Source organism: Azonexus sp. (genome assembly GCF_049652925.1).
Taxonomy (GTDB): Bacteria; Pseudomonadota; Gammaproteobacteria; order Burkholderiales; family Rhodocyclaceae; genus Azonexus.
Window position 1 is genome coordinate 56643 of record NZ_JBASFI010000028.1, and the last position, 54305, is coordinate 110947.

Sequence of the window (54305 nt, forward strand, 5' to 3'; positions counted from 1 at the left end):
AGCAGGGCCAAGGTCGCCTGCAGGTAGGTGCCGGCTGGAATGCCGGGGCTGGCGGCGTCGCTACCCCACGCGGTGATAGGCAGCAGCAGTGGAAAGAGAAGGCGCAGCAAGTCGGGGGTCGCGTTCAAAGTAGGTTAGGGCGCTATCTTAAACCCAAACCTGAAAATTGACTTTGCTACGGTCAACCGGAAATTTTGCCCAAAATTGAAAGGTGGTGGTCTGCGGCGCAGACCACCGCATCAGCGGTTGAGCTTTCGCATCCGCTCCGAGGGCGTGATGATGTCAGTCAGGCGGATACCGAATTTGTCGTTCACCACGACCACTTCCCCTTGTGCGATGAGCGTGCCATTGACTAAAACGTCCATCGGCTCGCCAGCCATCGCGTCGAGTTCGACGACGGAACCGTGGGCCAGTTGCAGCAGGTTCTTGATGGTGATCTTGGTCCGGCCAAGCTCGACTGTTATCTGGACAGGAATGTCGAGAATCATGTCGAGTTCGTTCATGATCCCGCCCTGACCCACTGGCGCGGAGAATGACGGGAAGATGTCGGCCGGTTGGACAGTCGCCGCAGCGCCATCGCTAACGACCTGTTCCGCCATGGCGGCAGCCCAGTCGTCTTCACTGATCTGTCCGGCATCTTCGGCCGGGGTTTCCATATTTTCGATATCGTCAGCCATTTTTCTCTCCCATCACCGGTTCCCCGGGCGGTGCGTCGGGCGAAGCAGCGATGAATCGCTCGACTTTAAGTGCGTATTGGCCATTTTGCTGGCCATAGGAACATTCCATCAAGGGCACGTTATCCACCAGAGCCTCTATTCGCGGCAACAGGTTCAGCGGAATAACGTCGCCCTCCTTGAGATTCAGAATTTCGCGCAGCGATATTTTTCCGGTGCCCAGATGCGCGACGATTTCCACTTCTGCCCCCTGCAACTGCTTGCGCAGTGTGCCGATCCAGCGCTTGTCGGTCGATAGCTGGTCACTTTGCATTGTGCTGTAGAGCAGGTCGCGGATCGGCTCAAGCATCGAGTACGGGAAGCAGATGTGCATGTCTGCTGTCGCGCCACCGAACTCCAGTGTGAATGTCGTTGAAACAACGATTTCGGACGGCGTTGCGATATTGGCGAACTGCGAGTTCATCTCCGAGCGAATGTACTCGAAATTGATGTCGTACACCGGCTTCCAAGATTTGCTGTACTCGGTGAATACAACGTTCAGCAAACCCTGGATGATGCGCTGTTCGGTGGCCGTGAAATCACGCCCTTCAACGCGGGTGTGAAAACGGCCGTCACCGCCGAACATGTTGTCTACGACCAGAAAGACCAGATTCGGATCGAAAACGAATAAAGCGGTGCCGCGCAAAGGCTTGGCAATGACCAGATTCAGGTTGGTAGGGACGACCAGGTTGCGGATGAACTCGCTGTATTTCTGTACGCGGATCGGGCCAACCGAGATTTCCGCGTTGCGATGCATGTAGTTGAACAGGCCGATACGCAGATAGCGGGCAAAGCGCTCGTTGACCAATTCCAGCGTCGGCATCCGGCCCCGGACGATTCGCTCTTGGGTGCCGAGATTGTACGAACGTATCCCCCCGCCTTCCCCTTCGCTGTCTTCGGGTTCGTCGGTTTCACCGGTGACGCCCTTGAGTAGGGCGTCAACCTCGTCCTGGGATAGAAAATCTCCCGCCATGGATCCTTACTGAATAATAAATGAGGTGAACAGGACGGCCTTGACCGGACCCTCTGCGGCTTCAGTTACACCTTTCTTGTTCTTGACCGGGGGCTCAATGACGGAATTGATCTCGTCTTTGAGGGCTTCCGCCAGTTTTTCCTTGCCTTCCTTGGGCAGCAGTTCGGAGGCTTTTTTCGACGACAGCAAGAGTGTCAGATTATTGCGAATCTTTGGCATCTTGGTTTTGATGTCCGGCTCGGCCGTCGCGTCTTCGACTTCAAGCGAGAGTGCCACCTGCAGATACTGATCGCCGGTTTCGGGGACCAGATTGACGGTAAATGCATCGAGATTGATAAAGACCGGATGTGCTTCCTTGTCTTTTTTCTTGTCTTTCTTTTTGGCGGGCTTGGCCGTTTCTTCAGCGGTTTCCTCATCGTCCTCGGCGTGGTCGCCCTTCTTGAGCAACATGAAGGCAGCGCCTCCCCCCAGCACCACTAGAAGAACGACGGCAAGGATGATGATCAACAGTTTTTTGCTTTTTTTCGGAGGGGCTTCTGCCCCTTCTTCGGCTGGCTTGGCATCCTTGGCCATTGTCTCTCCCTCTTTACTCGATCATGACGATCCGGTTATGCGAACAGGTCTACCAAACCGCGTCCCCGCTGAATTGGTATTCCGGCCGGGTTGGAGCTTGCGTGACTATCGGGCGAAAGTATAGCGTTTTCCCCGGTAGAGCGGGCTTCATTGCCAAACTGAAAAGGAGTTTCGCGGTTCTGCGAAGGCAATTGGCTGCCAACATTGGCTTGGCCGAGGCTGATGCCGGCATTCGCGAACATTTCACGCAGTTGGGGCAGGGAGTCTTGAATGGCTTGGCGGACTTCTGGATGTGGTGAGGCGAATGCGGCGCTGGTCTGGTCGCCGTTGATCGAGAGGGTGATTTGGATCGGGCCCAGTTGCGGCGGGTTGATGTTGATCTGAGCAACCTGCTGGTCATTTTTTGCCAGCCAGACGACACGGGAGCCAAAATCCTGAGTCCAGGTTGGTGAATTGATGGTGCTGGTGATGGTCGGCGGGGGTGTTGGCGCAGCTGTGCCATTCGCCGCTCCGGTCGCGGCCAGTGCTGTTGCGAAGGCTGGGGTCGAGCCGCTGTTGCCGGGATTCGAGTCGCCGGCAAGAATTGCCGCATTCCCGGTGTCCGAACGTGGTGGAATCCGCGATTCGGTATTTTGGGCAGCTGGTGTAGCGGGTGGTGTTGCAGTCTGTGTGTTGCCGGAAAGGAGTGCGCTCCGCTGTTCCGACAAGGCCGGGCGTCCATCCTTGTCGGCGGAATCAACGCCGTCTGCCTTGGCCATATGAGGGGCAGTGTCTGGCTTGTTGCGGTTTACACTCTCAGGGGGGCGATTTTGAACCGGCGGAGTGGCCATGGGTACAACGTACTGGGCTGCCAAGCCCGGGTCCATCGGAATGGAGTCGGAGTTGGCTGCAAGTTTTCGCTCTTTTTCGCTGTCTTCTATCTTGTGATCTGGCTCGGTGATGGTTGTTGCAGGCAGGTTGGGGTTCGCGGATAGTGCTGCCAGCACATTCTCGGCACTTCCATCAATGACCGTGGTGCTCGGCAATGGCCTGTCATCAACTGGGAGCATGGGTTTGTCCATGGACATGCTCGTCTGGGCAATGATCTCTCTCAGCAGTTCAGTATCCGACTGTTGGCCTGCCAGGACGCTCTCGCCTGCAAGTAGTGCCGGGGGGGGCTGCCCTGACGAAGGAGTCTGCGCGGCAAGAAGGGCTGCAAAGTCCAGCGGCAAGCTGTTCTCTGCGAGTATTTCTCCCTGACCGGGCAAGGCCGTTTTTCCGCCGATGGCTGCGATCGAACTGGAAATTGCCGGAATACTCATGATCAGACCTTGAGGTGCATGGAGATGCTATCAAGGTAAGCAAAGCATGTGCCTGATATCAGTCCGATTCTTCTTCGTTGCGTACGGCGTATTTGCGGGCCGAGTGCTCTTCCTGGATTTTCTGCTGCTGCTTGTTGTCGAGCACTTTTTCTCGCACGTCGTGTCGATGCGAGAGGGTGTCAATGGCTTTCAGGCGCTTGTTCTGTTCTTTCCAGTGTTCCTGACCGCTCGCCGTATTCTGCTCAGAATGGCGAACGGCCAATGTTTGCTGGCCGATTGCCTCATCGATGCGGGCGAGGAAGTCCTGATAGTTCCTGAGTGCCATGGGTGTAAGCCCTTGCATGCAGGCCTCGCGCAATTTGATCGCGTAGTCAGCGCGATAATCTTCAAGCATCTGAAGGCGGCTGCGGGCACTTTGCTCGGCGGCGATCAACTGGCCAAGTTGGCGCGTGGCTTCGTCTGAGCGGGTTTGCATCAGTTCCAGCAAGGGCTGCAACGAGAACTTGTTTGCCATGGCTTAAGGGAACAGTGCGGAAAGGGCGCTGACACTGCTCGTAAAATCGGCTTGCTCTGTCAGTTGCTGCTGAAGAAAGGCTTCCATCCGCGGATATAAGTTTATTGCCTGATCCAGCACCGGGTCAGAGCCCGGCGAATAGGCGCCAACCGAAATCAGGTCGCGCGAGCGCTGGTAGCGGGCGAAAAGCACCTTGAAACGACGAATCTGATCGAGTTGTGTTGGTTCGATCAAATTGACCATGGCGCGGCTGATCGACTGCTCAATGTCGATGGCCGGGTAATGCCCTGCATCGGCCAGCGTTCTGGACAATACGATGTGACCGTCGAGAATGGCTCGAGCCGAATCGGCAATCGGATCCTGCTGGTCATCGCCTTCGGCCAGAACGGTGTAGAAGGCTGTCATCGAGCCGCCACCTTCCGGGCCATTACCTGCCCGCTCGACGAGTTGTGGCAAACGGGCAAATACCGAGGGTGGATAGCCTCGGGTTGCAGGCGGTTCGCCAATGGCCAGGGCAATCTCCCGTTGCGCCATGGCATAACGGGTCAGAGAGTCCATGATGAGCAGAACCTGTTTTCCCTGGTCACGGAAATACTCTGCGATGGTCGTTGCATATGCTGCGCCCTGCAGTCGCATCAGCGGTCCGGTATCGGCCGGTGCGGCGACGACCACGGCCCGACGCATGCCTTCTTCACCAAGGATCTGCTCGATGAACTCCTTCACTTCCCGGCCGCGTTCGCCGATAAGTCCGACAACAATCACTTCGGCCTCGGTATAGCGAGCCATCATGCCGAGGAGTACTGACTTGCCCACGCCAGACCCGGCGAAAAGCCCCATGCGCTGACCTCGGCCAACAGTCAGCAATGCGTTGATGGAACGAATGCCGACGTCGAGTGGGTGTTCGATCGCTGCCCGGGTCATCGGATTGATCGGGCGGCTTTGCAGGGGGCGGGTCAGGTTTGATCTGAGCGGGCCCTTGCTATCGAGAGGGCGACCAACGCCGTCGAGAACCCGGCCAAGCAATTCGTCGCCAACCGGGCCCTGTTTTGCACGATCGATGGCCCGGCGTTTGTGCTTGACAGGAAAGTCGACCCGGGGCGCCGGGTTGGGGATATCGCAGGCGATGACACGAGCGCCCGGGGCTAGTCCGAAGACATCATCGGAGGGCATCAGATAGAGCTTTTCTCCGGCGAAACCGACCACTTCGGCCTCGACCGGCGCGCCGCTGGCCGGGAAAATATGGCATGAACTGCCAAGCGGCAGTTTCAGCCCCGACGCCTCCATGACGAGGCCGTTTATCCTTGTCAAACGGCCCGCCGGCCAGAGAGGCTGGGCAGAAGCGGCAGACAACTCGCAGCCTTCGAGAAAACGCTGCCAGCGCCCGACGTGGTCGGGGAGCGCGATCAAGGTCGGTTCATCCATTCCGAAGGAGTGACACCGATAGACTCAAGTACACGCTTCCAGCGTGTTTCGATGGTGGCATCGACCTCGCTTGCTCCGGCAACAAGCATGCATCCTCCCGGCGAAATCTCAGGATCGTCAATGATCTGGGCGCCGGTTTGGGAGAGTTGTTCGCCGATCTGTTCGCGAATCACCGTGGCGTCGGCCGGATTCAGTCGGAGAACGACATGGGCATGATGCAGCGGCAGTGCAGCGAGTGCCTCGCGAATGACAGGCAAAAGCAGTTCGGGGCGCGTGTTGATCGCGCCGCGAAGCACTTGTGCCGCCGCTTCAAGGGCGAGGCTGAGTATTTGTTCGGCGACGTGTTGGTCGAGATGAGCCAGTGATATCTGCAGGTTGCCAAGAAGCTCGGCAAATTGTGCCGTTGTTTCGGCCACGGTTGTCGCCATTGCCTGCTGACCGGATTCAAGTCCTTCGCGGTAGCCGAGGCTGTAGCCAGTGGCGCGAGCTTCGTCGTGGATGCGTTGAACATCTTCGGCGTTCGTCAGGCTCTGCGTGGCATGCCCTTCGGGTTGGCTGGGAGCGGCGGAGGATGCAGCTGCGGGGGCGGGGCTGGTCGTGTCGATTGGCGACTGGGTATGATGCGACACCGGTTTTGCATCGAGCGAGCCGATGTTCCAGCGCTGGTAGCCCGCGAGCTTGTCCTTGGGAATGACGCCTGCCATCTTGAGTTAGACCATTTGTTCGCCGCCAGCACCACCGAGGACGATTTGTCCCTCGTCTGCCAGGCGACGTACCACCTTGAGGATTTCCTTCTGCTCCCCTTCGACTTCGGATAGCCGTACAGGCCCCTTCGACTCGAGGTCTTCGCGCAGCATTTCTGCGGCCCGCTGCGACATGTTCTTGAAAATCTTCTCGCGGAGATCGGGGGATGCCCCCTTGAGCGCGAGGATTAGGGAGTCGGACTGAACTTCACGCAAAATGAGCTGGATGGAACGATCGTCGATTTCCATCAGGTTTTCGAAAACAAACATTTCGTCGAGAATCTTCTGGGCCAGGTCAGGGTCGTACTCGCGGATCGCATCGACGACCGAGGTTTCGTTGGCGGTGCCGATGAAATTGAGTATTTCGGCAACGGTGCGAATGCCGCCCATCGCCGTCCGCTTCACACTGGTCGAGCCGGACAGGATACGCATCATCGCTTCGTTCAGCTCGCGCAATGCGGATGGCTGAATTCCTTCGAGCGTGGCGATGCGCAAAACGACGTCGTTGCGCAGGCGCTCCGTGAAGTGATTGAGAATCTCGCTGGAGTGGTCGTGTTCCAGATGGACCAGAATCGTCGCGATGATCTGAGGGTGCTCATTCTTGATCAAATCAGCGACGGTTGTCGCGTCCATCCATTTCAAGCCCTCGATGCCCGATGTCTCGCCACCTTGGAGAATGCGCGAAATGAGGTTCGATGCCTTGTCGTCACCCAGCGCCTTGGTCAGCACGGAGCGAATGTAGCTGTCGGTGTCGACGTGCACGGCAGCGTGTTCTTCGGCATTCTTGTGGAACTCGTCCAGTACGCTCTCGACTGTTGTTCGCGGCACACTCTTGAGTGCCGCCATGGCGTGCCCGAGTTTTTGGACCTCGCGAGGTCCAAGGTGCTTGAGCACCTCGGCTGCATGGTCTTCGCCGAGCGCGATCAGCAAGGTCGCGCTCCTTTCCAGTCCATCTTCAGCGTTAAGAGGCATTGGCGCCCATCCAGTCCTTGATGATGTTGGCGACTGCCTTTGGATCCGCTCCGGCTATGTCGCGCGCCTTTTGTACCTTGGCAGCGTAGAGGTCGATCCGCACGTGGTCCTCGCCCGGTTCGCCATCGATTCCAGCAATCTTGACATGCGCTGCGGCGCCGGCGACGCCCTCGGCGGTTGATGCGGCCCGGCGCTCGGCAGCTGACGGGAACATGGTTTTCAGCGAGGGCTGGATAATCTTCAGGAAGAGGAAGGCAACTATCAGGGCAATCAACAGATACTTGAAGATATCCTTGGCATAGGAGATGGTTTCCGGGTCCTTCCAGAGCGGTATCGAGCTATCGATCTTTTCACCGGTGGTGAAGGGCGCATTGGCCACCGAGATTGAGTCGCCGCGTTCCTTGTTGAAGCCCATCGCCTCGCGGACCAGCTCGTTGATCTGTTTCATTTCCGGCTCGGGAATCGGCTTGTTGACCGGCTGGCCGTTCTTGTCGATGTCCTTGCGATGATTGATGACAACGGCAGCAGACAGGCGCCGGATGTCGCCCATGCCTTGCTTGGTGTGGCGGATCGTCTTGTCGACTTCAAAATTGACCGTTGCGGCCTTGCTCGTATTGATCGGTTGGCCGACGCCATTGAGCGGCGCCGTGACGCCGGCGGCGTCGAGCTTGCCTTGAATTTCGGCCGTTTTTCCCGGTTGACCGGGGGAAGTGCCGGTTGGCGGTTGGGTCAGCGGCGCGGTAGCCGGCACTGGCGGCTGATTGGTCAATGCACCCGGGACGCCGCCGGCCGATTGGTTCACGCTGGCTGACTCATTGGTCTGCCGACTGCGGATGGCGGTGGTTTCCGGCGTATTGTTGGGGCGGTAGCTTTCAGCCGTTTGCTCGCTTTGCGAAAAGTCGATGTCGGCAGCCACCTGAACCTTGAAGTTTTCGCCGCCCAGCAACGGTTTGAGGATGTCCTCAATGCGTTTGATGATGCTGCCTTCGATATCCCGAACATATTTGACCTGAGTGGCGTCCAGGCCGGCCTCCGTCAGCTTGTTTTTTAGTTGCGAGAGCAGAGCGCCAGTCTGGTCGATTACCGTGACGTTGGTGGCCGGCAATTGCGGTACGCTGGACGAAACCAGATGCGTAATACCGGCGATCTGCGCACCATCCAACGAGCGGCCGGGATAGACGTTGAGCATGACCGAGGCTGTCGGCTTTTGTTCTTCGCGGACGAAAACCGAGGGTTTGGGAATGGCCAGGTGGACCCGTGCCGACTGCACCGCGGCAATTGACTGGATGGTACGGGCCAGTTCGCCTTCCAGTCCGCGCTGATAATTGACCTGTTCGGCAAACTGGCTGATGCCGAATTTCTGGTTTTCCATCAATTCGAAACCCACCATGCCGCCGCGCGGTAACCCCTGTGAGGCCAGTTTGAGGCGAATGTCATGGACTCGGTCGGCAGGGACCTGCAATGCGCCGTTATCGCTGTAGCGGTGGGGAATATTTTGCTGCTCGAGAACGGTGACGATAGTCCCGCCATCCTTCTCGTTGAGATTGGAGAACAGAGTTTTCCAGTCGGGCTGCCGACTCCAGAGGATTGCGCCGACGATGATGGCGATCATTGCGGCCGTTGCCACCATGAAGACAAGCTTCTGCTGACTGCCGAGCCGGTCGAAGGCGTCGCGCAGACGTTCCAGCGGATTTCCTGCTGGTGCATTTCCTGCTGTCGTCTCAGTTGTTGCTGCCATCAATAGCCGGTCAAATTACGGTGAAACAGAAGAAGAATCAATCGAGAAGCCAAATTATCCTAGAAATATTCTACTATTACCCGAGCTGAATTCACCCTTTCTTTTTCGATGTTGCCGTACAGATCAATCTCTTGATACCAGACACAGACACCAAGACCGCCGAATTGCAACGGGCATTTGCCATGTTCAATCAGGTTTCGGCCGAGCTGACCCAGGCCTATGAAGCGCTGCAGGTTCGCGCCGCCTCACTGACAGAGGAACTGGCGATCGCCAACGGTGAATTGCGTCGGCAATATCAGGAAAAAGAAGCGCTTTCCGAGCGCCTATCGTCCTTGCTCGATGCTTTGCCGGCCGGTGTCGTGCTGCTTGATTCCGCGGCCATCGTTGTCGCGGTCAACCCGGCTGCCATGGCAATTTTCGGGGCGGACATGGTTGGGCAGCATTGGGGGGATGTGGCGCGTGCCAGCCTGGAGCCAACAATGGCTATTGGCGAGTGGTTGCACGGCGATAGCCGGTTGTCGATCGGAGAGAGTTCGCTGCCTTCCGCCGGTGGGAAAATTCTTCTCATCCATGATGTAACCGCCGCTCACCATATGAAAACTGAGCTGGAGCGCAACCAGCGCCTGGCGGCCATGGGTGAAATGGCAGCTTCGTTAGCGCATCAACTGCGTACGCCGCTGGCTGCGGCTCTGCTATACACCTCCAACCTCGGCCAGGCCGGTGTTTCGGATGAGGCGCGAGCCCGATTTTCGGAGAAGGCAAGCGGACAGTTGCGTCGTCTGGAGCGCCTGATTCAGGATGTTCTTCTCTTCGCACGGGGTGAGAGCATCGGACGGGATGTCATCCCGGTAGCCGATCTGCTGGCGGAGGCGGCGCAAACGGTCGAGCCGCTGATGGGCGAACACGGTCTCGAATTTGTGTTGGATGACGCTTGTGCAGGAGCGGTGATCGTCGGCAGTCGCAAAGCCTTGTTTGGGGCTCTCGTCAATTTGCTGGAAAATGCCATGCAGGCGACGACGAGGGGCGGCAAAATTTGCCTGTCCGGCAATTGTCGCGGCGATCTTGTGGCGGTTGGCGTGCGCGATAGCGGACCGGGTATCTCGCGTGAAATGCAGGCCCGCATTTTTGAGCCTTTCTTCACTACCAAGGGGCAGGGGACTGGTTTGGGACTGGCCATTGCGCTTGGCGTGGCGCGGGCGCATGGCGGTGCGATCGAGCTGTTTTCCGAGCCTGGCGACGGCGCCGAGTTTGTCATTACCTTGCCGGTTGCTCCGGTAGAGAGCGAATCTGAACACCATGGCTGAAAATAGTTTGCCTATTCTTGTCGTCGAAGATGATCCCAGCCTGCGTGAGGCGATTGGCGACACCCTGGAGCTTGCCGGGCGGCCTTATGTGGCAGTCGATGGCGGCGAAGCTGCTTTGAAGGTGCTGGCTGAGCAGGCTTTCTCGATTGTCGTCAGCGATGTTCGCATGATGCCGATGGATGGCATTACGCTGTTAAAGGAAATTCGGGCGCACCTGCCGCATCTGCCGGTGGTTTTGATGACGGCGTATGCCGAGGTGGATAAGGCGGTCGATGCCATGCGCTCGGGGGCTTGCGACTTCCTTCTCAAGCCTTTCGAGCCGAAGGCCTTGCTCGCCCACATCAATAAGTATGAATTGCCGGGAACCGATGACGGTGCTGGTGTTGTTGCCATTGATCCGGCCAGCCGTGAATTGTTTGCCATCGCCCAGCGCGTGGCACAGACCGATGCGACGGTTCTCCTTACTGGAGAATCGGGGGTTGGCAAGGAAGTGATCGCTCGCTTTATTCATCGACAGTCGGCGCGTCGGAATGGACCGTTCGTGGCGATCAATTGTGCGGCGATTCCGGATAGTTTGCTCGAGGCGACTTTGTTTGGCTACGAGAAAGGGGCCTTTACCGGCGCCCAGCAGGCGCAGGCCGGAAAGTTCGAGCAGGCACAGGATGGTACGCTGCTGCTTGATGAAGTCACCGAGATGCCGATGGGCCTCCAGGCCAAGTTGCTCCGCGTTTTGCAGGAGCGCGAGGTCGAGCGGGTGGGAGGCAAAAAACCGGTGTCGCTGAATATCCGTATCGTTGCGACGTCCAACCGCGATATGGCTGAGGCGGTGGCAAAAGGGGTTTTTCGCGAGGATCTTTATTACCGCCTCAACGTATTTCCGGTGGTCATTCCCCCGCTACGCGAGCGGCCGCTCGATATCGTGCCGATCGCCCGCTATTTTCTGGTCGAGCATGGTGGTCGCTTTGCTCGAAGCGGCGTCAGCTTTGGCGCTTCGGCTGAGCAGGCTCTGGTGCAACATGCCTGGCCTGGCAATGTCCGGGAACTTGAAAACGTGATTCAGCGCGCCCTTATTTTGTCGACCGGGCCGGAGATTTGTGTCGAGCATCTGCGGTTGGCGCCTGCGCCGGCTGGAGTTATGACGAAGGTTGTGACTGAAAGCCCGGTGCCTGAAGCGGACAAAAGAGTTGATAATATGAAGGATCTGGAGCGCGAACATATCCTCCGGACCTTGGCAGAAGTCGATGGCTCAAGAAAGCTGGCTATCGAGCGCTTGGGAATTTCAGAACGGACATTGCGCTATAAGTTGCAGCAGTACCGGGACGAAGGGTTTTTCAAGGACTGATATTGGCCTGACTATTGCTTGTATTGAGGCAGATTCTAGGAGCTGGTTATGGACACCCAAGGTATTGAACAAATGTTGAGCGTGCTGCGGTCTACCGCTGCGCAGGCATCCGGCAAACCGGCTGAGAGCGCGGCTGGCGGGGCGGCTGGTGGGGTGGATTTTGCGCAGGTGCTGAAGTCATCTATCGACAAGGTCAACCAGACCCAACAGCAGGCTGACGTGATGGCGGAAAAACTTGCCGCTGGCGATACCACCCAGAATCTTCATGAGGTGATGATCGCGCTGCAGACGGCCAGCGTTTCCTTCCAGGAAATGGTTCAGGTGCGCAACAAACTGGTCTCGGCCTATCAGGACGTGATGAACATTCAGGTTTAAGCCGAAGTTTAGTATTCCAGCTCTGATCGGAGCGCCTTGCGTTCGCGTTCCAGCCGCGTGATATAGCGCTCGATAAAGGCCAGCCGGGTTCCCGGCAGGCTGACAAATTCGCAGCCCAGACGCAATTGTTGTTGGCCGTCGATCATCTCGATTTTCAGGACTTCACAGACCCGAAGATTGACCGAAAGCACGCTTTCGCCGGGGATTTCCAGGCGGCAATCGTGAAACAACGCCCCTAGCGAAAATAGTTCAGCATCGTCGACCGGACCCAGCAAGCTAAGTCCTCCGCCACTCAGGTCAAAGAGCGGGTAATCGACGACTGAGTGGCCGCCAGTTGGATTTGGGACGGCAAGTTTGCAACGCAGGGGCGTGGTGTGATGAGGCGATTCGACACGAAAAAACTCGCGTCGCTGCAAACGCAGGATTGATGCCGGGAGCTGGGCGACCAATGCTTTTTTGCCATCAACTGTCGCCATCAAAAGGCCGGGCAGGCGAATCTGGATTTTGATCCGTTCCAGTGGCGCCGATAGCGTGATCGTCGCGGCCTTCAGTGCGGCATCGTTACTTGCTGAGTGGTTTGATCCGTCGAGCACCAGCTGGTTGGTGCTTTCGTTGATCGACAGCAGGGTCGACAGAAAGAATTCCTTGCCCTCGTCCAGATAGACCGTGATCAGGGTGTGATGCTTGAGCAGGGCGCGCAAATGAACAAAGATTTCAGCGCGGTTGTGGAGGAGATACTTGCCGTAGGTGGTGGGCTGGTCGATTTCAAATACTGGAACCGAAACTTCGTTCTGGGCGAGGGTCATGAAGCCTGAATTATGGTGGAGGTTGAGCGGACAGGCCGATCTGCGTGGCGGGGCTGCCGTGTTCAAGACGGTAAAGCCACGCCAGAAGTTCAGCTACCGCCATGTATAACTGGGGTGGGATGCGCTCGTCAATATCCACCTGGGTTAGCAAGGCGACGAGCTCCGGCGATTCATGGACGTAAATGCCGTGCTCCTTGGCGCGGGCGATGATTTGCTCGGCGATCAGCCCCTTGCCTTTGGCGACAACGCGCGGTGCGGCATCGGTCTGGCTGTAGGCCAGAGCGACTGCCTCGCGGGTAGCGTCACTCCCTGGCTTGGCCATGGTCCAAGTGTAGTTGGGTTAGCTTCAGGCCCGCTGCCTCCAGTTGCTCACGAAGGGACTGCGCGCTGTTGCGTAGCGTCACCTCACTGGCCGGATTTTCTGCACTGACTGAAACAGCCAACGCGCCGCCAGCGCCGAGTCGAAGTGTGACATCTATGCTGCCGAGGGCGGGCAGATCCAGTTTGAGGCGGGTCTGCCACTGGCTGGCATGTTCGGTATCCTGTGACGACTTCGATTCCGGATCGCCGGTAATTTCCCACCACATCGGCTGCCCGGGCCAGACTTGACCTTGCCAGACGAAATTTTGTGTCGCCAGGCCATTTAACTGTTGTTGAACCAGCGGGACCAATTCGCGCGGCACCGGATTTTCGTTCGGAATTGTTGAGGTACTAGTCGAGACTGCGGCTTGTGGCGTGGGCGCCGTATTTGCGGCGCTTTGATTCAACGACAAACCTTCAGTTTTCTCGCCAAAATTCCGGTTGACCGTGAAATTCGGATGGAGCCCTGGCGTTTTGTCATTTAGTTCTCTGGGGGGCAACTGCGTCAAAACCTCGGCATCGGGCAAAGGCGCTGCTGATGCCTGCGTTGCGGCGACTGAGGGCCTAAGCTGTGGAGCCAGGGAGATATCCTCTGCAAAGCTGGTTCCTGCTGGAAAATTTGAGCTGCGATTGATAAATTCAGGCGCATTCAAGGGGGCCGGGGAGAGTTTTCCTTGCGGTTCCTGTAGTAGTGCTGCTGTGGGCAGTTGTCCGTTAACCCAACGCGCCTGATGTGCTTCATAGAACATGCCGCTCTGACTGAGCGCCTGCTTCAATACGGGAGCCAGATCAACAGCGGATTTGGGCATCGCTTCGACCAGCGGCTGGCTGCGGTTCAGCGCGGCCGGCGCAGCCTGTTTTCCTTCGCCTTCCAGAGGTGTCAGCAGGTTACCGATGACCTTGCCGGCGGTGCTCAGCGATGTGCTGACCGACTCCTGTGGAACTGTGGCGTTGTTGCCTGAAGTGCGATTGGCCACGAAAGCCAGCGTCAGCTTGCCGTCGCTTTCGGTAACCTCGAGTTCAAGTGTGTCGCCGGGCTTTGCTGAAAATGGCAGGGCCAGCGTGATATCGCGCTGGCCAACCATGGCTCGGTAGGTGCCGTTTGGCATCAGTGCCTGGATTTCGGCCATGACGCGTTGGCCGGGAACAAGATTGCTCAGTACATCGGCAATCCGTTGGGAACTGGCGACCGGTTGCGCCTGGCTGTTTGTTACCGAACGTTGATCGGGTATGACTGCGCGCAGACTATTGGCAACATCCGGCGGGATCATGGTTTGGCCGGGGCGTCTATTGCCTTGGCGAACGCATTAACCAAGGGGGCAATTTGATCCTTGCGTGCAGAGCATAGGTGGATAGCTGAATGCAGCAACTGCAAAATTTGTTCAAGTTGCTCGGGGTTGGCAATTTTTATCAGGAATTGGGAATCCGAAGAGCACACTGCCTCCATCATTAGCAGCAACTCTTGATTTTGCATATCAAGTTTTTCCCATTCACCCTTTTCAGCCATATCCAGCAAGGCTTTCAAGCCCAGGATGAGCCGCAAAAGGATATCTTTTTGGCTAGGGGTGCTGGTCAGGATTTTGCCTCCCTGCTACTCCTATTTCTCGCCAGGCCGAGGCAATTTCGCCAAGTAGTCCTTGAACCTCTCGAATTGCATTGGCATCTTTATGGATATTCGCGTGGATAAGACGCGATACCATGTAATCGTAAAGTGCCTTGAGGTTTTGTGCCAATTCGCCACCTTGCTCTGTATCAAGGCTGGCAGAGAGGCCGCTAAGAATAATATCGATGGCTTTCGTCAGGGAGTCCGACTTGCCCTTGACGTCATTGGCAGCCAAGCGTGCAAGTGCTTGCTGCAAAGCGCTTTCGGCACCATCGAACAACAACACAATCAGTCGATGTGGATCTGCCCCGCGAATATCAGACTCAATGCTGATTTGTTGATATGAGGCGATTGGGCTTGAAAACATTGGTTCGCGATCAAATTTTGTTAAAACGTGTCTAATCTTAGCAAGGATGAGGGGAGGCAGGGTTATCGTTAGCTTGAGTTCTGAAGTGCCGCGAGTTGCTGTGTCAGGTAACTGCTTGTGGATTGCATTGAGCTAACCAGCGTATCAAGGGCAGTAAATTGGGCTCGGTAGCGTTTCTCGATCAGGCTGACCCGGATCTCTAAAGCTGCCTGATTGTCTTGATAACGCCTGACAGTTGAATCGAGGCTGTTGACACGGGTTGACACGCTCCCGCTACTGGACAGCATAGCTGTAACTTCGGTGCTGAAAGATTTGCCGTAGGCACTAAGGACCTTCACGACATCCGTTGCCGACGTGCCGATTGCAGAGCTTAGCGTGGTCGTGTCCAGTTTTAACTGGCCAGTTGTTTGAATGCTGACGCCTAGCGCAGAGAGCGTTTTCAATGTGGAGCTGCTGAGCTCCGTTGGCACGGTAGTTCTGGCGCTGCCTAAAGTGCTGAGGAGGGAGCGGGTCGTGCCATCTCCATTGAAGGCTTGAGCAGTTTTTGTCGTTGTATCGTAGTTGCTATTGCTTTTTATCAGCGACACGACGGCATTGTAGCTGTCCACAAACGCCTGGACCGCGGTAGTAATCTTCGTACTGTCGTTTTGTACGCTAACGTTCGATGTGCCCACCTTGACAGCCGTCAGCGTTAGTCCAGCTACATTGGAAAAGGTATTGGTACTCGATGTAACTTCTATGCCATCAAGTCTCATAGTGGCATTTTGCGCAACGGTTCGGTTCAACCCTAGCGTTGTCGTATCAAAACTTGCCAACGATGCTTGGCTTCCAGATGCCGTAAGCGTCGATGTAAGTGAAAAATCATTGCCGGCACCCGATTTGTCACCGGTCAATACCATGCGCTGATTGCCTCCTGAATCCGTGATCACTGTTGCAGTGACACCGACTTTTGCGTTGTTGATGGCGGTGCTGACATCCTGCAGGGAGGATCCTGCAGAATTGTTCAGGGAGATGGTCGTGGCGGCAACGCCACCGACTGTGAAGTTGAGATCGCCCGATGCAAACGTTGTTCCTCCACTGTAAGCTGCGGTGAAACTTTTTTGTGCACCTGCCAGTTGGGTTACTTCCATGCTATAGCTGCCCACGGAGGCAGTATAGGCGGCGCTTGCACTAAGCACCGTTGTGTCGCTGGACGATGCGCTCAAGGCTGAAAGCCGCGAAGGATATTGCAATGTATCTGCCGCGGTTCGAAAAGCGTCAAGCTTTGACTTGAGGGTGCCGTAGAGGGAAATCTTGTTGTTGGCAGCCGAAATCTTGGTGTCCAGCGTCCTTATCGGCGCTCTCTCGGCGTTGATGATGCTGCTCAGCATGGACTGCAAATCCACACCGGTGCCGATTCCCAGAGAACTGGTGGTTGCCATCGTGATTTCCCTCTTCGCTTATTGTTACGCCTTGTCTCTTATTAAAAGACCTTGAAGCTTGTCCAGTGCCTGAGCGATCGCCACAGCTTCTTCCGATGGAAATTGCCGAATGACCTGCTTGGTCTGGATATCCATAATCTTAACAATTTGAGATCCAGATGCGTCGTCAATCGAAAAACTGAGTTCGGATTGCCTGGATGAGACAAACTCTGAAATCTTTTCGACAGCTTTTTCAACGTCCAGTTTCTCCGGTGCCTTTTTTTCCGGGCTCTCTACAGCCTGAGATGATTTTTCAGCCTCAGTGCGCTTGGCCTGAACGCCTGACTGGCGTGCCGAAGTCGCGGTGACCTCTGGCAGGGGGGCTCGTGGTGGCGAATTTACACTACTGATTAAATCGATGTTCATTTTCTGCTCCTAACGACAAATGTGCAGCAGCCTTATACAAGCCGCCGCACATTTTGCGAGTTTGAGGCAGCAGCCTATTAACGCAGCAGGGTGAGCACGTTTTGCGGGACAGCGTTAGCCTGGGCGACCATCGCCGTACCTGCCTGCTGAAGAATCTGGAAGCGCGACAGACGCGAGGTTTCTTCGGCAAAGTCAGCATCCATGATGCGGCTTCGGGCTGCTTGCTGATTTTCGTAGCTAACCTGCTTGGACTGAATGGCGAACTCGGAGTTGTTCATGATCGCACCTTGAGAGGTGCGCAGAGTTGATACGCTCGTGAGTGTGGTTTCATCTGCCGTTGCTGCCACAGTTACCGCCGTGAAAGCCGTTCCACCGAACTTGGCGATGGCAGTGTTAGCTTCTGTCTGAATGGTGCCAGCTTGGGTAACAAGGGCCGTGATTTCGGTTGTGCCCCCACCCATCTTGTTCAATTCCATGATGCGGGTCACGATGTCGCCAACAACGTTTAGTGCACCGTCAGCAATTTGTGCCGAGGAAATCTTGTCACCTTCCTTACGCATTTCAACCTGTGTGATGCGCGCGGCTGCTTCAATCTTCATGCCGGAGGCCAAGCCTGATGCATCGTCACGTGCGGAGTTGACACGCAGACCGGAAGAGAGGCGCTCTAGCGCGCTACGCAATCCAAGGTTGTTTTTGTTCAGGTTGGTCTGGGCGTTGAGTGAGTAGGTGTTGGTGTTGATCGTCGATGCCATGATATTTCTCCTGGTTAGTTGTGCGTCCGGTGCGCTTACTAGCGTTTCGCGCTTTCTGTCACACCGTTTTTACTGATATTCGTTTGCTGACAAGTTCTCTAACGACCTCTGCCGCGCAAACTTTAGTGTTTTTTTGCATTCGGCTTGCTGTGGGCGCTTTCCTTTGCTGCGGCTGCCCGCAGGCCGTTAATGGTCCTGGTGGGCAAAGGCGGTTAAGATATTTTTCAGCCGGAGCCTGAGAAATATTTGCGTCAGGCCGCTTTGGGAGTAAGCAAGACTAGCTATGAACGAAATATTCGAAGGCAATCTCGCGGTGGTCGGCCAACGCTGGCCGGCCCTGGCCGAACTGCTGGCGGCCCAGGATATCGCCGCGGTGCCAGCCGATTTGCGCGAAGGTCAGGAGTCGACCCTGGCTGTCAAGGGCATCCAGCTCTCGAGTCGCCACGACCGGGCGGGCGAGGCGGCCATGCAGGCGGCCAGCGTCGCCGCCGATACTCCGGTGATTTATCTTTATGGGCCGGGGCTCGGCGAATTGCCGGTCTGCTTCCTGCAGCGGCCGAGCTTGCAGCGCCTGGTCGTGCGGCTGCTCAACGAAACCGTCTTTGCCCTCATTCTCCACCTCATTGATCAGCGCGCCTGGCTCGCCGACCCCCGTGTCGAGCTCGCCCTGGCTGGCGATGATGGCGAAATCGGTCACCCCTGTTTTGCCCTGCCACCCGAACTGGTGCTGGCCAGCGACGCCAATGCCAAGATGCGCGATCGCCTGGTCGCCGATCTCATGGTTTCCTTCGTGAATCGCCGCTTTCTGGATGACGACGGCCACATAGCACACCTCCGGACGCGCTTTGCGAGCAACCGGCCCTTGCTGGAGAACGACCACGACGTCGGCGAACTATTCGCCAGTCGGCCTGGATCTGAAGTCTGGGTGATCGCCACCGGCCCGACCCTGGCCCGCCATTACGAAACCCTGCGGGCTGCCCGGGCGCGGCCACAGATGCCCTTCCTGATCGCAGTCGATACCGCGCTGGTCCCGTTGCTCAATCAGGGCATCAGGCCGGACCTCGTTGTCTCGGCCGATCATCTGACTTCAATGCGGACCTTGCCGCCCGAGCAGTCCACCGGTTTGCCTCTCGTCTATTTTCCTATGCTCGACACCCTGGTGCTGGCCGCTTGGCAGGGGCCACGCTACGCCGCCTATTCAGCTTCCCCTTTGTACGATACCCTGCGTCAGGAGATTCCCAAGGCGGCCTTATACGCCGGCGGTAGCGTCCTGCATATCGCGGTCGATCTCGCCGTCCGGATGGGAGCGCGGCAGATCGTCCTTTTTGGAGCCGATTTCGCCTTTGTTGATGACCGCGCCCATGCCGGCTGGGAGAGTGGCATTCTGGCGCCTGAGCACGTGACTGCCGAATGGGTACTCAATGGTTACGGTCAGCGCGTCACCACCCTGCTCAACTTGCGCGCCTACCTATGCACGCTCGAGCGCTACATCGCCGCCCATCCGGCGGTCCGTTTCCTGAATGCCAGCCGGGCCGGCGCGGTGATCGCCGGGGCTGACTATCATCCGGAGCTGGTGCAATGAGCCAAGTGGCTCACTGGGAAAGCGAAGCCTGCCGTGTCGCTGCGGCGTTTCGCCTGGGTTCCTATATGCAGGCCGGCGATGCGCTGGCTGATCTGGTTCGCCAGATTGCCGCCGCGTCGGGGGCTGGCTCGGCCGACCGGCAGGCCGAACTGGCGGTCATCCTCGAGGCCCTGCTCGCCTGTCACAAGCGCGACGACTGGCTGGGGGTGGCCGACTACCTGCAGTTCGAACTGGTCGACTGGCTGCATCGTCCGGAACTGCCCGCGCCTTAGTCCACGTTCTTAGACGCTCGCAATCCAGTCCCACGATAGTGGCTGGTTGGCCGCCATGTCCCGGGTTGCCACCTTGCCGAGCAGCGCATCGTAGTCGGCCGGCGGCAGGCCGAGGGCCGGACGCACCGAGCGGATGTGGTCGGGTGTCAGCCGGTCGCCGGCGGCAACGGCTTTGACCAGATAGAGCGAGCGGCGAAAGGCGCGGTTGCTCTCTTCGCTCCGCGTCAGGTGGTAGGCGGCGGTGCCCAGCGCGGCATGCGCGATATTGACTGAAGCGATCAGCGCGGCCATTTCATCGGGTTCGATCGAAAAGGCGCAGTCCGGCCCGCCATCGGCGCGTGCCAGGGTGAAGTGTTTCTCAATGAGGGTCGCGCCGAGCGCCGTGGCGGCAATTGCCGTGGCGGCGCCCAGGGTGTGGTCGGAGAGGCCGATTTCGACCCCGAAGCGCTGACGGAGCAGGGCGATGGTGCGCAGATTGTATTCGTCCGCCGGCGCCGGGTAGCCGCTGATGCAGTGGAGGAGCGCTACTTCGCCGCAGCCGTGGTGGAGGGCGGTGTCGACGGCGGCACTGATCTCGGCCTCGTTGGCCATGCCGGTGGACATCACGAGTGGCTTACCGGTCTGCGCCGCGTAGCGAATGAGCGGCAGATCGACGAGTTCGAAGGAGGCGATCTTGTAGGCAGGGCAATCGAGGCTGGCGAGCAGGTCGACCGCGCTGAAGTCGAAGGGGCTGCTGAAGACGGTGATGCCGAGTTCCCGGCCCTTCTCAAACAGCGCGGCGTGCCATTCCCACGGGGTATGGGCCCATTCGTAGAGCTCATATAGGCTGCGGCCATCCCAGAGCCCGCCGTGGATCTGGAATTCCGGGCGGGGGCTGTTCAAGGTGATGGTGTCGGGGCGGTAGGTCTGCAGCTTGATGGCGTTGGCGCCCGCGGCTTGGGCGGCACACATGAGGTCGATGGCGCGCGCGAGTTCGCCGTTGTGATTGGCCGACAGTTCGGCGATGACATAGGGCGGCTGGTTACTGTCAATGGGGCGGTGAGCGATCTGCAATCAAGAAGCTCCGATACGCAGGCTCCACCTGTCCTGATCTGCGACCCAGGGGGCGGGCGGCACGATGGCGGGTGGGTTGGCCAGGCAATACGATGAAAGGGAGAGACTGTTTGCCAGACAGTCTGCCAGTTTCTGCCAGAGAAGGGGATCCGCAGCCGTCTCGGCCTGCCAGCTCAGGATCGGGCCGCTGAGCCGCAGGCGCATCTTGAGGTGCCAGGCCTGCCACAGTTGCCACTCCGGCCCGTTGGCCACCAGGTACCAGTCGGCGGCAGGTAGTATGAGGCTGGCGAGGCGGTCGAGCCCGAGTCCATCGACCAGGTCCTGGCCGCGCTGGCGATAGGCATCGGCTTCGTCGTGCAGGTGGCGCAACCCTGCCTCAAGGCATGCCGGATCGGCCAGTTCGCGCAGACTGAGTCGGACCGCGATGCGGTAGTGGGCGATCGCCGCATCGTTGAAGGCCTGGTTGTCGACTATCGGCACCGCCAGCGTCGGCAAGCCGATGCAGGCGCGCTCCCAAGTCATGCCGCCGGCTGCGCCGATGGTGAAATCGTGCTCGGCCATCAGCTGCGGCATTTCGGCGCTGTGCTGGAGCAGGGTGATGTGGTGCTGCGGGGTGTCGGCGAGGCGCGTTTCGAGCGCCTCCCTGGTCGCGCTCGCCGGGCCGGCAACGACTGTCCATGCGATGTCTTGCGCGCTGGCGATACGCGCCAGGCTGTCGAGCGTGATGAGGCTGGCACCAGCCGGGTCGGCGCCGCCAAAGCAGATCAGCCCCTTGCGCCAGGCGCCGGCCTGGTGCCGGGCGAGTTGCCGGTAGGCCGGGCGGAGCAGGGCAAAGTCGGCGCCGAGCAGCAGCCGGCAGTCGGCCGGGACCAGGTCGTGATAATCCGCAGCCTGGCGTCGGGGGCCTTGGTCGAGGAGGTAGTGACAGTGATGCACGCGGTCGGCCAGATCGTCGATGACGAGAAGTTGCCGGCAATGGGGGGCGAGACGCGCTTCGAGGTCCCGCCCGATCTGGTAATGGTCGATGATCAGCCAGTCGGGCCGCAGGGCCGCGATGGGCGCGATGTCGTCGTGGGTGGCGAGCGGCTGGTCGGGGTAGGGCGCGAGCAGTGGGAGCAGGGCGCTTGGCAGGTCGTGGCAGAAAAAATAGCAGTCTACGCCGACCGCGCTTAGTCGCTCGGCCAGAGCCAGGCAGCGCATCAGGTGGCCGGTGCCGATCTCGGAATTGGCATCGAGCCGGAAGGCGAGCTTAAGGGGCATCGCGGTACAGGGCCTGGTAGATGAATTCGGCCAGGGTCCAATCTTCGGGAGTGTCGATGTCGACCACGCGGTGGCGGGGCAGGAGGTGGCCGATGCCCCGGCCGCCGACCGGGCTTTCCCCGCTCAGCCAGGCTTGCCCCGTGCCCCAGTAGAACTGGCCGGCATCCTGATAGGCGGCTTCGAGATCCTGCGAGCGTTTGCTCATCTGCTCGGGCCAGAACGGTGTGACCAGACCCTCGGCATTCATGCGCACTGCCCTTTGGATGGGGAAGCCGAATTCGGCCACGGCATAGACATAGGCTGCCCCGCTAGCGAGCAGGCGGCGATGGGCAGCCTGCAGGTCGGCGGCTTGGATGAGCGGCGCGGTGGCGTAGATGCAGCAATAGTGGTCGGCCTCGACACCGAGTTGGGCGAGGCGGACGATGCTGTCGACGACGACCGGGGTGGTGCCGGTATGGTCGTCGGCCAAGTCGGCCTGGCGCATGAATGGAACCTCGGCCCCGAGTTGGATGGCGAGGCTGGCGATCTCTTCGCTGTCGGTGGAGACAACGATCTGGCTGAAACAGCCGGCGTCGCGGGCTGCGCTGATGGTATAGGCGAGCATGGGCCGCCCGCAGAACGAGCGCAGGTTCTTGCCCGGGATGCGCTTGCTTCCTCCGCGAGCCGGGATGATGGCAATGGCCATTGGGCACTCCTGATTGCTGCGAATGATGGTGGTGGCGGCCCGGAGGGCGGCACGGATGCCCCAAGGGGGTGGCAGACTGGCGTTTGTCGAGGTGAAGGAAGATTAAAGTATAGTTTGGTTTATTGATAAGTTGGCGGCCTGCCGCCTGGCGTCGCCCTGGCCCCCCTGCATTCGGCTTAAAGAAGGTGCCGGCAAACCCGTTATTGCAGAGGATCGCCGAACGATTCTCGTCTCTCCCCGCCGCCGCATAAGGAATAGGCTTTGATGTCTCAGCTTGAAAAATTGCGCCAGATATTCAGTCAGACCCTCGCCATCCCGCTTACCAGAGTGGTCGACGAACTGGCCTTCAACAGCATTCCGGAGTGGGAGTCTGTCGCCCACATGAGTTTGATCGCCGCCATGGAACTGGCGTTTGACATCATGATCGATGCCGATGATGTGGTCGATATGGCGACCTTTGCCAAAGCACGGGCGATTGTCGCCAAGTATTGCGGGAGCGCCGGATGAGTCCGGTCGCCCAGTTGCTGGCCGGCCGCGTCGCCTGGGTGACCGGTGCAGCGGGGGGCATCGGGCGGGCAATTGCCGAGACTTTCGCCGCCGCCGGTGCGCAGCTGATTCTCGCGGGACGCCAAGCGGACGAGCTGACGCGTCTGGCCGAAGCGATCGTCGCCAATGGCGGCCTCGCTCCCGGCGTTCAGGTTTACGATGTGCGCGACGATAAGGCGACAGCTACCGCCTTCCTGCAGGTTTTTAAGCAGACCCGCCGGCTCGATATTCTGGTCAATTGTGCCGGCGTGATGCAGGATGCGCCGCTCGGCATGATCACACGGGCCGCCATCGACGAGACCCTGCAGGTCAATGTCGCGGCCCTCCTCACCCATCTGCAATATGGCGCCAAGCTGATGGCGCGTTCGGGCGGCGGCAGCATCATCAACCTGTCATCGCTAATCGGGCTGACGGGTAATGCCCAGCAGACCCTCTACGCGGCGAGCAAGGCGGCAGTCATCGGCGCCACCCGCTCGGCTGCCCGCGAACTGGCGGCCAAGGGCATCCGCGTCAATGCGCTGGCGCCGGGTTATATCGAGACCCGGATGACCAGCCACTATCCCGAGGCGGTCAAGCACAGGGCAGTGGCGAGCATCGGCCTGGGCCGGGCCGGGATTTCAGACGATGTTGCCAAGGCCGCGCTCTTCTTCGCCTCCGACCTGTCGGCTTACGTCACCGGGCAGGTCCTCGGGGTCGATGGCGGCATGGTGCTGCCCAATGCCTGAGGCGGGTCGTGATGAAGCTTAGCGTCATCGTTCCCGCCTACCGGCTGGAAAAATTCATCGCCCCCTGCCTCGATAGCCTGTTGACCCAGGACGTCGATTGCCCCTTCGAGGTCATCGTCTGCAACGATGCGTCGCCCGATGGTACGCTGGCCGCCATCGGCGCGCTGGCCGAACGCCATCCCCGGCTGCGCGTTCTCGATAACCCGGAGAATCTCGGCCTGGTGTCGACCATGGGCCGCCTGCTGGCGGCGGCGAGCGGCGACTACATTGCCTATCTTGACGGCGATGACCTTGCCTTGCCGGGTAAGCTGCAGGCCCAGGTCGATCATCTCGACGCCCATCCCGACTGCGGCATCGTCTTCCATGACTGCGAGGTGTTCGATTCGGAGAGCGGCGCGGTCATCAAGCGCTATTCGCGCGATTATTACAATGCCGCCTACATTCCGCCGCGCAGTACGGCGAGCCACCTCGTCCGCTACGGCACCTATCTAAATGCGAGCAGCGTGATGATCCGTCGCCACGACCATCTGGCCGACGCCCTCGGGCATGGCTGCCGGATCATTTGCGACTACCCCTGGCATATCGGCAACGCCCTACTTGGCTGCGGCAGTATCGACCGTCTTGACGCACCGCTCGGCCGCTATCGTATCCATGCCGGCAGTTTCGGCGCCCAGACAGACCGCGACCCGGCGCGACGCATCGCGGTGACGCACGAACTCGAACAGGCCTGCCGCTTCGCTGGCGAGTTGGGCCTGGCGCCCGACATCGTCGCCCAGGGCATCGCCCATGCCCGCTTTTCGGCCGCGCTCTATTTCCTGCGGACCGGGGCCGATGCCTTGTTCACGCAATTCATCGATGAATCAGCCGCGCCCGGCGGCCTTGCCGGCTGGTGGTTCGACGCACGCCACGAACGGCTCCATGCCTTGCGCCATGAGCCGGGGGCGGCGCGGCACTATCTGGGCTGGAAACATGTCGGCCTGGTATGACGCGCTGATCGTCGGGGCCGGCTTCTCGGGCGCCGTGCTGGCTGAGCGCTTGGCCAGTGAACTCGACTGGAAGGTGCTGCTGATCGAGCAGCGCGACCATGTCGGCGGTAACTGTGTCGATCATCTGGATGCGCACGGCGTGCTCGTGCACCGCTACGGGCCGCATCTGTTTCATACCGATCGCCCGGACGTTCGCGACTACCTGTCTCGCTTCACGGCCTGGCGCTCCTATGCGCACAAGGTGCTGGCCAGCATTGACGGCCAGCTTGTGCCGCTGCCCTTCAACCTCAACAGCATCGAGCGCTGCTTCGCGCCGGACACCGCCCGCGCCATCGAGGCGGCATTGCTGGCGCGCTTCGGGCCGGGCGCGCGGGTGCCGATTCTGAGTCTGCGCGAGGAAGCCGAGCCGGTACTCCAGGTCCTCGCCGACTTCGTCTACTGCAAGGCTTTTCTCAACTACACCACCAAGCAGTGGGGCGTGCCGCCGGAAGCGATCTCGCCCGAAGTCACGGCACGGGTCCCGGTCGTCGTCGATCGCCATGACGGCTACTTCACCGACCCCTTCCAGGCCCTGCCCGCCGACGGCTATACCGCCCTCTTCGAGCGGATGCTGGCCCATCCCAATATCACGCTGCGCCTCAACACCCCCTTCTCGGCAGTCGCGGCGCTCGATGTGACAACTGGCGCCGCCCGCCTCGACGGCGAGGCCTTCGCCGGCCACCTGGTGTTTACCGGGATGATCGACGAGCTTTTCGCTTACAGCCGGGGGACGCTGCCCTACCGCTCACTACACTTTGATTTTCAGCACCATGCCGACCGGGCCTGCTTTCAGCCCGGCGCGACGATCAATTACCCGAACGACCACGATTACACGCGGATCACCGAGTTCAAGCACCTGACCGGCCAGTCCTGTCCGGGGACGACGGTGGTCTACGAATATCCGAACGACTTCGAGCCTAGCAATCCCCGTGCCGACGTGCCTTATTATCCGGTCTTCACCGCGGCCAGTCGCGCCGCCTACGAACAATACGCGGCCACCTTGGCGAGCATGCCGCGCGTGCATGCGGTCGGTCGCCTGGCGCAATACCGCTATTTCGATATGGACGATGCGGTCGCCAATGCGCTGGCGACATTCGATGCCATCAGGGATGCCGAATTGGGCGCGGCCGCGATGCGCCAGGCCGGAAGCCGCCTGTCATGAAAAGCCAGAGAGACGACTGTGACGCGACCGGGTGTGAGCCGCCCTGGCTTCGCTGGACAAGGAATGGACACGGTTGCCACAATCCGGCGGTGGCGGTGTTTCAATGTTGCAGAACGGGGACGCGTTCGGTAGCATTCACGGCGGGGCTTTATGATGTTTGGCCGCAGCGCTACATCGCGCCGGGAATGCCCGCCGGCGCCCGGTTGGATTCGCCTGAAGCAGCGAATAAATCAACACAAAACTCGAGTGATGCAAGAGGCTCTGTTTTGAAGCCAATGGTTGGCGTCTTTTTGCCTGTTCCATTGGTCGTTTAGTTATCTATATCAAGGAGCCACCATGCAAGCGTTCATCTCGGGTTATCTGGAAAAGATGATCGAATCGCTGCGTCAAATCGATCAGGCGGTGGTTGCGCAGATCATTTCCGCCTTCGAGGCCTGCTACGAAAAAAAGGGCAGCATTTACATCATTGGCAATGGTGGCTCGGCGGCCACAGCTTCCCATATGGCGAACGATTTCAGCTGTGGTTTGAAGCTGCGCGGAATCCGCGACTTCAATGTACTGTCGCTGGTCGATAATGTGCCAGTGTGTACGGCCATCGCCAACGATATCGGCTATGAAAACATCTTCTATGCCCAACTCAAAGACCGCCTCAAGGGCATGGACATTCTGTTGGCGATCAGTTGCAGCGGCAATTCGGGAAACATCCTGAAAGCCGTGCATTACGCGCGCAGCAGCGGGACGATGGTGATCGGTCTGACCGGTTTTGAAGGTGGAGCGCTACGCGATCTCAGCGACATCAATTTTCATGTCGCCACGGACAAGGGCGAGTACGGCATTGTCGAGGACATCCACATGATGCTCGATCACATCATCTTTTCTTACTTTCTGTCCCTTAAACCCGAAAGCAAGACCGTTTATAGCTTGAGGTGAAGCCATGACCTTACGTGTTGCCATCGCCGGGTTCGGAAAAATGGGGAAGATTCGCGCCCGCTATCTTCGCGAAAATGCGGCAACGACGCTGGTCGGCATCTATGAAAAGAATGTCGATCTGCTCGAAAGCGATGACGACAAATCCTTGCAGGTCACTGATTTCGATGCCTTGCTGGCATTGAAGCCGGATGCTGTATTCGTCTGTGCCTTCAACAACGTGGCGGCGGACTATACGATTCGTGCCTTGAATGCCGGGATGCACGTGTTTTGCGAAAAGCCGCCGGCACGCGATACGCGTGAATTAAGCCGCGTTATCGGGGCCGAGAAGGCGTGTGGCACCGTGTTGAAATACGGCTTCAATCACCGCCTGCATTACAGCGTGATGGAAGCCAAGCGGATCATCGACAGCCAATCGCTCGGCCCTTTGCTCTGGATCCGCGGCATCTACGGCAAGGCGGGGAGCATCGACTACGGCTCGAACTGGCGTAATTTCAAGGAATATTCCGGCGGCGGGATCTTGATGGATCAGGGTATTCATATGCTCGATTTGTTCCATTACCTGACCGGTCTCGATTTCGCCGTGACGAGCAGTGTGCTGACCAACAGCTATTGGAAGGTGGAGGTCGAGGACAATGCCTTCGTTACCTTGCAGAGCGGCCCCATTGTTGCCACGCTGCATTCCAGCGCGAATCAGTGGAAGCACAAGTTTTTGCTTGAAATGCATTTCGCCGAGGGCTACCTGACCCTCGATGGTATCTTGTCCGAATCGCGCAGTTACACGCCGGAAACCCTGTGTCTTGGGCGGCGCGAATTTGAAGACATCACCTTTGCCATGGGCAAGCCCGCCGAGCAAACCACCTGGTATGAATACGACAACAGCTGGAAACTCGAGCTCGCGGAGTTCCTGGCGGCAATCGGACAGGGTGCGCCTTATAACGGCACCAGTCACGACGCATTCCGGGTGCTCGATCTTGTCGAGAGAATTTATGACAAAAGCGGAATCCACCGCTAGGCGGGCGCTCGTGACCGGGGCCAGTCGGGGGATTGGCCTGGCCATCGCGACCACCCTCGCAGCGCAGGGCCACGAGGTCGTCTGCCCGACCCGGCAGCAACTCGACTTGGCCTGCGCCGATTCGGTGCTGGCCTATGTTGCCGCCGATACCCAGTTCGACATTCTGGTGAACAACGCCGGGATTAATATCATCAAGCCGCTGGCCGAGATCACGCTGGCCGATATCCGGCGCTTGAACCAGACCAATCTGGAGTCGCCCTTGCTGCTCATGCAGGCGCTGGCACCCCATATGCGCCAGCAGCGCTTCGGGCGGATGGTCAATATCAGCTCGATTTGGGGGCAGCGCGCGAAAGAGTACCGAACTCTGTACTGCGGGAGCAAATTCGGTCTGATCGGCTATACCAAGGCCCTGGCCCGTGAATTGGCGGCCGATAACATCCTGGTCAATGCCGTCTGTCCGGGCTTTACCGATACCGAATTGACGGCGGCCAGCCTGAGCCCTGAACAGCGGGACGAATTGGTTTCCGACGTGCCATTGCAGCGTCTGGCCAGCCCGATAGAAATTGCCAACTATGTCGCCTTTCTGGCGTCGGCACAAAACAGCTTTGTGACGGGCCAGGCGCTGGTGGTCGATGGGGGATTTCTCGCATGAACCATGTGCGGATTCCGTCGCGGATCCACGACTACGATGTCCATATCGGCGCCGATTTGTCGCCGCTCGCCGGTTTGATCGCCGATGGCAAGACGGTGTTTGTCGTCGACGCCGAGATCGCGCAGCGCTATGCCGCTGCCTTCTCCGGCTTGCCGGCTGAGCGTTTGCTCTGCCTGCCGGCCCGCGAGAGCCTGAAGAACCTCGAGACCGTGATGCAGATCTATCGCTTTCTGCTGACCTTCGATATCAAGCGGCAACTGCATCTGGTCAGCGTGGGGGGCGGAATCATCCAGGATGTGAGCGGCTTCGCAGCGTCAACCCTGTACCGTGGCATTCACTGGACATTTTTCCCCACCACCCTATTGGCTCAGGCCGATAGCTGCGTGGGGAGCAAGACCTCGCTCAATTTCGACGAATATAAAAATACCCTGGGTAGTTTCTACCCGCCGCAGCAGGTGTTCATTTGCACCGACTTCCTGAAAACACTGCCCGCCCAGGCGATTGACAGCGGCGTCGGTGAAATCATCAAGTTCTTGCTGCTGACTGATCTCGAAAAGCCGTCCCTGATCAAGATCGCAGCCTTGCTGGAGGAAGTTCGCCAGGAGAATTACCTGGCGGCGATTTACGAAACGCATCTGGTCAAAAAGTCTTATATCCAGCAGGACGAATTTGATGTCGGCAAACGCAACCTCTTCAACTATGGTCACTGTTTTGGTCACGCCCTGGAGGCGACTTCGGACTATGCCGTGCCGCACGGCGTTGCCGTGACCATCGGCATGTGGTTTGCCAATATCCTGAGCGTCGAGCGCGGGTATTTGTCGGCTTCGCTGCATCAGCATCTGCGCGACGTGTTTTTCCGCCCCAATATCAATGTTCCGGTCACCCAGGACTATCTCGCCGCCGAGGCGATCATCGCTGCGCTCAAGCGCGATAAAAAGCGGGTGGGCAGCGCGCTGACCATGATCCTGCTGGTCAACGACGGAATGGGGTCGGCCAAGGTCGACGACATCCAGCCGGAGGAGGTGGCCAGAGCATTGATCCTGTTCGGCAAGGAGTGGTCATTCGCGTGAAAGTTGCGGTCACATCAAAGGCCTTCGCCAAGGACCAGGCGCTGGTTGCCTATTTGGCGGCCAACTTTCCGGACTATCGCTTGAATCACGCCACCCGGAAACTGACCGATGCCGAATTGGTCGAGTTTTTGCACGACGCCGATGCGGTGATCCTCGCCCTGGAGCAATTGAATGCGTCCGTCCTCGCGCAGCTGCCGCAGTTGAAGGTGGTCGCCAAGTTCGGGGTGGGGCTCGACAACATCGATTTTGCTGCCTGTGCGGCACGGCAAATTCCCGTCCTGCATCAGGCCGGGGTCAATCGCCAGGCCGTCGCCGAACTGAGCTTGTGCATGGCCCTGATGCTGTTGCGCAATGTCTATGTCACGGCCAATCTGTTGTCCGGCGGCACCTGGCTCAAGCAAGGCGGGCATAGTCTGTTCGGCAAGACGGTCGGGATCATTGGCTTCGGCCATGTCGGGACGGCCCTGGCTGCGCTGCTCCAGCCCTTTGGCTGCGAGATTCTGGTGCACGATATTGTCGACAAGACAGCGGAGTGTCAGGCCCTGGGGGCGCGGCAAGTGCCGTTGGGCACCGTGCTGACGACGTCTGCCGTGCTCAGTCTGCATTGCCCGCTGACCGACTTGACCGCCGGCATGGTCGATGCGGATTCTCTCGCCGCCATGCAGCGCGGGGCCATCCTGATCAACACGGCGCGTGGCGAGTTGGTCGACCTGACGGCGCTCGAGGCCGCGCTGCGGGCGGGCACCATCGCCGGGGCAGCACTCGATGTGTATGACCCGGAGCCGCCCGTCCAGCATGCGCTACTGGCCTTGCCCAACCTGATTCCGACGCCCCATATCGGCGGCAATTCCAAGGAAGCGACGGAGGCGATGGGGAAGTCGGCCATCGACCTGTTGCTTGCCTATGCCCGTAACCCGACCTCTGTGAGTAGAGTATGACTTCACCTGCGAAAAAGCCTGTCATCGTTGCCATGATCCCGGCGCGGCTGGGCAGCCAACGGATTCCGAAGAAAAACCTGCGCTTGTTGGGGGGGCGGGTGCTGACCCAGTGGGTCGGGCAGGCCTGTATCGATGCGGGAATTTTCGATTCGATTTATATCAATTCGGAGTCGGATGTCTTCGCCCCGATCGCGGCGGCCTCCGGTTTGTCGTTTTATCAGCGGCCCACCGAGCTCGCTGGCAATGGGGCCAGCAACGACGATTTTGCGCTCGATTTCATCAACCAGGTGCGCTGCGATGTTCTCGTCCAGGTCAATCCGACGTCGCCGTTCACCTCGGCCGACGATATTCGCGCCCTGGTCCGAATGTTTGTCGAGGGCGATTACAAGACGGTGCACACGGTCAAAGAGGAGCAGATCGAGGGGCTGTTCCAGGGCCGGCCTTTGAATTTCGATCCGGAAAAGCAAATGCCCCCGTCGCAGGATCTGGTACCGGTGCAATTGTTCACTTCGTCGATCATGGCCTGGGATACGGCCAACTTCCGCCAGAACATGGCGGCGCATGGCTGTGCGGTGTACGGCGGGGCGCAGAAGACCGGCTATTACGTTATCCGCGGGGAAGGCATGATCGATATCGATCACGAAAAAGACTTTAATCTGGCAGAAGCCATTCTGACCATGAAAACGCAGCCGGCGGAGAAGCATTACTATGAAATCTGATGCGAATGTCCCATCCATCCTAAAAAAGGATGGCGTCATGGAAACCTTCCTCGATCTGGCCAACCAGAGCGTCACCCATATCCCCGACCTGATTGCGCGTTATGGTAAAAGCCATTCTTGGGCGCACACCCTGGTCAATACAGAGTCGAATTCGGCGACGCTGATTTGCCAGTTGCCCGGCGAGGGTAATCGCAAGCACCATCACCCGGACTGGAATGAATGGTGGTTCATCGTCGATGGCTCTTGGGAATGGGACATCGAAGGCGAGATACGTGAAATATACAAGGGCGATCTGGTTTTTATCGAGAAGAATAAAAAGCACAAGATAACCGCCTGTGGCGAGGTTGCCGCCATTCGCCTGGCGGTCAGTCGTTACGATGTCGCTCATGTATACGAAGCGGACGATTATTGATGAATTTCGTCTTCCCTCTCAGCGTCGATTTGGCCAAATCGCGCGGTTCGTACTTGCATGACGAGTTGAGTGGGGCATCGTATCTCGATTTGTTCAGCGGCTATGCATCGATGCCCCTGGGCTACAACCACCCGGTATTCGATGCGCAATTTGATCAGGAAATCCGTCAGGTCGCCCATGTCCGGATGACCAATAACGTGATGTCGAGCCAGCCCTTGCGGGCCTTTGTCGATGCCCTGCGGACCCATGTGTTCAGCCCCTACCTTCACTTTACCTGCACGGGGGCGCTGGCGGTCGAGGCGGCGATCAAGACGGCCATGAGCCACGCCGCGCATGCCGCGCCCAAAGTCTTGTGTCTGGAAAATGCTTTCCATGGCGTCAATTGCTGGGGGTTCGCCACCAGTCGGGTCGGCGTGACGGCGGCGCGGATGGCGGACTACCCCGATATCGGCTGGTTGCACCTCGCCCTGCCGGCAGCCATTGCCCATTTGCAGTGCCTAGCCGAGGCGGGCGATGTGGTCGCGCTGATTATCGAACCGATTCAGGCGACCAGCGGCGATATCCATTTGCCCGCGACGCAACTCCGCGAACTGGTTGGCGAGGCCAGGCGACTGGGGATCTGCGTGATCATGGATGAAATCCAGACCGGCTTCGGGGTGAGCGGCACCATGTGGTACGGCGAGCAACTGGGTATCGAGCCGGATATTCTGGTCTTCGGTAAAAAGGCCCAAGTTTGTGGAATTTGCGTGAGCCCGCGCTTTGCCGATATTTTTGCCAGTCCCTATCAGAAACTGGATGTCACCTTCGATGGCGATCTGCTCGACATGATTCGCGCCCGTTACATATTGAAAGCCTATGCCGAGCACGGCTTGGTGGCGCGGGCGCCGGAAGTGGCAGCCCGATTCCGGGCGGCATTGGCCGGCGCGGTAGCGAATTTTCGTGCGGCGGGCTGTCTGATTGCATTTGACCTGCCAGACCAGGCGATCCGGGATGCGCTGGTCGCGGCCTGCTTTGCCGACCGTTTGTTGATCAACAAGGCGGGCGAACGGGCGATTCGACTAAGACCGAATCTGGCCATTTCCGACGCCGAGATCGATTCCGCCTGCCGCATCCTGGCCCGTCATCTCGGATAGCCGGCCCGACCGGGCGGACTCAGGGCTGGCGCGGTCGAGCGCACAGCCAGCTGGTCGGGCGGAATTTCAGATCGGCCGCCAGCACCGGCGAGTCGTTGGCAACGCATAAGCGGGCCCAGCGTTCGGCCAGCACGCCGAATTCATCGTGCCAGTCCGGGCGAATCCCGCTGGCGAGACGCTCCAGCCAGCCGCGCGCCCGCATCAGTTGCACCACCGAAAGGCCTGGCGTGATGTCGCAACACAAGCGATGGGCTTCGGCATCGATCGTTTCGTCCTCGACGCCGAGTGCCAGCATGAATTGCTTCATGATGATTTCGTAGAGCGCGAGCTGGTGGGCTCGGCGGAGCGATGAGGACTGCTCGGCATGGATCCGGTACTGCATCAGGACTTCGGGAATGTTGGCAAAGCCCGTCGCCGACCGGGTGGCGATCCGGCACCATAAATCCGCGTCTTCGACCGCATCGAAGGCGCTGTCATAGCGGAACTCCCGGAAAATCGGCATTCTTCCCATGATCGCGTTGTGGCCGAATCCGTTCGTGCGAAAAAGAAGTAGGAATTTGATGAAGGCATCCTGCATCCGGTAATGCCAGGTCTCATTGCGGGCCCCGAACAGGCGAATCCAGCTGCCGACAATGCCAATCTCCGGGTGGGCCGACAGAAAAGCCACCTGGCGTTCGAAACGTTCCGGGAGGCAGAGGTCATCGGCATCCATTCGCGCCATCAACTCGCCTTGCCCGAGATCGACGGCGCGGTTCAAGGTCGCCGAAATGCCCCGGTTTTCCTGTGAGACAAAACGGATCCGGCTGTCCATTTGCGCCAGGGCGGCCAGTTTCTCGGCAGTGTCGTCCGTCGAGCCATCGTCGATGGCCAGCAACTCGAATTCGCCATAGGTCTGCGACAGGACGCTCTTCACCGCGGCCTCGACATAAGGGCCGCAGTTGTAGGCCGGCATGATCACCGAGATCAGTGGGTGCTTCATGCGGCGGTCGGCGTCGTCATGGGAAGGCCGGGATCGCCGGGACATGGCGTTGAACGGTGTGGTTTCACAGCGAGAGGTATTGGCTCTTGAATGTTTTGATCTTGTCCGGGGCGACGCCCAGTCGTATCAGGTCGGCCGTAATCGCGGTCTCCCGGCCCAGAACGGAGATGAAAATCAGATCGCAGGGCATTTCGCTCAGGGCGGCCGGGGGGACGTAAAGCATTCCGGCCCGGCTGTGTTGGTGATCGTAAATCCTGTCGGCGATGGCGAGCGCGCGATTATCGGTTGTCGAGAGCAGAAATTTGGATAAGTGGCCGTCGCCATAGATGACATAGCGACAATTGTTTCGGGTCAATGCTGTGAAGCAAGCGCGAATTTCATTGAGCATTTCCGATGCTCGAAAATTGCCGATATCGTTGAACGGGATGTGCGGCAGGGCATGTTGCGATGCGGCTTTGTCGTAATTGGCGAGGCCGTTGAAAATGTATTGGTAGAAATCGGCTGTCGCCTTCATGTCCAGACGTGCCACCCTGGCAAATGCCGCCTCCAGCGGATACCAGGTCGCGAACCGGTCGATGATGGTTTTCAGGGCGTCCTGCAGGCCCGGCGAGTGGAATATTTTTCTGGCCGAATAGACCGAAATTCGGACCAGGCGCAAAAACAGATCATCGTCGTGTTGATCCCGAAGTCCTTGCCGGTCGATGTAATCAACGGCCGCCTGGTAGCCGAAGAACAGGTCGTCTGCTTTCCGGGCGCTGAAACTGGCAGTAATCGATCCATCCCGGCATCGATAAAAATAGAGGACGTCGCTCAGGTTGATGATTTTGTCCGCCTGGTGATAGACACTGAATATGAGGGAGACGTCCTCATAAAAAGAAGCCTCATCGAATTTCAGCTTGTTTTCGATGAATAGCGCGGTCTTGAACACCTGAAAGCAAGCCGAGCTGGGCGCTGCTCCGGATAGCACCGTCGAAAAGCTGGCGTCGACGGTCGGGTTGTCCGGGTATTCATTGCCCGCACTGTCGACGCGGCAATGGTTGAACTTGATGATATCGGGCCGTTCCGCCGCGATGACGTCGAGCAGGCGAAGGATGCCGCCTGGCGCCACCCAGTCGTCGGCATCGAGGAAAAATACATAATCGGTGTCGGTCCGGGCGAGGCCGGCATTGCGGGCCGAGCCGAGACCGCCATTGGCCTTGTCGAGCAAATGCACGTTGCGGTGGGCGTCAACATAGGGTTGTACTCGCCTGGCGGAATCATCGGTTGAACCGTCATTCACGACAATAACCTGAACCTCGGCGAACCCGGCCTGCTTGACCAGGGAGTCCAGGCATTTCCCGATATAGGGCGCCACGTTGTACATCGGAACGATAAAACTCAACATCCCTTGTCCTTAGCCCTTGGCGCAGACGATTAGCTGAGTCGCTTGATGATGGTTGGTGATCCGGTGATCGAGTACATCGAAGCTCTGCTCGATATAGCGCCGGAATTCATCGAACCCCCATTCGCGTTGATGGGCGTAATTGCGCGGCGGGCCAAATCGGGCAGGATCGTCCGCCGCATAGACCAGTTCGCGAACCGGGGTGGATATCAGGAGCACCTTGAAGGATTGGTTTTTGAAATAATCGATGAGCTGGTCGGGGTCGACAAGGTGCTCGATGACATCCGAGCAGATGAGCACGTCGCAGTCGATATCGTTTTCTCGGGAAAGGTCCGAGACCCGCCATTCCCGATCCGGGTAGCGGTCGCGCAGGACGTTGAAGTTCACCTCGAGTTCATAGCCGAGCGTTTCATACTGCTTCAAATAAGTCATTAATTTGAAGCCGGAGCCACAGCCGAAATCAGCGACGGATTGCCAATTGTTCTTGATCAGCCAGCCCAAGGCGTGCAGATAGACTTCCAGTTGCCATTCGTCTTCAGCGCTCTGGTCGTCGTAGTGGTGATAGGCAATTCGGGCCGCGTAACGAGGGTCGATGGCAAAGTTTTTGCGCGGCGAAAAATCAATCGAAGCGCGCTCATCGAGCAAATTCCTGATGCGATAAGCCGCCAGTTTTCCCGGGGGAACAGTCGATGAAACATTGCATTTGCGGTCCAGGAACTGCCGGGCTGCGGCGCGCCCAAATTCCGGATCGGCCGCTGCGGCGGTCAGGCAGGCCAGCAAGTCCTGGCGATTCGTGGCGATCCGGTAGGCACCCTGTGGATTTTTATACAGGGATACCGTTTCGCCGTGCGGATTGTAGTAAATCACCTGTTTGCCGAGCGCCAGACTTTCGAGGATGACCGTGCTGAAGCGCGAGACGACAATCGAGCTTTCCCGGATGGTGTCATAAACATTTTTTTTCGAAACCAGTTCCGGGGCGAAGTCGCCATGGTCGGCGTGGTGTTGCGAAATAATGAAGTCGAGATTCGCTTCACGACAGGCGGCGATCGCATCATCAACCCATGCCGCGCGAACCTCTTCGAACGTGCCATAGGTGAAATTGACATTGAGCATGACCTTCGGTCTGGGCGGCCGATATTTTGTTTCATGGTAAAAGTCGAACATTTTCGGCAAGCCGATAATGCTGGTCTGTTCCCGCTTGTGATCGAGATATTTCTGATCATCCGAGCCCATCAACAACACATATTCGACGGTGTTGTAGGCGTTGCGCTCGTAGTCATAGTCGGCGTCCTCAAAATCTTCGATGCCATCGATAATCCCGATGGTCAGTCCGCCAGCGGCACGCTCGGCCTGCAACAAGGGGCGACCGAAGGCGGAGTCCCAGTCGATTGAGGCGACCAGGGCCCGGCGCACGGTTGACGCTACCTGGTCCTTGCCGATGAAAGTGACATCGGGATTGCAGGCGATCCCTTTCTTCAGGTTGTCATCGAATTCGGAACCCGCATCGACCAGCGCCGAGGTGATGCCGATTTTCGACAGTTCCCGGGAGACGATTGCCAGGTCGGTTATGTTGGATTTATTGAAGGGCAATAGGAGAACATCATAAAACCGGTTTTCGGCGAGCAGTAATTGGTACTCTTTGAGGGCCACCAACTCCATGCCATGTTTCTTGTACAAAAAAACCTTGTCGGCGGGGTAATTTTCGGCAATCTGCTGCCAGTAATTCGGACTGTTTACAATGATGAAGTCAAAGTCCGGTACGGTATCGGGTCGATAGACCCCGTCCCCATCCTTGAATGAATCGGCATAGCCGACAAAGGTGATCGAGTCGGGAAGCGATTTGACCAGGGCGATCGAGATGTCGTTGTACGGGGCGACCGCTATTTTTGCTGTTGAAAGCTCTTTGATATTCATTGCTATCCCTTTTTACTCGGCAATTACCAGAACGCCGTGGGCCAGTACATTATCCAAAATGACGTATTTTCGTTTGAGGCGGGAACATATTTCCGTAATTTCCGGCCGGCTAAGATGGGTGAATTGCCTTGATGTGCACGCTTCGCGATCGGCGCTCGGGAGATGGATAATCAATTTTCCATCGTCTTTTACCACCCGTCCCATTTCCATGAAATAGTCGGCAATAAATTCCTTTTCGACCCGTACCAGCGTGTCCATGCAGAAGACGATATCAATCGACCGGTTGGCAATGCCGTGCAATTCATTGCCGGTCGTCTGATAGAAACTGAATTTATCGATATGCGCCGCATAACGCTGCCGGATCACATCGATAAATGCCGTATTTATATCGACGCAGACCAATTTTTTTGCACTTAAAAAGTATTTCAACCACTTGCCCGACATGCTTCCCAGGTCAAGGAGCGTGCTGTCGTCGTCCAGCCAGGACAGCATTTTCTGCAGCACCCATCGATAGTTGCCCAGTGGGTCGTCTGCCGCTTCCGGGTCGCCCCAGGTGTAGCCGTAGCGTTCAATGTCGCACCCCTGGTCGAGGTAGGTCTCGATATGGTTTTGCCAGAAGGTCCGTTGGGCGATCGTGTTGTTGTGAATGCACAGTTGCTCGTTCGTGTACGCGTCAAAACCTGCCGCCTCGACAAAGCGATAGCCCCCGTCGATGGCGCAGACGATGTATGTCTCCGTGTGCGCCAGGCGTTGCTGAATGGCTTGCCAATGGTTGTTGCTGAAAATCAGCGAGATGGTCCCTGGCGGGATGTCCGGCGCCTTCAGGCAATCGTCATCGGTCGCAATGGAATCCGAGTAACCCAGTACCGGGATGGAATACTTTTCCAGATATAAATGAACGACCCGGGTCACCTCATTTTTGGGGGCTAATACAATCGGTTTTCCGAGTGTCTTGAGATCGGCAAACGTTAAGGTGTCGGGCATGCAGAAAACCTTGGCACGGCGGTCATCGATTATTGGGTGGAGGTGCCCGGCTTATGCAAATGGATTGCCGAGCCCGGGTTTCTCTGGCAAGGTAAAAATTTTGGTGCTGCAATGATTATGACAAAAGAATTATTTCAGGATTTCAATGCCGCGCCGTTATTGTGAAATGCGAAACGTCTTGAATATTAGCAAAGCTCAGCCTTGGCCGTTCAACCATAATGGCGGTTCGGCGGCGCGGGCCGCGGTCAGCCGCCCAGTCGCTGAAGCGGCGCTCGTGATGCGGGGCGCTGGTGCTCAAGCATCGTTCGTCCGGGGGGCGTCGGCCCGGGGGCGGCCGGGATGTGTTCAAGTTGGATGTCTATGAGAAATTTTCAGGGTTCTCCCGCGGCTCAGCCGGGCCGGCCGTTCTGGGCTTTGTCGCACGACGCGAAAGCCGTGGCGCTGGTGTGTGGTGCGCCGCGGGTTGTGGTTTCCTATGGCGAACTGGCCGGGCTGGTCGAGCGTTTCGCCGAGCGTGTGATCGAGCAGAGCGGTCCGCGCGCACTGGGTTTCATTGCGGCCCGAAACGATATATCTAGCGTCGTCGGCTATTTGGGGGCAATTCGGGCCGGCCATCCCCTCGCCCTGTTGCCCGCTGCGCTCAGTGCCGGGCAGTTGGCCAATCTGCTCGAACGCTACCGCCCGGACTGGTTGTTGCTCCCCACCGGCCAGGAGGTGCCGGCGGCTTATTCGGCTCAGGCGGGGGAGGGCGGCGTGCTCTGTCGGCGCCAGATGCCGGACCCAGGCCCGCTGCATTCCGAACTCGCCCTGTTGCTGAGCACCTCCGGGTCAACCGGCAGTCCGAAGATGGTCCGCCTCTCGGCGGCCGCCGTTGCCGCCAACGCGCAGGCAATTGCCGATTATCTCGCCATCGGGCCGGATGAGCGGGCCATCACCACCTTGCCGATCAGCTATGCCTATGGGCTGTCGGTACTCAACAGCCATCTCCACGCCGGGGCGACCGTGCTGCTCACCGACGAACCCGTGCTCGGGCGACCATTCTGGGATTTCTGCCGGGATCTGCAGGCGACTTCACTGGCTGGGGTGTCCTACACCTACCAGATGTTGCGCCGGCTTCGCCTGGATCGCATGGACCTGCCCGCCCTGCGTACCCTGACCCAGGCCGGGGGGGCGCTCGATGCGGCGACAAAGGCGGAATTTCTACAGATGGCAGAGGCACGCGACTGGCGGTTTTTCTGCATGTACGGGCAGACCGAAGCCGTGGCCCGCATCGCCTATGTGCCGGCCGAGTGCCTGTCCGGGAAGCTTGATGCCATCGGTATTGCCATTCCGGGAGGCGCCCTGTCCCTTGCGCCGGAAACCGGAGAACTGATCTACAGCGGCCCGAACGTCATGATGGGCTATGCCGAAGGGCGCGCCGACCTGGCGCGCGGCGACGATCTGGGTGGGGTTCTGCATACCGGCGACCTCGCCTCGGTCGATGCCGACGGCTACTTTTCCCTGTACGGGCGTCTGAAGCGAATCGCCAAGGTCTTTGGCCACCGGCTCAATCTCGACGAAATCGAGCGCGGGCTGGAAATTGCTTTTCCGGCCATCCGGTTTGCCGTCGTCGATGGCGGCGATCGCCTGCTGGTGGCGGCGCACGGCCCATTAGACCCAACCGCCGTCGCGGCCGTTCTGCGGACCTCCCTCGGCCTGCACCCGACAGGTTTTCATCTGATTCAGGTCGATGCCTTGCCGATGACCCACAACGACAAGACTGACTATCGCGCACTCGCGGCGATAATGGGCGCATGACCGCCAGTTTTGACACGACAGCTCCCTTTTCCCAGGCGCAGGCGGCGAAGGAAGGCCGCCTGCTCGCCGTCCTGCGCGACCTGACGCAGCACCATTTCGATCACTGCCCGGCCTATGCCCGCATGCTCTCCACCTGGCATCCGGACTGGGGGCGGGCCGAGTCGATCACGGCGCTGCCCTGGTTGCCGGTCGGGCTGTTCAAGCGCCTCCAGTTGATCAGCGTGCCGGCCGCCGAGATTGTCCGCGAGCTCAATTCCTCAGGAACGACGGGCAGTGCGCCGGCCCGCATCTATTTGGATGGTCCGACTGCTCGCCGGCAGACGCAGGCCCTGCTCGCCATCGTCAAGGATTTCCTCGGCGTGGCGCGCCGGCCGATGCTGATCATCGACAGCGACACGCCGCTGGTAAAGAATGCTCCCTTGTCCGCCCGGCGCGCCGCTGTGCTCGGGTTTTCGACCTTTGGCCGGGATCACACCTATGCACTGAGGCCCGATCTACAGATCGACTGGCCGGTGGTCAACGCTTTCCTGAGTCGCCACGCCGGTCAGCCCATCCTCGTCTTCGGTTTCACCTTCATGATCTGGCACCACCTGCTCACCGCCTTGGCCGACCTGGGCCTAAGGCTGCCGGAGGGCTCCATTTTGCTCCATGGCGGCGGATGGAAAAAAATGAGTGAACAGCAGGTCGACCCGGCGACCTTCAAGGGTGCGATCCGCCAGTGCCTGGGCGTAGAATCGGTGCATGACTATTACGGAATGGCCGAACAGGTGGGGTCCATCTTCATCGAATGCGCATCCGGCCGCCTCCATGTCCCGGCCTACGCCGAGGTTGTCATTCGCGACCGGTACAGCCTGCGGCCCTTGGCGGCGGGCCAGACGGGACTGATCCAGGTACTCTCCGAGCTGCCCCTGAGCTACCCCGGACACAGTGTGCTGACTGAAGATGTCGGCGCCTGGCTCGGTGTCGACGATTGCCCCTGCGGGCGCCTCGGGCGCACCCTGCGTGTCGATGGCCGTCTGCCCCAGGCCGAATTGCGGGGTTGCAGCGATACTGGGGGCGGCCTGCGATGAAACTGATCCTCCCCGCCGGGCGCTCCGCCGAGGCTCAGCTCGCCGGACTCGCCGGGGCCAGGCTGGCCGCCTTCGATCAACGCAGCCTTGCCTTCCTCGGTGATTTTTCCGAGCGCATCCTGGCAGACCCGACGCTACGCCCCTATCCCGAACTGATCGCTCTTGGCTACTGGTTCCGTCCCTCCGCCATCGCCCGGCTGCACCAGCGCTATCGCGGGATCGCCGGGCCCGGCGTGGTTCGCCCGCGTGGCATCGTGCTGCATTTCGCGCCGGCCAATGTTGACACCCTCTTCGCCTATTCCTGGTTCATTGCCCTGCTTTGCGGCAACCGCAATATCGTTCGTCTCTCGGCGCGCCAATCGCCCGCCCAGGAACGGCTCCTCGCGCTCCTCGCTGACTTGCTCGCGGCGCCCCGGCACGAGGCCGTCGCCGCGGCCAGTGCCATCATCGGCTACGCTCACGATGATGCGATCAGTACCGATTTGTCGCGCCGCTGTCAGGTCCGCGTGGTGTGGGGCGGCGACGAGACGGTGCGGCATATTCGCCGCTTGCCGCTGTCGCCTCTGGCGACGGAACTTGTGTTCGCCAACCGCTACTCGTGGACCCTATTGTCCGCGCGGGCTGTACTCGCGGTGCCGGAAGACGGCCTCGCCCGCCTCGCTACCGCTTTCTTCAATGATGCCTTCTGGTTCGACCAGCAGGCCTGCGCTTCGCCGCGCAGTGTGCTCTGGATCGGCGACGATGACGTCATCACTGCCGCCCAGCGGCGCTTTTGGGCGGCGATTGGGGGCGAACTCGCGGTGCGCGGCATGTATGGCCAGCCGGGGCAATTGATGAGCCGGATCACCGCCGCCCACCTCATGGCCGCCAGTGGCGCCAGCGCGTCAGCCCCGGACGGTGTGGCTGCCTGGCCGCTGCGCCTGGCGGTCGACCGGCTCGATGCGTCCTTGCGCGAGGCGCATTGTGGTCACGGCCTGTTCTGCGAACTGCGGCGTGCGCATCTCGACGATAGCGCCGACCTGTTTTCGCCGGTCGACCAGACGGTCGGCTACTGGGGCCTGGAGCGTGCCGAACTGCTTGGCTGGATCGGCCGCTTGGCCGATGGCGCGGTCGATCAGGTCGTGCCGGTCGGACAGGCCCTCAATTTCGACGATGTCTGGGATGGTCACGACTTGCTGATGGCTTTTTCCCGCGTCCTGGTCCTGAGATGAGCCCGACACCCCCCATGATCCTGCGCCCGGCCACTGCCGCCGACTGTGCCCGTGTACTCGTCTGGCGCAACCATCCCGCCGTCCGCCTGGTGATGTTCTCCAGCCACGAGATCGGGCCCGACGAACACGCGGCGTGGTGGCAGCGCGTCATGGCCGACCCGAGCTATTGCCTGCTAATTCTTAACTGGCAGGGGCAGGATTGCGGCATCGTCAATTTTTCCGCCATTGACCGCGTGGCTGGCTGTTGCGACTGGGGGTTTTATTTCAATCCCGATGCCTTCAGCGATGGTCTCGCCCGACTCAAGGCCTGGAACGAGATGGAGAAGGCCTCGCTCGCGTTTGCCGCCCAGGCGCTGGGCTGCACGACCATCGGCTGCGAGGTAATCGCGAGCAACGCCGCCGTGCTGTCCATGCATGGCCGCTACGGTTTTCGTGAAAGCGGGCGCTATGAGCGCTGGCGCGACGACGCGCCGCTGACCGTCATCCGTCTCGAGCGCCGGGCACCTTAGGTATTTTCGCGAAGGACGCGGATTACTTGCGCCTGCTCAGCCGCTGTCAGGTCGGGAAACAGCGGCAAGCTCAGGCTGCTTTCGTAGAAGGCGCGCGCCTTCGGGAAGTAGTCGACGGGGCGCTGGGCAAAGTAGGGTTGCAGGAAAATCGGAATGTAGTGAACATTCACGGCGATGCCGTTCTCGCGTAGGGCGTCAAAAACCCGGCGCCGGCGCTCGGCAGGGACATGATGCACAAAAAGGTGGCAGGCCGATTGCCTTGCGGCCGGCAGGGCGGTATCGTGCCCTGGCAGCGCTAGCCGATAGTTGCCGGCCAGCGCCTGCCGCTGTGCCGTCCAGGCGTCCACGCGCGTCATCTGGCTGATGCCGAGAGCTGCCTGGATGTCGGTCATCCGGTAATTGAATCCGAGCAACTGTTGCTCGTAATACCATGGGCCGTGGCTGGGATTGACGAATTCTTCTGCATCGCGCGTGATACCGTGGCTGCGTAGCAGGGCCATGGTCCGGGCGAGGCAGGGGTCGTTGGTCATGGCCATACCGCCTTCGCCCGTGGTGATGATTTTGACTGGGTGGAAGCTGAATACCGTGATGTCGCTGTAATGGCAATTACCCGTCGGCGCGCCTTCATCGCGCGCGCCGAGGGCGTGGCAGGCATCCTCGATGATGGCAAAACCATAGCGCTGGCCGAGAGCGTGGATTTCCTGCATTGCGCAGGGCAGGCCGGCAAAATGAACGGGAATGAGTACCTTGGGCAGGCAGCCCGCGCGCTCGGCGCGCACCAGCTTCTGTTCCAGTTCGGCGACCGACAGATTGCCAGTGGCCGGCTCGATATCGACAAAATCGACATCGGCACCGCAGTAGAGAGCGCAATTGGCCGAGGCGACAAAGCTGAGCGGCGAGGTCCACACCCGGTCGCCTGGCCCGACGCCGAGGGCCAGGCAGGCAATATGCAGCGCCGCAGTGCCTGAATTGACGGCCACGCCGAAGCGCGCTCCACAGTAGGTGGCGACCGTCTGTTCGAAACGCGGGACAGCCGGCCCCTGGGTCAGAAAATCGGAGCGCAGAACGCTGACAACCGCCTCGATGTCGGCTTCGCTGATCGACTGCCGGCTGTAAGGGATCATTTTGCTGCCAGCTGGTGCGCCTCGGAGAGAGCGGGGACGGAGAGGAACTCACCGTTGTCCCGCGAGTTGTATTCGAACCCCTGGGCCACCAGCCGGCCTTTCTCGGACCGGGCGGTGGTCGAGAAGTCATTGTTCCGGTTGTTGAAATTAATGGTTGGGCCGATCACGAAAAAGTCGTCGAACTCGAAGGTATGGTAGGAGTCATCGGCAGGACACATGACCTCGTGGAGCTTTTCGCCGGGTCGGATGCCGATGATCTGCTGCGTCAGTTCGGGGGCCATTGCCGTGGCCAGGTCGGTGATCCGGACGGAGGGAAGTTTCGGCACGAAGATCTCGCCGCCTTTCATGCGCTCGAAATTGTTGATCACAAAATCAACGCCTTGCTGCAGCGTGATCCAGAAGCGGGTCATCTCAGGGTGGGTTATTGGCAGGCTGCGGCTGCCGGCTGTGATCAGCTTGCGAAAAAGCGGCACCACCGAGCCGCGCGAACCCGCGACATTGCCATAGCGCACGACCGCGAAACAGGTCGGGTCCTGGCCGGCTATATTGTTGGCCGCGACAAAGAGCTTGTCGGAGGCGAGCTTGGTCGCGCCATAGAGATTGATCGGGTTGGCCGCCTTGTCGGTGGACAGCGCGATGACCTTCTGCACCTTGTTGTTGAGTGCTGCCTGAATCAGGTTTTCGGCGCCATGGATATTGGTCTTGATGCACTCCATCGGATTGTATTCAGCTGCCGGGACCTGCTTGAGCGCGGCAGCATGGACGACGAAATCGACATCGCGCAGTGCCATGTTCAGGCGGCTCGCATCGCGGACGTCGCCAATGAAATAGCGCATGCACTTGGTGTTGAACTCCTGCTGCATCTCGAACTGCTTGAGTTCGTCGCGCGAGTATATGATCAGCCGTTTCGGTTCGTAGCGCTCGAGGACCGTCTTGACCAGCATTTTGCCAAAGGAGCCGGTGCCCCCGGTAATCAGTAAGGTCTTGTTGTTGAACATGGAATGGCCTATCTAGTGGTCAGTTCGGGGCAGTCGTTGGTGCGGCGCGTCAAGGGGTAGAGACAACGCGATTCTTGCCGGTCTCTTTAGCTTTGTACATCGCTTCATCCGCTCGCTTGATCACCGTCGACTGCGTATCCTCGGCCCGCATCAATGTCACGCCCGCGCTGAATGTAATCAGCACCTTCTCGTTGGCATGCAGGAAGAATTTCTTGGTCAGTTCGCGCTGGAGGCGGGTGAGGGCGCTCACCGCGTCGTTCAGCGGAGTGTCCGGTAGCAGGATGATGAATTCTTCACCGCCGTAACGGGCGACAGTGTCTTGTGGCCGGAGCGTTTCACGGCAGATTGTCGCCAGATGAATGAGCGCTTCATCGCCGGTCACGTGCCCCATCGAGTCGTTGAGTTTCTTGAAGTTATCGATGTCGATCAACGCAACGCATAGGGAGGTTTCATGGCGTGTTGCCCGAGCGGCTTCCTTGGTGAAGATTTCCTCCAGACCGCGGCGGTTGAGGACACCGGTCAGTTGGTCGTGACGGACGAGGTCGCTGGTGGTTTCCAGTTCGCGTTCGAGCTCAGTGATGCGCGCTTCCGATTCCTGCACCTTTTGCTGGGTTATTCGCAGTTCGTCGCGGGAGCGCTGGGCGTTGATCTGGATCGTCCTGGTTTCGCGCATGACCTCACCCAGCACGCTTTCCAGTTCGGATATGTCGGTGGCCGAACTGATTTTTCCGGCGCAGCTTTCAATTTTGTCGTGATAATCTGAGGTCGCATCGGCGAAGTCGGCGAGGTGGTCGACGAAGCCGGCCAGCATGCTCTTGATGGCATCCCGGGCTTCCGACAGGCTGGCCTTGAGCTGGCTTTGCTTGTAGAGGACTTCCTTCAGCCGCCGTTCGGCGTCATCTAGGGCGCGCTGTGACAGCGGCTTGTCGATGATTTCCCGGACCACCTCGATCTGTCCGTGCAGCCAGTGGTCGTCAAGGACCAGATCTGTAATGTTGCCGACCAGCAGGCGGAGCAGGCCAAGGAGGCTGTGGCGAAGTTCGGTCTGATCTTCGGCCAGTAGTTCGAGCTTGAAGGCGAAGCGCTTCAGGCGAACGAGAAATTCCTGCAACTGGGCCGGGCTTGTCGCGCTACGGATGTCCTTGGCCAGCGCCTTGGCATCTGCGGAAAGCTGAGGGCTTTCGACCAGTTGAGTGGCCATTGCCGTTTCGAGCGTAAAGGCGAATAGTTCGCGCAGTTCAGGCAAGAGATCGGCGGTTGTTACGGTCAACCCGGAATTCGGGGTAATTTCGACATTGCCGCTTTCGGCGAGATTGACGGCCTCCGCCTCCTTGCCTTGTCCCCACGAGCGTAACAGGCTCTGCAAACGAGTGAACAGCGTATCGGGATTGGCGGCATTGCTCGTCAACACGTGTTCGAGCGACTCGCGTTTGCGGGCGGAGGTCAGCCCCGGATGTTTGGCGTCCCACAGGCGCAGCAGATCGGCTATCAACTCTGACCAGGCCAGTTTTTGCGATTCGGCAAGGCCGGCTACGAAATCACTCAGATACTTCTTGTAGTCATCCCAATTGGCCGCTTTGACCGCCTCTTCGAGTTGCCGGGCCAGGCGTAACTGGTCGGGGGAGGCCTTGGGCAGGGCGGCGGCGAGTGAGCGTAGTTGGGCTTCCGGAAATGAAGCACCCGCCGGTTTGGTCCCGGCGATCTCGTGATAAAGCGTCTGGTAGTTCTCAGGCGATGGCGGAATTCGGCGCGCAGCCAGCAGTCGCAGGGTTTCCCGGGCGATCTCGAAAGGATTGGTGAGAGTGCTCATGTTGAAATTTGAATGTTCAAGCTATAATCGCGCCCCATCACTTGGGCCCCCGTAGCATGAAGGTCGTGCAGTTGATTTGTAATCATCAGGTAGCGGTTCGATTCCGTTCGGGGGCACCAGTAAAATCAAACAGTTAAGCCATTCTTCGGAGTGGCTTTTTTGTTTTCCGGGTGCCGTGCAGGCACCCGAATAGGTTTCGCCGTTAATTTGTCTCAAGTCAGTCAGTTGTAGACTCTCCGAATCATACCTGCACGGCGACACCCTGTTGAGTGACTTGGTGTAATCCTGTTGCTCTTTCATGCAAGCAATAGCCAATCTGCTTACCCATTTTAAAAATAGGGGTATATTCCAATGTTCTAAACACAGGGAGCGTCCGGATGTTTTTCAATAAACTCAATGGGCTTGTTCATGGCCCACGTGCTATGTCGCCGACCCATCGGTTTGTCGAGAAAGTGGTTGCTGCCCTGGGTGAATCGATTTCCGAGGCGAACAACTTCGAACCCATTCTGGCGCAGGCCTTGCATTCTGCAGAGGAGTACTACCATCAGCAGATCAAGGGCATCCCCGGCCCGTTCGAGATTTCGGCCAGTGATTCTTGCCACAATCCGTTTTTCCAGACCGTTTTCCCCGGGCCGGCGGATGTTCAGGCTGCGCTGGGGAGAAGCATCGAGATTCGGGATTTCTTGCCGCCGTTGGCCAGGGAGGGCAAGCTCGAGTTCTTCGGGCTCCTCGGTTTTCGCGAGAAGACGGGGCTGAGCGATGAGCCTGGCCTGCAATTCGCGGATCACACCATCCGCAGCATTGGATATAGCGAAGAGTATTGCCGGGAAAGTCTGCGCAACTCTTGTCTGTATCGTCTGCTCGGGCAGTTCCGTGAGCATGTTGAAATTCTGCGGAACCGGGGGCGGCTCCTCAAATCGGAGTGGGATATTGAAAACGGGGCGCCCGCTCCAACGCCGAAAGATGGTCTGGCTCCCGAGTTTGTTCTGGCCGAACGGGAATTGCAGCCTGACAATCTGTTGAAAGGATTGGTCGCCTGGCTGGAAACCCCCCAAAATCATTTGCGTCTGGAATCGAGCAATATTGCCGTCACCGACCCGTGGCACGGCCGGGCCGAGTTGCCGGTAATGCGCTGCGCCGACCGGCGTCATTGGCTGGTCAGTCTGGTCCAGATCCCCGTTCAGGAAGCCCTCGACGCACTGGCCAGCGAGTCTCGCTGCCATCGTTATATCCTGATCTAGGTGGAGTGACTTTCTTCCGGAACTGTTTTGATTTCATTTCATCGAATCACATGCGGATATCGCATGGACAGTCGGGAAAGGAATTCACATGGATGCCAGCCTGCACACGATGAACAATCTATTTGCCCAGCTTGGATTGCCGGACGATCCGGTGGGCATCGAAAGTTTCATCGTCAGCCACCGGCCCTTGGCGCATGGCGTTGCTCTCTATCGTGCGCCGTTCTGGACGGCGTCCCAACGAGACTTCCTGAAGGAAGAGATCATCGAGGATGCGGACTGGGCCGGGGTGATCGACGAACTCAACGTTCGTCTGTCGTAAGCCGTCAGTCGATTTGCCGGGGCGCGCGCGGCAGACTAATGGCCGACCTAGGCGGCAGCGACTCTGAAAACGGGGCCGCGTTAGGCCGCAAAGGCTCCAGTAGCCGTTTTGACGAGGACATGGAAGCCAAGTGCCTAGCCTTGGGGGGGGGCGCAAGCCACTTCGGGCTCCCATGGTCAACCGGAAAATTTGCGCAAAAATGAAATCTTCCGTTAGGAGTGCTGAATCAGATATTCAGTTCCCAAACTGGCACGCGAGTGCCGTTTTGTTTTGTGGACCGCCGCCGTGCTGCTATGCGGCATCCTGAGTTTTGTAATGGGTTGGCGCCAGGTTCGGGATACGTCATCGGTCGGCACCGCCTTTGCTGCGATGCTCGTCTACTGTTCCGCCAACCTTTTTAATTTCATCGAACTATCTAGGCAAAAAGAGTGGCGCCGCTGTCAGTTACACTCACGACGGTAGCGGCCGGCCGATGTCCTGGGTCGTCCTTGCGACGACCGCTGCCTCGCTGGCCGGCTATCTGCTCTTCCGGCCAGCTTCGTGCCGATAACCGACCACCGTTCAAACACCATGCCCAACATGCACCCCGTCGCCCTCTATTGCACCGCCGCCCTCGGCATGCTGCTCTTTCTGCTCGGGCTGGCTGTCTCCATCTTCCGCTTCCGCACGGGTACTGGTTCCGGTCCTTCGGCTGAGCGAAACTCCATGCTCAACAGGCTGATCCGGGCACATGCCAATACCGCCGAATTCGCCCCGTTTCTCGCCGTGATCTTTCTCTATTTCGGCTGGCGCGGCCCGTCCGACCTCGTCGTCAATCTGATCATCGCCGCCACCTTCTGCCGCTTCCTGCTCGTCATCGGTCTGGTTGCCTGGCCCAGCCTGGGGCGGCCCAATCCGGCACGTTTCGTCGGTGCGCTCGGCACCTATCTGATCGGCACTGCGCTCTGCGCGGCCATGTTCGCAGGCGCTTGAACATGGCTTTGCCAGCCGGCATGCGGGCGCTGGCGCATCGCAACTTCCGCCTTTATTTCACCGGGCAGGCGATTTCCATCCTCGGCTCGTGGATCCAGCAGGTCGCACTCGCCTGGCTGGTCTACCGGCTCACCGGCTCGGCCGCGCTACTGGGCATCACTGCCTTTTGCGGACTGATTCCGCAGCTCGTCGTCGGCCCGCTGGCCGGTGCGTGGATCGACAAACACGACAAGAGAAAATGGCTGGTCGGCGTCCAGTCGCTCATGGCCGTTCAGGCTTTCGTCCTCGCTGGCCTGTGCTGGCTGGACTGGATCACCCCCGGCTTCATCGTGGTCATGGCGCTGGTTCTCGGCGTCTTGAGCAGCTTCGACGCGCCGCTCCGCCAATCGCTGATCGGCAGCTTCGTCGGCAGCCGCGATGACCTGCCCAACGCGCTGGCCCTCAACGCCATGCTCTTCAACGCCGGCCGCTTCATCGGCCCGCCCATAGCCGGCCTGTTGCTCGGCCTGACCTCGGAAGCCTTCTGTTTCGCCATCAACGGCTTCTCCTTCCTGGCGCTCATCGCCGCCATTCTGGTCGTTCGCAGCCAGCCTCCGCTACGCGCCACCGGCTCGGTCGGCCAGGTCTTCAAGGAAGGCGTCCTCTTCGCCTGGCACACCTGGGTCATCCGCATGCTGATCATCACGCTCATCGCGCTGAATCTGACCGCTTCGGCCTACGCCGTCCTGCTCCCGGTCTTCGCCCGCGACGTCTTCGCCGGCGATGCGACAACGCTCGGCTGGCTGTGGGGCGCCGCCGGTTGCGGGGCCTTTACCTCGACGGTCTTTCTCGCCACCCGGAAAACCGTCTCCGGCCTGATCGCCGCCGTCGTCTCCGGCGTCGCCATCAGCGCCGTCGCCTTGCTCGTCTTCGGCGCCACCACCCGGCTGCCGCTCGCGCTCGCCGCCATGGTCGGCCTCGGCTTCGGCATCTCGGTGTGCAACGTCGGCATCAACATGATCCTGCAAAGCTCGGCCCCCGAGCAGTTGCGCGGCCGCATCGTCTCCTTCTTCACCTCGGCCCGCTTCGGCTTCGACGCACTCGGCGGCCTGCTTGCCGGCTTCGTCGCCGTGGCGCTCGGCGCCGGCCAGACCATGTTGGTCGAAGGCGCCGCCCTCACCTTTTTCGCAATATTCCTGCTCACCCTACGCCAACGCCTGACGGCGCAAGTCTCGGCAGCGCAAGGAGAAAGTCATGGACATTGAAATGATCGCCTCGCTCGGCCTGCGCAGCGCCGAACAACTCGCCGACCGGGCACTCGCCGCCGCCAGCGAAGCCGGCGTCAAAATCTGCGTCGCCGTCGTCGACCGCGCCGGCTACCCGCTCGTCTTCAAACGCCACCCCGGCGCGCCCTTCCACTCCATCGACATCGCCCTCGACAAAGCCTACACGGTGGTCAGCTTCGGCCCCGCCACCGCCAAATGGGACGCCCGCCTGGCCAAAGGCTCCGAAATGCTCCGCCACGGCCTGATGCAACGCGACCGCTTCATCGGTTTCGGCGGCGGCCTGCCAGTCAAACACGAAGGCGTGCTGGTCGGGGCGATTGGCGTTTCAGGCGGGAGCGAGGCGCAGGATGTTCAGTTCGCCGAGACAGCGCTGGCGGGGTTGGTTGGGGGCGGGGGCTGTCCATGAGGTGTTCCAGTTCGTAGCTACACCACCTTAAAACAGGGCTTCAATGCCCTTTTTGGGGCTGAGTTTTGCCTCTCCATCCATTTGTCTAGAAGGCAACTCCCAGTGGATTTGCCGAACCCGCAACAGCCTCGCGTATTTCGGTAATATCGCGGACTTATTATTCCAGCTCCCTTCCACGGAAAACCGACCATGCAATACCACGCCGCCAATACCGATTCCCTGATGAGCATCACTAACCGCCCTGACCTCGTTTTCGAGCGTGGCGAAGGGTCGTGGCTTTACGACCATCAGGGCAAGGCTTATCTCGACTTCATCCAGGGCTGGGCGGTGAATACGCTTGGCCATTGCCCGCCGGAAATCGCTGCGGCGCTGGCCACCCAGGCTGGCAAGCTGATCAATCCGAGCCCGGCTTTTTACAACGGGCCGATGATCGAACTGGCCGGCCTGCTCACCGCCAATTCGGTGTTCGACCGCGTCTTCTTCGCCAACACCGGCGCCGAAGCCAACGAGGGGGCGATCAAGCTGGCGCGCAAGTGGGGCCGGCTGCACAAGGATGGCGCTTACGAGATCATCACTTTCAGCCATTCCTTCCACGGGCGCACGCTGGCGACCATGTCGGCTTCAGGCAAGGCCGGCTGGGACACGATTTACGCGCCGCAGGTGCCGGGCTTCCCGAAAGCGACCTACAACGACATTGCTACGGTCAACGAGAAAATCGGGCCAAAAACGGTAGCCGTCATGCTCGAACCGGTGCAGGGCGAGGGCGGGGTGATCCCGGCCGACATCGAATTCCTCAAGGCACTGCGCGAACTGACCACAGCACGCGGCATCCTGCTCATCGTCGATGAAGTGCAGACCGGCATGGGCCGCACCGGCAAGCTGTTCGCCTACGAACACGCCGGCATCACTCCGGACATCATGACGCTGGCCAAGGGCATCGGCGGCGGCGTGCCGCTGGCGGCACTGCTGGCGCGCGAGGAAATCTGCTGCTTCGAGCGGGGCGACCAGGGCGGTACCTACAACGGCAATCCGCTCATGACGGCGGTTGGCGCGGCGGTGTTGAAACGCCTGCTATCGCCGGGTTTCCTTGCCGGCGTCGAGGCGCGCGGGCAATACCTGTCTAAGCGCCTGCTCGAACTTTCCGCCAAGCATGGCTTGCAGGGCGAACGCGGTTCCGGCCTGTTGCGCGCTTTGGTGCTGGCCGACGAGTGCGGCCCCGACATCGTCCGCCGGGCACTCGAGGGCGCGCCGACAGGCCTGCTCCTAAACTCGCCGCGCCCCAATCTGCTGCGCTTCATGCCGGCGCTGAATGTGAGCGAGGCGGAGATCGACCAGATGATCGCCATGCTCGACGACCTCCTGCAAAACTGAAAACGGACTGACCGCGCCGGTTCCCGCTTGCTGAACACATCGGGCGCTGGGTCGAAACAGCGGGTCATTGGCTACGCTAGCGGGGCGGTGCGTTCAGTACAGGCTATGACGCACAATTCCTATCAGGATTTTCTGCCGGTCAGTTTCGTTTGCCAGCGCAATGAGCCTTCTATTCTGGAGGGCGCTATATTCTTGGCCGCCAGCTTGCGTCATTCAGCCAAGCTGCCGTGGCCAAGGCGGTGCGATAGCGTTTTTGAAGCTTCAAGCATTGCCTTGGCTACCGGGCTGTCCCATTCCACGTTGAACTCACCGATTGAGCCCAGCGAAGTGATCGCTGCAACCATACTGCCCGTGTGGTCGTAAACAGGGGCGCTGAAGCCGTTGATACCCGGGGTCAAGCTGCCTGATGCGCGACTAATCCCGTGTGAGCGAATTTCTGTCAGGGTTTTTTCAAGCTGCCTGCGAACAGTCGTGATGGCTGTTTTGCTGGTGTCGGAGCTTTCCTTTAGCTCTTCGTCGAGTTTTTTCTTTAGAAATGGTGAGCGGTAGAAGGCGGCAAAGGCACGCCCCGTTGCCGAATTGCATAGTGGCAAAACGGTCCCGGCGCGTAGCGTGATCGTAATTGGACCGCCGGCATCGACGATTCGAACAATGGTCGCCCCGTGGTTCCCCCATACGGCGAGCGCGACGGTCTCCTGAATCTCTTCGCAGAGCGTTTCAAGAATAGGACCAGCCAGGCGGACCGGGTCAAGCCGCCCGAGTCCGGAAAGCCCCAGTTCCAGAGCGTAGGCACCCAGATCGTAACGGCCACTACTGTTGTCCTGCTCCACGATTCCTATGCGGAGGAAGCTGACCATATATCTATGTGCTTTGGCCGCGGGCATCCCGGCGCCTTTGGCGATGTCGCGCAGCATCATCGGGCGATTGGTTGCTGCCAGTACGTTCAACAGTCGAAATCCCACCTCGATGGATTGAATGCCTTGACGGTCGCTTGCTGCTTTTGTGGCCATGATGGTTGTGATCGAAGGAAAGCATCCATTTTATGCATCTATGAGCCCTTTGAGGTGGCGAATATAATGACCCCGCAAATATATCAGGGGAGGTCATATGCGGGCAGTTCTGGTTGCAAATCCGAAGGGTGGGGCTGGAAAGACAACGCTGGCGACGAATCTGTCCGGCTACTTTGCTAATAAAGGCAAGAAAACGACATTGTGCGACCTGGATCGACAACAGTCGTCGTTGCGCTGGATGGCCTTTCGCGACCCGGCATTGCCACCAATTACCGGTTACTTTGCCGGGAACCAACTTTCCCTCAATTTGCCGAAGGAGGCTGACTGGGTAGTGGTTGATGCGCCGGCCGGGTTGCAGGGATACAAATTGTCCGACTATCTGCGAACCGTGGATAAGGTGATTGTGCCGTTGGTGCCATCAGTTTTTGACATGGCCGCCACAGAGGATTTTTTGAATTCAATCCGCAACGAAGTACGTGGCCAGCGGGTGAAGGTTGGAATCGTAGCGATGCGGGTTGATCCGCGTACCCGGGCGGCAGCGATGCTTGAAGAGTTCTTGAAGCACTTCGATATTCCTATCGTCGCCTACTTGAGAAATACACAGAATTACGTAAACGTGGCTGCGGCTGGTGCAACGGTATTTGACCCTCCGCGTGCGAAGCATCGACGAGATGTTGACCAGTGGTCGTCCATGATTCAGTGGATCGAAAAGAAATAGTCCTGATTATTTACGATTGTGCTTGACGCACTGCAACAAGCTCCGGATAATGCGCCCTCTTCTGACGGACGCGGGATGGAGCAGTTGGCAGCTCGTCGGGCTCATAACCCGAAGGTCGCAGGTTCAAGTCCTGCTCCCGCAACCAGAAAACAGTTTGATAGGCAGTTTGGATCAAGCGCAAGGTTTCTGGAGTTTGAAAGAAATATTTCAGGAATGTTCTGAAAAGCTTGACGGGGTGAGAGAAGTTCTTCATAATCTTGCCTCTCCGCTGCAGACGAAGCGAAAGCGACGGCGCGGTGAAGTTGGAAGCTCTTTAAAAATTTGGACAACCGATAGGTGTGGGTGCCTTGATGCGAAGCGACGCAA

General features: G+C 59.2%; 57 protein-coding genes and 2 tRNA genes (1 of these 59 only partly in view). 30 read left to right on the forward strand and 29 right to left on the reverse strand.

The genetic code is table 11. The features are described 5' to 3' along the window. The 10 genes from fliO to fliF form a co-directional block, all read right to left on the reverse strand. Positions 1 to 110, reverse strand: partial view of a flagellar biosynthetic protein FliO gene (gene fliO, locus WBK19_RS15310; protein ID WP_511291197.1) — the start only. Its footprint begins 301 nt before the window's first position; 110 of the gene's 411 nt are visible here — the first part of the coding sequence; the start codon lies at positions 108 to 110; the stop codon falls past the left edge of the window. Positions 111 to 239: 129 nt separating this feature from the next. Further along, complete coding sequence (gene fliN, locus WBK19_RS15315; protein ID WP_511291199.1) at positions 240 to 677, reverse strand: flagellar motor switch protein FliN; 438 nt, start codon at positions 675 to 677, stop codon at positions 240 to 242. After that, positions 670 to 1686 (reverse strand): flagellar motor switch protein FliM, encoded by a 1017-nt coding sequence (fliM, locus tag WBK19_RS15320; protein ID WP_511291201.1) that lies wholly within the window; start codon positions 1684 to 1686, stop codon positions 670 to 672. The genes fliN and fliM overlap by 8 nt, the downstream gene beginning before the upstream one ends. Positions 1687 to 1692: 6 nt before the next feature. Next, positions 1693 to 2259 (reverse strand): flagellar basal body-associated FliL family protein, encoded by a 567-nt coding sequence (locus tag WBK19_RS15325; protein WP_511291203.1) that lies wholly within the window; start codon positions 2257 to 2259, stop codon positions 1693 to 1695. Between the two features lie 35 nt (positions 2260 to 2294). After that, entirely contained in the window at positions 2295 to 3560 is a 1266-nt protein-coding gene (locus WBK19_RS15330; RefSeq protein ID WP_511291205.1) for a flagellar hook-length control protein FliK, read from the reverse strand. Between the two features lie 58 nt (positions 3561 to 3618). Next, positions 3619 to 4074, reverse strand: coding sequence for a flagellar export protein FliJ (gene fliJ, locus WBK19_RS15335; protein WP_511291207.1), 456 nt, complete (start codon positions 4072 to 4074; stop codon positions 3619 to 3621). Positions 4075 to 4077: 3 nt separating this feature from the next. Next, positions 4078 to 5496, reverse strand: coding sequence for a flagellar protein export ATPase FliI (fliI, locus tag WBK19_RS15340; protein WP_511291209.1), 1419 nt, complete (start codon positions 5494 to 5496; stop codon positions 4078 to 4080). Then, complete coding sequence (locus WBK19_RS15345) at positions 5478 to 6200, reverse strand: FliH/SctL family protein (protein WP_511291211.1); 723 nt, start codon at positions 6198 to 6200, stop codon at positions 5478 to 5480. The genes fliI and WBK19_RS15345 overlap by 19 nt, the downstream gene beginning before the upstream one ends. Before the next feature lie 6 nt (positions 6201 to 6206). Then, on the reverse strand, positions 6207 to 7211 hold the full coding sequence (gene fliG, locus WBK19_RS15350; RefSeq protein ID WP_511291213.1) for a flagellar motor switch protein FliG: 1005 nt from the start codon (positions 7209 to 7211) through the stop codon (positions 6207 to 6209). After that, entirely contained in the window at positions 7201 to 8949 is a 1749-nt protein-coding gene (fliF, locus tag WBK19_RS15355) for a flagellar basal-body MS-ring/collar protein FliF (RefSeq protein ID WP_511291215.1), read from the reverse strand. The genes fliG and fliF overlap by 11 nt, the downstream gene beginning before the upstream one ends. Positions 8950 to 9131: 182 nt before the next feature. Here fliF and WBK19_RS15360 point away from each other — a divergent pair, with 182 nt between their 5' ends. The 3 genes from WBK19_RS15360 to fliE are packed head-to-tail and all read left to right on the forward strand — an operon-like array spanning position 9132 to position 11970. Then, positions 9132 to 10253, forward strand: a complete 1122-nt coding sequence (locus tag WBK19_RS15360) for a sensor histidine kinase (RefSeq protein WP_511291217.1) — start codon at positions 9132 to 9134, stop codon at positions 10251 to 10253. Beyond that, positions 10246 to 11595: a sigma-54-dependent transcriptional regulator gene (locus WBK19_RS15365; RefSeq protein WP_511291219.1), complete on the forward strand. Its 1350-nt coding sequence runs from the start codon at positions 10246 to 10248 to the stop codon at positions 11593 to 11595. Before WBK19_RS15360 ends, WBK19_RS15365 begins: the two co-directional genes overlap by 8 nt. A 48-nt stretch (positions 11596 to 11643) precedes the next feature. Then, the gene (gene fliE / locus WBK19_RS15370) at positions 11644 to 11970 is read left to right on the forward strand and encodes a flagellar hook-basal body complex protein FliE (protein WP_511291221.1); all 327 of its coding nucleotides are present in this window, start codon (positions 11644 to 11646) and stop codon (positions 11968 to 11970) included. An 8-nt stretch (positions 11971 to 11978) separates the two neighbouring features. Here fliE and WBK19_RS15375 read toward each other — a convergent pair whose 3' ends face one another. The 8 genes from WBK19_RS15375 to WBK19_RS15410 form a co-directional block, all read right to left on the reverse strand. After that, entirely contained in the window at positions 11979 to 12776 is a 798-nt protein-coding gene (locus WBK19_RS15375; protein ID WP_511291223.1) for a flagellar brake protein, read from the reverse strand. A 10-nt stretch (positions 12777 to 12786) separates the two neighbouring features. Further along, positions 12787 to 13098: an EscU/YscU/HrcU family type III secretion system export apparatus switch protein gene (locus WBK19_RS15380; RefSeq protein WP_511291225.1), complete on the reverse strand. Its 312-nt coding sequence runs from the start codon at positions 13096 to 13098 to the stop codon at positions 12787 to 12789. Continuing rightward, the gene (gene fliK, locus WBK19_RS15385; RefSeq protein WP_511291227.1) at positions 13079 to 14407 is read right to left on the reverse strand and encodes a flagellar hook-length control protein FliK; all 1329 of its coding nucleotides are present in this window, start codon (positions 14405 to 14407) and stop codon (positions 13079 to 13081) included. The genes WBK19_RS15380 and fliK overlap by 20 nt, the downstream gene beginning before the upstream one ends. Next, entirely contained in the window at positions 14404 to 14679 is a 276-nt protein-coding gene (locus tag WBK19_RS15390; protein WP_511291229.1) for a hypothetical protein, read from the reverse strand. Before WBK19_RS15390 ends, fliK begins: the two co-directional genes overlap by 4 nt. Positions 14680 to 14695: 16 nt before the next feature. Next, entirely contained in the window at positions 14696 to 15106 is a 411-nt protein-coding gene (gene fliS, locus WBK19_RS15395; RefSeq protein ID WP_511291230.1) for a flagellar export chaperone FliS, read from the reverse strand. Positions 15107 to 15174: 68 nt separating this feature from the next. Beyond that, positions 15175 to 16527, reverse strand: coding sequence for a flagellar filament capping protein FliD (gene fliD / locus WBK19_RS15400; RefSeq protein WP_511291232.1), 1353 nt, complete (start codon positions 16525 to 16527; stop codon positions 15175 to 15177). Between the two features lie 24 nt (positions 16528 to 16551). Then, the gene (locus WBK19_RS15405) at positions 16552 to 16932 is read right to left on the reverse strand and encodes a flagellar protein FlaG (RefSeq protein ID WP_511291234.1); all 381 of its coding nucleotides are present in this window, start codon (positions 16930 to 16932) and stop codon (positions 16552 to 16554) included. Positions 16933 to 17009: 77 nt separating this feature from the next. Beyond that, positions 17010 to 17684, reverse strand: coding sequence for a flagellin (locus WBK19_RS15410; protein WP_511291236.1), 675 nt, complete (start codon positions 17682 to 17684; stop codon positions 17010 to 17012). A gap of 283 nt (positions 17685 to 17967) precedes the next feature. Here WBK19_RS15410 and WBK19_RS15415 point away from each other — a divergent pair, with 283 nt between their 5' ends. After that, positions 17968 to 19266 (forward strand): motility associated factor glycosyltransferase family protein, encoded by a 1299-nt coding sequence (locus tag WBK19_RS15415; protein ID WP_511291238.1) that lies wholly within the window; start codon positions 17968 to 17970, stop codon positions 19264 to 19266. Then, positions 19263 to 19538: a hypothetical protein gene (locus WBK19_RS15420; protein WP_511291240.1), complete on the forward strand. Its 276-nt coding sequence runs from the start codon at positions 19263 to 19265 to the stop codon at positions 19536 to 19538. Before WBK19_RS15415 ends, WBK19_RS15420 begins: the two co-directional genes overlap by 4 nt. Before the next feature lie 9 nt (positions 19539 to 19547). Here the strand turns inward: WBK19_RS15420 and pseI are convergent, their stop codons facing one another. From pseI to pseF, 3 genes are read right to left on the reverse strand one after another with little or no spacing between them, the layout of a single operon-like run. Next, positions 19548 to 20591 carry a pseudaminic acid synthase gene (gene pseI / locus WBK19_RS15425; protein ID WP_511291242.1) on the reverse strand — a complete coding sequence of 348 codons (1044 nt, stop codon included), beginning with the start codon at positions 20589 to 20591 and terminating at the stop codon, positions 19548 to 19550. Continuing rightward, complete coding sequence (gene pseG, locus WBK19_RS15430; protein ID WP_511291244.1) at positions 20592 to 21851, reverse strand: UDP-2,4-diacetamido-2,4,6-trideoxy-beta-L-altropyranose hydrolase; 1260 nt, start codon at positions 21849 to 21851, stop codon at positions 20592 to 20594. Further along, entirely contained in the window at positions 21841 to 22536 is a 696-nt protein-coding gene (gene pseF / locus WBK19_RS15435; protein ID WP_511291246.1) for a pseudaminic acid cytidylyltransferase, read from the reverse strand. The genes pseG and pseF overlap by 11 nt, the downstream gene beginning before the upstream one ends. Before the next feature lie 264 nt (positions 22537 to 22800). Here pseF and WBK19_RS15440 point away from each other — a divergent pair, with 264 nt between their 5' ends. The 12 genes from WBK19_RS15440 (at position 22801) to WBK19_RS15495 (ending at position 32860) form a co-directional block, all read left to right on the forward strand. Next, complete coding sequence (locus WBK19_RS15440; RefSeq protein WP_511291248.1) at positions 22801 to 23043, forward strand: acyl carrier protein; 243 nt, start codon at positions 22801 to 22803, stop codon at positions 23041 to 23043. Continuing rightward, positions 23040 to 23807 (forward strand): SDR family NAD(P)-dependent oxidoreductase, encoded by a 768-nt coding sequence (locus tag WBK19_RS15445; RefSeq protein WP_511291250.1) that lies wholly within the window; start codon positions 23040 to 23042, stop codon positions 23805 to 23807. Before WBK19_RS15440 ends, WBK19_RS15445 begins: the two co-directional genes overlap by 4 nt. An 11-nt stretch (positions 23808 to 23818) precedes the next feature. Continuing rightward, complete coding sequence (locus WBK19_RS15450) at positions 23819 to 24793, forward strand: glycosyltransferase family 2 protein (RefSeq protein ID WP_511291252.1); 975 nt, start codon at positions 23819 to 23821, stop codon at positions 24791 to 24793. Continuing rightward, complete coding sequence (gene glf, locus WBK19_RS15455; protein ID WP_511291314.1) at positions 24777 to 25994, forward strand: UDP-galactopyranose mutase; 1218 nt, start codon at positions 24777 to 24779, stop codon at positions 25992 to 25994. The genes WBK19_RS15450 and glf overlap by 17 nt, the downstream gene beginning before the upstream one ends. 336 nt (positions 25995 to 26330) lie before the next feature. Beyond that, positions 26331 to 26924, forward strand: a complete 594-nt coding sequence (locus WBK19_RS15460; RefSeq protein WP_511291254.1) for a D-sedoheptulose-7-phosphate isomerase — start codon at positions 26331 to 26333, stop codon at positions 26922 to 26924. 4 nt (positions 26925 to 26928) lie between these two features. Beyond that, on the forward strand, positions 26929 to 27936 hold the full coding sequence (locus WBK19_RS15465) for a Gfo/Idh/MocA family protein (protein WP_511291256.1): 1008 nt from the start codon (positions 26929 to 26931) through the stop codon (positions 27934 to 27936). Then, complete coding sequence (locus WBK19_RS15470; protein ID WP_511291258.1) at positions 27911 to 28588, forward strand: SDR family NAD(P)-dependent oxidoreductase; 678 nt, start codon at positions 27911 to 27913, stop codon at positions 28586 to 28588. The genes WBK19_RS15465 and WBK19_RS15470 overlap by 26 nt, the downstream gene beginning before the upstream one ends. Continuing rightward, positions 28585 to 29658, forward strand: a complete 1074-nt coding sequence (locus tag WBK19_RS15475; protein WP_511291259.1) for a 3-dehydroquinate synthase family protein — start codon at positions 28585 to 28587, stop codon at positions 29656 to 29658. Before WBK19_RS15470 ends, WBK19_RS15475 begins: the two co-directional genes overlap by 4 nt. Then, positions 29655 to 30596, forward strand: coding sequence for a phosphoglycerate dehydrogenase (locus WBK19_RS15480; protein WP_511291261.1), 942 nt, complete (start codon positions 29655 to 29657; stop codon positions 30594 to 30596). The genes WBK19_RS15475 and WBK19_RS15480 overlap by 4 nt, the downstream gene beginning before the upstream one ends. Next, positions 30593 to 31315, forward strand: coding sequence for an acylneuraminate cytidylyltransferase family protein (locus tag WBK19_RS15485; protein ID WP_511291262.1), 723 nt, complete (start codon positions 30593 to 30595; stop codon positions 31313 to 31315). Before WBK19_RS15480 ends, WBK19_RS15485 begins: the two co-directional genes overlap by 4 nt. Next, entirely contained in the window at positions 31305 to 31727 is a 423-nt protein-coding gene (locus tag WBK19_RS15490) for a cupin domain-containing protein (protein WP_511291264.1), read from the forward strand. The genes WBK19_RS15485 and WBK19_RS15490 overlap by 11 nt, the downstream gene beginning before the upstream one ends. Next, entirely contained in the window at positions 31727 to 32860 is a 1134-nt protein-coding gene (locus WBK19_RS15495; protein ID WP_511291266.1) for an aminotransferase class III-fold pyridoxal phosphate-dependent enzyme, read from the forward strand. The genes WBK19_RS15490 and WBK19_RS15495 overlap by 1 nt, the downstream gene beginning before the upstream one ends. A gap of 19 nt (positions 32861 to 32879) precedes the next feature. On the opposite strand, the gene WBK19_RS15500 is transcribed toward WBK19_RS15495, so the two are convergent. The 4 genes from WBK19_RS15500 to WBK19_RS15515 form a co-directional block, all read right to left on the reverse strand. Continuing rightward, positions 32880 to 33839 (reverse strand): glycosyltransferase family 2 protein, encoded by a 960-nt coding sequence (locus tag WBK19_RS15500; protein WP_511291268.1) that lies wholly within the window; start codon positions 33837 to 33839, stop codon positions 32880 to 32882. A gap of 64 nt (positions 33840 to 33903) precedes the next feature. Further along, complete coding sequence (locus WBK19_RS15505; RefSeq protein WP_511291270.1) at positions 33904 to 35223, reverse strand: glycosyltransferase family 2 protein; 1320 nt, start codon at positions 35221 to 35223, stop codon at positions 33904 to 33906. 9 nt (positions 35224 to 35232) lie between these two features. Next, the gene (locus WBK19_RS15510) at positions 35233 to 37134 is read right to left on the reverse strand and encodes a class I SAM-dependent methyltransferase (RefSeq protein WP_511291272.1); all 1902 of its coding nucleotides are present in this window, start codon (positions 37132 to 37134) and stop codon (positions 35233 to 35235) included. 12 nt (positions 37135 to 37146) lie between these two features. Then, positions 37147 to 38118, reverse strand: a complete 972-nt coding sequence (locus WBK19_RS15515) for a class I SAM-dependent methyltransferase (protein ID WP_511291274.1) — start codon at positions 38116 to 38118, stop codon at positions 37147 to 37149. A 360-nt stretch (positions 38119 to 38478) separates the two neighbouring features. Here WBK19_RS15515 and WBK19_RS15520 point away from each other — a divergent pair, with 360 nt between their 5' ends. Genes WBK19_RS15520 through pseH form a run of 4 tightly spaced genes read left to right on the forward strand, consistent with a single transcriptional unit; the run spans position 38479 to position 42705 of the window. Next, positions 38479 to 39915, forward strand: a complete 1437-nt coding sequence (locus tag WBK19_RS15520) for an AMP-binding protein (RefSeq protein ID WP_511291276.1) — start codon at positions 38479 to 38481, stop codon at positions 39913 to 39915. Continuing rightward, entirely contained in the window at positions 39912 to 40985 is a 1074-nt protein-coding gene (locus tag WBK19_RS15525) for a LuxE/PaaK family acyltransferase (protein WP_511291278.1), read from the forward strand. The genes WBK19_RS15520 and WBK19_RS15525 overlap by 4 nt, the downstream gene beginning before the upstream one ends. Further along, positions 40982 to 42196 (forward strand): acyl-CoA reductase, encoded by a 1215-nt coding sequence (locus WBK19_RS15530; RefSeq protein WP_511291280.1) that lies wholly within the window; start codon positions 40982 to 40984, stop codon positions 42194 to 42196. Before WBK19_RS15525 ends, WBK19_RS15530 begins: the two co-directional genes overlap by 4 nt. Further along, positions 42193 to 42705: a UDP-4-amino-4,6-dideoxy-N-acetyl-beta-L-altrosamine N-acetyltransferase gene (gene pseH, locus WBK19_RS15535; protein WP_511291282.1), complete on the forward strand. Its 513-nt coding sequence runs from the start codon at positions 42193 to 42195 to the stop codon at positions 42703 to 42705. Before WBK19_RS15530 ends, pseH begins: the two co-directional genes overlap by 4 nt. Here pseH and pseC read toward each other — a convergent pair. The 3 genes from pseC to WBK19_RS15550 are packed head-to-tail and all read right to left on the reverse strand — an operon-like array spanning position 42702 to position 46637. Next, positions 42702 to 43829 (reverse strand): UDP-4-amino-4,6-dideoxy-N-acetyl-beta-L-altrosamine transaminase, encoded by a 1128-nt coding sequence (gene pseC, locus WBK19_RS15540; protein WP_511291284.1) that lies wholly within the window; start codon positions 43827 to 43829, stop codon positions 42702 to 42704. The two genes, pseH and pseC, sit on opposite strands and share 4 nt — an antisense overlap. Beyond that, positions 43826 to 44827 (reverse strand): UDP-N-acetylglucosamine 4,6-dehydratase (inverting), encoded by a 1002-nt coding sequence (gene pseB, locus WBK19_RS15545; RefSeq protein WP_511291286.1) that lies wholly within the window; start codon positions 44825 to 44827, stop codon positions 43826 to 43828. The genes pseC and pseB overlap by 4 nt, the downstream gene beginning before the upstream one ends. A gap of 49 nt (positions 44828 to 44876) precedes the next feature. Beyond that, positions 44877 to 46637, reverse strand: coding sequence for a GGDEF domain-containing protein (locus WBK19_RS15550; RefSeq protein ID WP_511291288.1), 1761 nt, complete (start codon positions 46635 to 46637; stop codon positions 44877 to 44879). Positions 46638 to 46682: 45 nt separating this feature from the next. Between WBK19_RS15550 and WBK19_RS15555 the strand changes: the two genes are divergently transcribed. The 7 genes from WBK19_RS15555 (at position 46683) to WBK19_RS15585 (ending at position 52211) form a co-directional block, all read left to right on the forward strand. Further along, positions 46683 to 46756, forward strand: a tRNA-Thr gene (locus WBK19_RS15555). Positions 46757 to 47014: 258 nt separating this feature from the next. Then, complete coding sequence (locus WBK19_RS15560; protein WP_511291290.1) at positions 47015 to 47878, forward strand: hypothetical protein; 864 nt, start codon at positions 47015 to 47017, stop codon at positions 47876 to 47878. Positions 47879 to 47966: 88 nt separating this feature from the next. Beyond that, positions 47967 to 48197, forward strand: a complete 231-nt coding sequence (locus tag WBK19_RS15565; RefSeq protein WP_511291292.1) for a DUF2789 domain-containing protein — start codon at positions 47967 to 47969, stop codon at positions 48195 to 48197. A 570-nt stretch (positions 48198 to 48767) separates the two neighbouring features. Beyond that, positions 48768 to 49169, forward strand: a complete 402-nt coding sequence (locus WBK19_RS15570) for an MAPEG family protein (RefSeq protein WP_511291294.1) — start codon at positions 48768 to 48770, stop codon at positions 49167 to 49169. A gap of 2 nt (positions 49170 to 49171) precedes the next feature. Continuing rightward, the gene (locus WBK19_RS15575; RefSeq protein ID WP_511291296.1) at positions 49172 to 50413 is read left to right on the forward strand and encodes an MFS transporter; all 1242 of its coding nucleotides are present in this window, start codon (positions 49172 to 49174) and stop codon (positions 50411 to 50413) included. Further along, complete coding sequence (locus WBK19_RS15580) at positions 50403 to 50840, forward strand: GlcG/HbpS family heme-binding protein (RefSeq protein WP_511291298.1); 438 nt, start codon at positions 50403 to 50405, stop codon at positions 50838 to 50840. The genes WBK19_RS15575 and WBK19_RS15580 overlap by 11 nt, the downstream gene beginning before the upstream one ends. Before the next feature lie 189 nt (positions 50841 to 51029). Next, a complete protein-coding gene (locus tag WBK19_RS15585) occupies positions 51030 to 52211 on the forward strand; it encodes an acetylornithine transaminase (RefSeq protein ID WP_511291300.1) in 1182 nt (393 codons plus the stop codon). A gap of 209 nt (positions 52212 to 52420) precedes the next feature. Here WBK19_RS15585 and WBK19_RS15590 read toward each other — a convergent pair whose 3' ends face one another. After that, positions 52421 to 53221, reverse strand: a complete 801-nt coding sequence (locus WBK19_RS15590) for an IclR family transcriptional regulator (RefSeq protein WP_511291302.1) — start codon at positions 53219 to 53221, stop codon at positions 52421 to 52423. Positions 53222 to 53318: 97 nt separating this feature from the next. Here WBK19_RS15590 and WBK19_RS15595 point away from each other — a divergent pair, with 97 nt between their 5' ends. Next, complete coding sequence (locus WBK19_RS15595) at positions 53319 to 53939, forward strand: nucleotide-binding protein (protein ID WP_511291304.1); 621 nt, start codon at positions 53319 to 53321, stop codon at positions 53937 to 53939. A 69-nt stretch (positions 53940 to 54008) separates the two neighbouring features. After that, positions 54009 to 54084 (forward strand) — tRNA-Met (locus WBK19_RS15600). Positions 54085 to 54305: the final 221 nt, after the last annotated feature.

What these genes read in the sequence shown, in the direction of transcription:
- fliN (WP_511291199.1), bottom strand. Translation starts at nt 677, where the DNA reads ATGGCTGACGATATCGAAAATATGGAAACCCCGGCCGAAGATGCCGGA.
- fliM (WP_511291201.1), bottom strand. Translation starts at nt 1,686, where the DNA reads ATGGCGGGAGATTTTCTATCCCAGGACGAGGTTGACGCCCTACTCAAG.
- WBK19_RS15325 (WP_511291203.1), bottom strand. Translation starts at nt 2,259, where the DNA reads ATGGCCAAGGATGCCAAGCCAGCCGAAGAAGGGGCAGAAGCCCCTCCG.
- WBK19_RS15330 (WP_511291205.1), bottom strand. Translation starts at nt 3,560, where the DNA reads ATGAGTATTCCGGCAATTTCCAGTTCGATCGCAGCCATCGGCGGAAAA.
- fliJ (WP_511291207.1), bottom strand. Translation starts at nt 4,074, where the DNA reads ATGGCAAACAAGTTCTCGTTGCAGCCCTTGCTGGAACTGATGCAAACC.
- fliI (WP_511291209.1), bottom strand. Translation starts at nt 5,496, where the DNA reads ATGGATGAACCGACCTTGATCGCGCTCCCCGACCACGTCGGGCGCTGG.
- WBK19_RS15345 (WP_511291211.1), bottom strand. Translation starts at nt 6,200, where the DNA reads ATGGCAGGCGTCATTCCCAAGGACAAGCTCGCGGGCTACCAGCGCTGG.
- fliG (WP_511291213.1), bottom strand. Translation starts at nt 7,211, where the DNA reads ATGCCTCTTAACGCTGAAGATGGACTGGAAAGGAGCGCGACCTTGCTG.
- fliF (WP_511291215.1), bottom strand. Translation starts at nt 8,949, where the DNA reads ATGGCAGCAACAACTGAGACGACAGCAGGAAATGCACCAGCAGGAAAT.
- WBK19_RS15360 (WP_511291217.1), top strand. Translation starts at nt 9,132, where the DNA reads ATGTTCAATCAGGTTTCGGCCGAGCTGACCCAGGCCTATGAAGCGCTG.
- WBK19_RS15365 (WP_511291219.1), top strand. Translation starts at nt 10,246, where the DNA reads ATGGCTGAAAATAGTTTGCCTATTCTTGTCGTCGAAGATGATCCCAGC.
- fliE (WP_511291221.1), top strand. Translation starts at nt 11,644, where the DNA reads ATGGACACCCAAGGTATTGAACAAATGTTGAGCGTGCTGCGGTCTACC.
- WBK19_RS15375 (WP_511291223.1), bottom strand. Translation starts at nt 12,776, where the DNA reads ATGACCCTCGCCCAGAACGAAGTTTCGGTTCCAGTATTTGAAATCGAC.
- WBK19_RS15380 (WP_511291225.1), bottom strand. Translation starts at nt 13,098, where the DNA reads ATGGCCAAGCCAGGGAGTGACGCTACCCGCGAGGCAGTCGCTCTGGCC.
- fliK (WP_511291227.1), bottom strand. Translation starts at nt 14,407, where the DNA reads ATGATCCCGCCGGATGTTGCCAATAGTCTGCGCGCAGTCATACCCGAT.
- fliS (WP_511291230.1), bottom strand. Translation starts at nt 15,106, where the DNA reads ATGTTTTCAAGCCCAATCGCCTCATATCAACAAATCAGCATTGAGTCT.
- fliD (WP_511291232.1), bottom strand. Translation starts at nt 16,527, where the DNA reads ATGGCAACCACCAGTTCTCTGGGAATCGGCACCGGTGTGGATTTGCAG.
- WBK19_RS15405 (WP_511291234.1), bottom strand. Translation starts at nt 16,932, where the DNA reads ATGAACATCGATTTAATCAGTAGTGTAAATTCGCCACCACGAGCCCCC.
- WBK19_RS15410 (WP_511291236.1), bottom strand. Translation starts at nt 17,684, where the DNA reads ATGGCATCGACGATCAACACCAACACCTACTCACTCAACGCCCAGACC.
- WBK19_RS15415 (WP_511291238.1), top strand. Translation starts at nt 17,968, where the DNA reads ATGAACGAAATATTCGAAGGCAATCTCGCGGTGGTCGGCCAACGCTGG.
- WBK19_RS15420 (WP_511291240.1), top strand. Translation starts at nt 19,263, where the DNA reads ATGAGCCAAGTGGCTCACTGGGAAAGCGAAGCCTGCCGTGTCGCTGCG.
- pseG (WP_511291244.1), bottom strand. Translation starts at nt 21,851, where the DNA reads ATGCCCCTTAAGCTCGCCTTCCGGCTCGATGCCAATTCCGAGATCGGC.
- pseF (WP_511291246.1), bottom strand. Translation starts at nt 22,536, where the DNA reads ATGGCCATTGCCATCATCCCGGCTCGCGGAGGAAGCAAGCGCATCCCG.
- WBK19_RS15440 (WP_511291248.1), top strand. Translation starts at nt 22,801, where the DNA reads ATGTCTCAGCTTGAAAAATTGCGCCAGATATTCAGTCAGACCCTCGCC.
- WBK19_RS15445 (WP_511291250.1), top strand. Translation starts at nt 23,040, where the DNA reads ATGAGTCCGGTCGCCCAGTTGCTGGCCGGCCGCGTCGCCTGGGTGACC.
- WBK19_RS15450 (WP_511291252.1), top strand. Translation starts at nt 23,819, where the DNA reads ATGAAGCTTAGCGTCATCGTTCCCGCCTACCGGCTGGAAAAATTCATC.
- glf (WP_511291314.1), top strand. Translation starts at nt 24,777, where the DNA reads ATGTCGGCCTGGTATGACGCGCTGATCGTCGGGGCCGGCTTCTCGGGC.
- WBK19_RS15460 (WP_511291254.1), top strand. Translation starts at nt 26,331, where the DNA reads ATGCAAGCGTTCATCTCGGGTTATCTGGAAAAGATGATCGAATCGCTG.
- WBK19_RS15465 (WP_511291256.1), top strand. Translation starts at nt 26,929, where the DNA reads ATGACCTTACGTGTTGCCATCGCCGGGTTCGGAAAAATGGGGAAGATT.
- WBK19_RS15470 (WP_511291258.1), top strand. Translation starts at nt 27,911, where the DNA reads ATGACAAAAGCGGAATCCACCGCTAGGCGGGCGCTCGTGACCGGGGCC.
- WBK19_RS15475 (WP_511291259.1), top strand. Translation starts at nt 28,585, where the DNA reads ATGAACCATGTGCGGATTCCGTCGCGGATCCACGACTACGATGTCCAT.
- WBK19_RS15485 (WP_511291262.1), top strand. Translation starts at nt 30,593, where the DNA reads ATGACTTCACCTGCGAAAAAGCCTGTCATCGTTGCCATGATCCCGGCG.
- WBK19_RS15490 (WP_511291264.1), top strand. Translation starts at nt 31,305, where the DNA reads ATGAAATCTGATGCGAATGTCCCATCCATCCTAAAAAAGGATGGCGTC.
- WBK19_RS15495 (WP_511291266.1), top strand. Translation starts at nt 31,727, where the DNA reads ATGAATTTCGTCTTCCCTCTCAGCGTCGATTTGGCCAAATCGCGCGGT.
- WBK19_RS15500 (WP_511291268.1), bottom strand. Translation starts at nt 33,839, where the DNA reads ATGAAGCACCCACTGATCTCGGTGATCATGCCGGCCTACAACTGCGGC.
- WBK19_RS15505 (WP_511291270.1), bottom strand. Translation starts at nt 35,223, where the DNA reads ATGTTGAGTTTTATCGTTCCGATGTACAACGTGGCGCCCTATATCGGG.
- WBK19_RS15510 (WP_511291272.1), bottom strand. Translation starts at nt 37,134, where the DNA reads ATGAATATCAAAGAGCTTTCAACAGCAAAAATAGCGGTCGCCCCGTAC.
- WBK19_RS15515 (WP_511291274.1), bottom strand. Translation starts at nt 38,118, where the DNA reads ATGCCCGACACCTTAACGTTTGCCGATCTCAAGACACTCGGAAAACCG.
- WBK19_RS15520 (WP_511291276.1), top strand. Translation starts at nt 38,479, where the DNA reads ATGAGAAATTTTCAGGGTTCTCCCGCGGCTCAGCCGGGCCGGCCGTTC.
- WBK19_RS15525 (WP_511291278.1), top strand. Translation starts at nt 39,912, where the DNA reads ATGACCGCCAGTTTTGACACGACAGCTCCCTTTTCCCAGGCGCAGGCG.
- WBK19_RS15530 (WP_511291280.1), top strand. Translation starts at nt 40,982, where the DNA reads ATGAAACTGATCCTCCCCGCCGGGCGCTCCGCCGAGGCTCAGCTCGCC.
- pseH (WP_511291282.1), top strand. Translation starts at nt 42,193, where the DNA reads ATGAGCCCGACACCCCCCATGATCCTGCGCCCGGCCACTGCCGCCGAC.
- pseC (WP_511291284.1), bottom strand. Translation starts at nt 43,829, where the DNA reads ATGATCCCTTACAGCCGGCAGTCGATCAGCGAAGCCGACATCGAGGCG.
- pseB (WP_511291286.1), bottom strand. Translation starts at nt 44,827, where the DNA reads ATGTTCAACAACAAGACCTTACTGATTACCGGGGGCACCGGCTCCTTT.
- WBK19_RS15550 (WP_511291288.1), bottom strand. Translation starts at nt 46,637, where the DNA reads ATGAGCACTCTCACCAATCCTTTCGAGATCGCCCGGGAAACCCTGCGA.
- WBK19_RS15560 (WP_511291290.1), top strand. Translation starts at nt 47,015, where the DNA reads ATGTTTTTCAATAAACTCAATGGGCTTGTTCATGGCCCACGTGCTATG.
- WBK19_RS15565 (WP_511291292.1), top strand. Translation starts at nt 47,967, where the DNA reads ATGGATGCCAGCCTGCACACGATGAACAATCTATTTGCCCAGCTTGGA.
- WBK19_RS15570 (WP_511291294.1), top strand. Translation starts at nt 48,768, where the DNA reads ATGCCCAACATGCACCCCGTCGCCCTCTATTGCACCGCCGCCCTCGGC.
- WBK19_RS15575 (WP_511291296.1), top strand. Translation starts at nt 49,172, where the DNA reads ATGGCTTTGCCAGCCGGCATGCGGGCGCTGGCGCATCGCAACTTCCGC.
- WBK19_RS15580 (WP_511291298.1), top strand. Translation starts at nt 50,403, where the DNA reads ATGGACATTGAAATGATCGCCTCGCTCGGCCTGCGCAGCGCCGAACAA.
- WBK19_RS15585 (WP_511291300.1), top strand. Translation starts at nt 51,030, where the DNA reads ATGCAATACCACGCCGCCAATACCGATTCCCTGATGAGCATCACTAAC.
- WBK19_RS15590 (WP_511291302.1), bottom strand. Translation starts at nt 53,221, where the DNA reads ATGGCCACAAAAGCAGCAAGCGACCGTCAAGGCATTCAATCCATCGAG.
- WBK19_RS15595 (WP_511291304.1), top strand. Translation starts at nt 53,319, where the DNA reads ATGCGGGCAGTTCTGGTTGCAAATCCGAAGGGTGGGGCTGGAAAGACA.